General features: G+C 69.7%; 43 protein-coding genes and 1 pseudogene. 16 read left to right on the top strand and 28 right to left on the bottom strand.

Features of this window, described 5'->3' with window-relative positions; genetic code table 11:
• Positions 1 to 222 (top strand): annotated as a pseudogene (locus tag Ato02nite_RS46865) (hypothetical protein); the annotation flags it as partial.
• Between the two features lie 203 nt (positions 223 to 425).
• On the opposite strand, the gene Ato02nite_RS46860 reads toward Ato02nite_RS46865, so the two are convergent.
• From Ato02nite_RS46860 to Ato02nite_RS46825, 8 genes are all read right to left on the bottom strand, one after another.
• On the bottom strand, positions 426 to 782 hold the full coding sequence (locus Ato02nite_RS46860; protein ID WP_203813078.1) for a histone-like nucleoid-structuring protein Lsr2: 357 nt from the start codon (positions 780 to 782) through the stop codon (positions 426 to 428).
• An 89-nt stretch (positions 783 to 871) separates the two neighbouring features.
• On the bottom strand, positions 872 to 2,380 hold the full coding sequence (gene lysS, locus Ato02nite_RS46855; protein ID WP_213013212.1) for a lysine--tRNA ligase: 1,509 nt from the start codon (positions 2,378 to 2,380) through the stop codon (positions 872 to 874).
• A 57-nt stretch (positions 2,381 to 2,437) separates the two neighbouring features.
• Complete coding sequence (locus tag Ato02nite_RS46850; protein ID WP_203813077.1) at positions 2,438 to 3,199, bottom strand: type III pantothenate kinase; 762 nt, start codon at positions 3,197 to 3,199, stop codon at positions 2,438 to 2,440.
• Positions 3,199 to 4,044, bottom strand: a complete 846-nt coding sequence (gene nadC, locus Ato02nite_RS46845; protein ID WP_213013211.1) for a carboxylating nicotinate-nucleotide diphosphorylase — start codon at positions 4,042 to 4,044, stop codon at positions 3,199 to 3,201. The genes Ato02nite_RS46850 and nadC overlap by 1 nt, the downstream gene beginning before the upstream one ends.
• The gene (locus tag Ato02nite_RS46840; RefSeq protein WP_213013210.1) at positions 4,041 to 5,687 is read right to left on the bottom strand and encodes an L-aspartate oxidase; all 1,647 of its coding nucleotides are present in this window, start codon (positions 5,685 to 5,687) and stop codon (positions 4,041 to 4,043) included. The genes nadC and Ato02nite_RS46840 overlap by 4 nt, the downstream gene beginning before the upstream one ends.
• Positions 5,688 to 5,748: 61 nt before the next feature.
• Positions 5,749 to 6,657, bottom strand: coding sequence for a septum formation family protein (locus Ato02nite_RS46835; protein WP_213013209.1), 909 nt, complete (start codon positions 6,655 to 6,657; stop codon positions 5,749 to 5,751).
• A gap of 96 nt (positions 6,658 to 6,753) precedes the next feature.
• Positions 6,754 to 7,584, bottom strand: coding sequence for a pantoate--beta-alanine ligase (gene panC, locus Ato02nite_RS46830; RefSeq protein ID WP_213013208.1), 831 nt, complete (start codon positions 7,582 to 7,584; stop codon positions 6,754 to 6,756).
• On the bottom strand, positions 7,581 to 8,441 hold the full coding sequence (locus tag Ato02nite_RS46825; protein ID WP_213013207.1) for a Rossmann-like and DUF2520 domain-containing protein: 861 nt from the start codon (positions 8,439 to 8,441) through the stop codon (positions 7,581 to 7,583). The genes panC and Ato02nite_RS46825 overlap by 4 nt, the downstream gene beginning before the upstream one ends.
• Before the next feature lie 139 nt (positions 8,442 to 8,580).
• Here Ato02nite_RS46825 and Ato02nite_RS46820 point away from each other — a divergent pair, with 139 nt between their 5' ends.
• Positions 8,581 to 9,525 carry an SAM-dependent methyltransferase gene (locus tag Ato02nite_RS46820; RefSeq protein WP_213013218.1) on the top strand — a complete coding sequence of 315 codons (945 nt, stop codon included), beginning with the start codon at positions 8,581 to 8,583 and terminating at the stop codon, positions 9,523 to 9,525.
• Positions 9,526 to 9,542: 17 nt separating this feature from the next.
• Entirely contained in the window at positions 9,543 to 10,667 is a 1,125-nt protein-coding gene (locus Ato02nite_RS46815) for an NADH-quinone oxidoreductase subunit D (RefSeq protein ID WP_213013217.1), read from the top strand.
• Positions 10,668 to 10,670: 3 nt separating this feature from the next.
• Here Ato02nite_RS46815 and Ato02nite_RS46810 read toward each other — a convergent pair whose 3' ends face one another.
• The 4 genes from Ato02nite_RS46810 to Ato02nite_RS46795 form a co-directional block, all read right to left on the bottom strand.
• Positions 10,671 to 12,533 (bottom strand): hypothetical protein, encoded by a 1,863-nt coding sequence (locus tag Ato02nite_RS46810; RefSeq protein WP_213013206.1) that lies wholly within the window; start codon positions 12,531 to 12,533, stop codon positions 10,671 to 10,673.
• Between the two features lie 91 nt (positions 12,534 to 12,624).
• Positions 12,625 to 13,620, bottom strand: coding sequence for a glycine betaine ABC transporter substrate-binding protein (locus Ato02nite_RS46805; RefSeq protein WP_246608162.1), 996 nt, complete (start codon positions 13,618 to 13,620; stop codon positions 12,625 to 12,627).
• A 134-nt stretch (positions 13,621 to 13,754) separates the two neighbouring features.
• A complete protein-coding gene (locus Ato02nite_RS46800) occupies positions 13,755 to 14,468 on the bottom strand; it encodes an ABC transporter permease (RefSeq protein ID WP_213013205.1) in 714 nt (237 codons plus the stop codon).
• Positions 14,465 to 15,187, bottom strand: coding sequence for an ABC transporter permease (locus Ato02nite_RS46795; protein WP_213013204.1), 723 nt, complete (start codon positions 15,185 to 15,187; stop codon positions 14,465 to 14,467). Before Ato02nite_RS46795 ends, Ato02nite_RS46800 begins: the two co-directional genes overlap by 4 nt.
• Before the next feature lie 2 nt (positions 15,188 to 15,189).
• Here Ato02nite_RS46795 and Ato02nite_RS46790 point away from each other — a divergent pair, with 2 nt between their 5' ends.
• Positions 15,190 to 16,203 carry an ABC transporter ATP-binding protein gene (locus Ato02nite_RS46790; RefSeq protein ID WP_213013203.1) on the top strand — a complete coding sequence of 338 codons (1,014 nt, stop codon included), beginning with the start codon at positions 15,190 to 15,192 and terminating at the stop codon, positions 16,201 to 16,203.
• A 39-nt stretch (positions 16,204 to 16,242) separates the two neighbouring features.
• On the opposite strand, the gene Ato02nite_RS46785 is transcribed toward Ato02nite_RS46790, so the two are convergent.
• From Ato02nite_RS46785 to folP, 7 genes are all read right to left on the bottom strand, one after another.
• Positions 16,243 to 16,734, bottom strand: coding sequence for a hypothetical protein (locus tag Ato02nite_RS46785; RefSeq protein WP_213013202.1), 492 nt, complete (start codon positions 16,732 to 16,734; stop codon positions 16,243 to 16,245).
• Between the two features lie 57 nt (positions 16,735 to 16,791).
• Positions 16,792 to 17,094, bottom strand: a complete 303-nt coding sequence (locus tag Ato02nite_RS46780; protein WP_246608161.1) for a hypothetical protein — start codon at positions 17,092 to 17,094, stop codon at positions 16,792 to 16,794.
• 28 nt (positions 17,095 to 17,122) lie between these two features.
• A complete protein-coding gene (locus Ato02nite_RS46775; RefSeq protein ID WP_213013200.1) occupies positions 17,123 to 18,337 on the bottom strand; it encodes an ABC transporter permease in 1,215 nt (404 codons plus the stop codon).
• Between the two features lie 137 nt (positions 18,338 to 18,474).
• The gene (locus Ato02nite_RS46770; RefSeq protein ID WP_213013199.1) at positions 18,475 to 18,984 is read right to left on the bottom strand and encodes a DUF3180 domain-containing protein; all 510 of its coding nucleotides are present in this window, start codon (positions 18,982 to 18,984) and stop codon (positions 18,475 to 18,477) included.
• Entirely contained in the window at positions 18,981 to 19,508 is a 528-nt protein-coding gene (gene folK, locus Ato02nite_RS46765) for a 2-amino-4-hydroxy-6-hydroxymethyldihydropteridine diphosphokinase (RefSeq protein WP_213013198.1), read from the bottom strand. The genes Ato02nite_RS46770 and folK overlap by 4 nt, the downstream gene beginning before the upstream one ends.
• On the bottom strand, positions 19,505 to 19,858 hold the full coding sequence (folB, locus tag Ato02nite_RS46760; RefSeq protein ID WP_213013197.1) for a dihydroneopterin aldolase: 354 nt from the start codon (positions 19,856 to 19,858) through the stop codon (positions 19,505 to 19,507). Before folB ends, folK begins: the two co-directional genes overlap by 4 nt.
• Positions 19,855 to 20,664, bottom strand: a complete 810-nt coding sequence (folP, locus tag Ato02nite_RS46755; RefSeq protein ID WP_213013196.1) for a dihydropteroate synthase — start codon at positions 20,662 to 20,664, stop codon at positions 19,855 to 19,857. Before folP ends, folB begins: the two co-directional genes overlap by 4 nt.
• Positions 20,665 to 21,026: 362 nt before the next feature.
• Here folP and Ato02nite_RS46750 point away from each other — a divergent pair, with 362 nt between their 5' ends.
• From Ato02nite_RS46750 to Ato02nite_RS46720, 7 genes are read left to right on the top strand one after another with little or no spacing between them, the layout of a single operon-like run.
• Positions 21,027 to 21,299 (top strand): hypothetical protein, encoded by a 273-nt coding sequence (locus Ato02nite_RS46750; protein ID WP_213013195.1) that lies wholly within the window; start codon positions 21,027 to 21,029, stop codon positions 21,297 to 21,299.
• A gap of 1 nt (position 21,300) precedes the next feature.
• Entirely contained in the window at positions 21,301 to 21,663 is a 363-nt protein-coding gene (locus Ato02nite_RS46745) for a hypothetical protein (RefSeq protein WP_213013194.1), read from the top strand.
• 34 nt (positions 21,664 to 21,697) lie between these two features.
• Entirely contained in the window at positions 21,698 to 24,994 is a 3,297-nt protein-coding gene (locus Ato02nite_RS46740) for an ATP-binding protein (RefSeq protein ID WP_213013193.1), read from the top strand.
• A gap of 1 nt (position 24,995) precedes the next feature.
• The gene (locus tag Ato02nite_RS46735) at positions 24,996 to 26,978 is read left to right on the top strand and encodes a DMT family transporter (protein ID WP_213013192.1); all 1,983 of its coding nucleotides are present in this window, start codon (positions 24,996 to 24,998) and stop codon (positions 26,976 to 26,978) included.
• A 5-nt stretch (positions 26,979 to 26,983) separates the two neighbouring features.
• A complete protein-coding gene (locus Ato02nite_RS46730) occupies positions 26,984 to 27,529 on the top strand; it encodes a hypothetical protein (RefSeq protein ID WP_213013191.1) in 546 nt (181 codons plus the stop codon).
• On the top strand, positions 27,526 to 28,641 hold the full coding sequence (locus Ato02nite_RS46725; protein WP_213013190.1) for a M23 family metallopeptidase: 1,116 nt from the start codon (positions 27,526 to 27,528) through the stop codon (positions 28,639 to 28,641). The genes Ato02nite_RS46730 and Ato02nite_RS46725 overlap by 4 nt, the downstream gene beginning before the upstream one ends.
• Positions 28,638 to 29,243 carry a hypothetical protein gene (locus tag Ato02nite_RS46720; RefSeq protein ID WP_213013189.1) on the top strand — a complete coding sequence of 202 codons (606 nt, stop codon included), beginning with the start codon at positions 28,638 to 28,640 and terminating at the stop codon, positions 29,241 to 29,243. The genes Ato02nite_RS46725 and Ato02nite_RS46720 overlap by 4 nt, the downstream gene beginning before the upstream one ends.
• Here Ato02nite_RS46720 and Ato02nite_RS46715 read toward each other — a convergent pair whose 3' ends face one another.
• Positions 29,244 to 29,828 carry a hypothetical protein gene (locus tag Ato02nite_RS46715; protein ID WP_246608160.1) on the bottom strand — a complete coding sequence of 195 codons (585 nt, stop codon included), beginning with the start codon at positions 29,826 to 29,828 and terminating at the stop codon, positions 29,244 to 29,246. It lies immediately after the preceding gene.
• A 138-nt stretch (positions 29,829 to 29,966) separates the two neighbouring features.
• Here Ato02nite_RS46715 and Ato02nite_RS46710 point away from each other — a divergent pair, with 138 nt between their 5' ends.
• From Ato02nite_RS46710 to Ato02nite_RS46700, 3 genes are read left to right on the top strand one after another with little or no spacing between them, the layout of a single operon-like run.
• Entirely contained in the window at positions 29,967 to 32,552 is a 2,586-nt protein-coding gene (locus tag Ato02nite_RS46710) for an FtsK/SpoIIIE domain-containing protein (protein WP_246608159.1), read from the top strand.
• Positions 32,549 to 33,229 (top strand): hypothetical protein, encoded by a 681-nt coding sequence (locus tag Ato02nite_RS46705; RefSeq protein ID WP_213013188.1) that lies wholly within the window; start codon positions 32,549 to 32,551, stop codon positions 33,227 to 33,229. The genes Ato02nite_RS46710 and Ato02nite_RS46705 overlap by 4 nt, the downstream gene beginning before the upstream one ends.
• 10 nt (positions 33,230 to 33,239) lie before the next feature.
• Positions 33,240 to 33,500: a hypothetical protein gene (locus Ato02nite_RS46700; protein ID WP_213013187.1), complete on the top strand. Its 261-nt coding sequence runs from the start codon at positions 33,240 to 33,242 to the stop codon at positions 33,498 to 33,500.
• Positions 33,501 to 33,973: 473 nt separating this feature from the next.
• Here Ato02nite_RS46700 and Ato02nite_RS46695 read toward each other — a convergent pair whose 3' ends face one another.
• Positions 33,974 to 34,378, bottom strand: coding sequence for a RidA family protein (locus Ato02nite_RS46695; RefSeq protein ID WP_246608158.1), 405 nt, complete (start codon positions 34,376 to 34,378; stop codon positions 33,974 to 33,976).
• A 10-nt stretch (positions 34,379 to 34,388) separates the two neighbouring features.
• Positions 34,389 to 34,856, bottom strand: coding sequence for a MarR family winged helix-turn-helix transcriptional regulator (locus Ato02nite_RS46690; RefSeq protein ID WP_213013185.1), 468 nt, complete (start codon positions 34,854 to 34,856; stop codon positions 34,389 to 34,391).
• Between the two features lie 65 nt (positions 34,857 to 34,921).
• Here Ato02nite_RS46690 and Ato02nite_RS46685 point away from each other — a divergent pair, with 65 nt between their 5' ends.
• The gene (locus tag Ato02nite_RS46685) at positions 34,922 to 35,344 is read left to right on the top strand and encodes a carboxymuconolactone decarboxylase family protein (protein ID WP_213013184.1); all 423 of its coding nucleotides are present in this window, start codon (positions 34,922 to 34,924) and stop codon (positions 35,342 to 35,344) included.
• Here the strand turns inward: Ato02nite_RS46685 and folE are convergent.
• From folE to dacB, 6 genes are all read right to left on the bottom strand, one after another.
• Positions 35,341 to 35,988 carry a GTP cyclohydrolase I FolE gene (gene folE, locus Ato02nite_RS46680; protein WP_213013213.1) on the bottom strand — a complete coding sequence of 216 codons (648 nt, stop codon included), beginning with the start codon at positions 35,986 to 35,988 and terminating at the stop codon, positions 35,341 to 35,343. The genes Ato02nite_RS46685 and folE overlap by 4 nt on opposite strands.
• Positions 35,985 to 37,997 (bottom strand): ATP-dependent zinc metalloprotease FtsH, encoded by a 2,013-nt coding sequence (ftsH, locus tag Ato02nite_RS46675; RefSeq protein WP_213013183.1) that lies wholly within the window; start codon positions 37,995 to 37,997, stop codon positions 35,985 to 35,987. Before ftsH ends, folE begins: the two co-directional genes overlap by 4 nt.
• Positions 37,998 to 38,245: 248 nt before the next feature.
• Positions 38,246 to 38,821 (bottom strand): hypoxanthine phosphoribosyltransferase, encoded by a 576-nt coding sequence (gene hpt / locus Ato02nite_RS46670; RefSeq protein ID WP_213013182.1) that lies wholly within the window; start codon positions 38,819 to 38,821, stop codon positions 38,246 to 38,248.
• A gap of 136 nt (positions 38,822 to 38,957) precedes the next feature.
• Positions 38,958 to 39,926, bottom strand: coding sequence for a tRNA lysidine(34) synthetase TilS (gene tilS / locus Ato02nite_RS46665; protein ID WP_213013181.1), 969 nt, complete (start codon positions 39,924 to 39,926; stop codon positions 38,958 to 38,960).
• Positions 39,927 to 40,988 carry a zinc-dependent metalloprotease gene (locus Ato02nite_RS46660; RefSeq protein ID WP_213013180.1) on the bottom strand — a complete coding sequence of 354 codons (1,062 nt, stop codon included), beginning with the start codon at positions 40,986 to 40,988 and terminating at the stop codon, positions 39,927 to 39,929.
• Positions 40,989 to 41,039: 51 nt separating this feature from the next.
• Positions 41,040 to 42,413 (bottom strand): D-alanyl-D-alanine carboxypeptidase/D-alanyl-D-alanine endopeptidase, encoded by a 1,374-nt coding sequence (dacB, locus tag Ato02nite_RS46655; RefSeq protein ID WP_246608157.1) that lies wholly within the window; start codon positions 42,411 to 42,413, stop codon positions 41,040 to 41,042.
• 1,071 nt (positions 42,414 to 43,484) lie between these two features.
• Here dacB and Ato02nite_RS46650 point away from each other — a divergent pair.
• Positions 43,485 to 43,985, top strand: coding sequence for an inorganic diphosphatase (locus tag Ato02nite_RS46650; RefSeq protein ID WP_213013178.1), 501 nt, complete (start codon positions 43,485 to 43,487; stop codon positions 43,983 to 43,985).
• Positions 43,986 to 44,033: the final 48 nt, after the last annotated feature.

Raw genomic sequence — 44,033 nt, 5'->3', positions numbered from 1 at the left:
GTTGAGCATCCGGGCCTCTTCTTGGGCCAGGACGACAACCCGTCGCGCTCGGTCGGTGAACCGCTCGAACATGCCCTCGTGCTCCTCACGTGCCGTGCGCCAATAACTGGCGGGGCCAGCGCACTGGCATCGGTGATGCCGGTGCTGTCACTACTCTATCGCCGCCGGGTGGTCTTGCTGAGCCCTCGTGGCTCCTCGAAACCGTCCGCAACGTTGATTTAGCCAACTTCGCACGCCCAACCGCTGTTCCCCCACCCGAACGAGTACGCGGACAGCGAAATCGCGGACGGACCCGGCGTCCACAGCCTGTGGACAACCCGCTCCACACTTGTGGATAACTCTACGGTCCGAACCTGAAGATCAAGTCAAAAGCAGGGGGGCCCGTCGCGCATCAAGCGCGACGGGCCCCGCAGGTTACGCGTGCCTCAGGCCCGACCGGGGCCCTTCGAGTGGAACTCGTCCACGATCTCCTGCGGGATGCGACCCCGGTCGGAGATGTCCTTGCCGGCCTTCTTGGCCCACTCGCGGATCGCCTTGTTCTGCTCCCGGTCGGCGGTCGCGCCGCCGCGACCACGCGCGGCCCGGCCACCGACGACCACACCGCCGCGGGCCACCTTGGAACCGGAGCCGACGTACGGAGCGAAGACGTCCCGCAATTTAGCCGCGTTCTTCTCCGAGAGGTCGATCTCGTACTGAATGCCGTCGAGCGCAAACTTGACGGTCTCCTCGGCGTCACCGCCGTCGAGGTCATCGACCAGCTTGTGAATGATCTGCTTGGCCACGCGCCGCTATCCTCCCGAACACAGGTTCTCCCGCAACGGTCAAGACAATAACGCCAGAGCGGCGGTATACGTCAATGGCGGGTCGAATATTACTCGGGCCGGACGAGCGGGAACAGGATCGTTTCCCGAATGCCGAGCCCGGTGAGGGCCATCAACAGCCGGTCGATTCCCATTCCCATCCCACCGGTGGGCGGCATTCCGTACTCCATCGCGCGGAGGAAATCCTCGTCGAGCTGCATCGCCTCGGGATCGCCGCCGGCGGCCAGCAACGACTGCGCCACGAGCCGTTCCCGCTGCACGACCGGGTCGACCAACTCGGAATATGCGGTGGCCAGCTCGAAACCGGAGACGTACAGATCCCACTTCTCGGTCAGACCGGGAGTTTCCCGGTGCGCCCGGGTAAGTGGGGCGGTCTCTTCGGGATAATCCCGCACAAATGTCGGCCTCTGCAGGGACGGCACGACCAGGTGCTCGAACAGCTCCTCGGCCAGCTTGCCGTTGCTCCACTTCGGGTCGACGGAAAGGTCGTGCTTTTCCGCATAGCCTGCAAGTTGCGCGCGATCGGTGGTCACCGTGACTTCTTCACCGAGTGCCTCGGAGAGCGAACCGAACAGCGTGACGGCCGGCCACTGACCGCTCAGATCCAACTCGGTGCCGTCGAAGTGGGTCACTACGTGTGATCCGGCGACTGCGAAGGCGGCCTCCTGAATCCACTCCTGAACCTGCTGCTGCATCACGTTGTAGTCGGCGTACGCCTGGTAGGCCTCGAGCATCGCGAACTCGGGCGAGTGACTCGAGTCCATGCCCTCATTACGGAAGTTCCGGTTGATCTCGAAGACCCGCTCGATGCCGCCGACGACGGCGCGCTTCAAAAACAGTTCCGGCGCGATCCGGAGATAGAGATCAGTGTCGAGTGCGTTGCTGTGCGTCACAAACGGACGGGCTGCCGCACCACCGTGCAGCAACTGCAACATTGGTGTTTCGACCTCGAGGAAATTGCGCCGGAACAGCGACTCGCGCAGGCTCCGGACGACGGTCGCCCGGGCGCGCACGGTCTCCCGCGCCTGCGGTCGCACGATCAGGTCGACATAACGCTGCCGGATCCGGGTCTCCTCGGACAGCGGCTTGTGCGCCACCGGCAGTGGGCGCAGCGCCTTGGCGCTCATCGCCCAGGTGTCGGCCAGCACGGACAGCTCGCCGCGCCGACTGGTGATCACCTCGCCCTCGATGCCGACCAGGTCACCCAGGTCGACCAGGTGCTTCCAGTCGGCCAGCGCCTGCTCGCCCACCTTGTCCAGAGAGAGCATGACCTGCAGCTCGGTGCCGTCGCCGTCGCGCAGAGTCGCGAAGCACAGCTTGCCGCCGTTCCGGATGAAGATCAGCCGGCCGGTGATCGCCACCCGGTCGCCCGACGCGGTGTCGGTGGGCAGTTCGGCGTACTTTTCCCGAACTTCCGAGAGCGAGGCGGTGCGGGGCAGGTTCACCGGGTAGGGCGGGACGCCCTCGGCCAGCAACCGCTCCCGCTTCGACCGGCGGACCCGCATCTGCTCGGGAAGGTCCTCGGCGGGGTCAGTTGCGGGCACATTCTGCTCGGTCACGGCACTGCTCTCTGTGGGAACGCGGGTCTTCGACGCAGAAAGCCTACTAAGCGGCCCTCAGACGTTCCGCTCATATACCATCCGGAGGCCGATCAGCGTGATCATCGGCTCGTGCGCGGTGATCGTGCGGCACTCGTCCTTGACCAGCCAGGCCAGGCCGCCGGTGGCGATCACCGCCGACACACTGCCGCCCAGCTCCTCGGTCATCTGCTCGACGATCCGGTCGACCTGCCCGGCGAAGCCGTAATACATGCCGGACTGAAGGCACTCGACGGTGTTCTTGCCGATCACCGAGCGCGGCTTGGCCGGCTCGACCTTGCGCAGCTGGGCCGCGCGGGCCGCGAGTGCGTCGAAGGAGATCTCGATGCCCGGCGCGAACGCACCGCCGAGGAACTCGCCCTTCGCGCTGATCACGTCGAAGTTGGTGGTGGTGCCGAAGTCGACCACGATCGACGGTCCGCCGTAGAGGGCGTGCGCGGCCAGGGTGTTGACCACCCGGTCGGCGCCGACCTCCTTGGGGTTGTCGATGGCCAGCTGTACGCCGGTCTTCACGCCCGGCTCGACGATCACGTTGGGCAGCTCGCCGTAGTACCGGCTCAGCATGGTGCGCAGGGTGCGCAGGGCGGCCGGCACGGTGGAGCAGGCAGCCACCCCGGTGATCTCCACGGCGTCGCCGGCGAGCAGCCCGCGGAACATCAGGCCCAGCTCGTCGGCGGTGGACCGGGAATCCGTCTTGATCCGCCAGTTGTGCACCAGCTTGTCGCCGTCGAAGGTCGCCAGAACGGTGTTGGTGTTACCGATGTCGATACAGAGCAGCATCAGGGCCTCAGGTCCAGAGCGATGTCCAGGATCGGCGACGAATGTGTCAGTCCGCCCACCGACAGATAGTCCACACCGGTCGCGGCATAGGCCTCAACGGTCTCCAGTGTGAGATTTCCGGTGGCCTCCAGCTCGACCCGGTCGCCGACCGCTTCCACGACCGTGCGGAGCAGCTCAGGGGACATGTTGTCGCACAGGAGGAAGTCGGCGCCGGCCTCGACCGCCTCTTCCGCTTCGGCCAGGGTGGTCACCTCGACCTGGACCGGCACGTCCGGGAACTTCTCCCGAACCAAGCGGTAGGCCGCGGTGATGCTGCCCGCCGCCAGCTTGTGGTTGTCCTTGATCATGGCGACGTCGTACAGGCCCATCCGCTTGTTCGTGCCGCCGCCGGCCCGCACCGCGTACTTCTCCAGCGCGCGCAGCCCCGGGGTGGTCTTGCGGGTGTCCAGCACGGTCGCCTTGGTGCCGGCCAGGATGTCGGCCCATCGGCGGGTGTGGGTCGCCACCCCGGACATCCGGCAGAGCAGGTTCAACGCCGTGCGCTCCGCGGTCAGCAGTGCCCGGGTCGGGCCGGTGATCACGGCGAGCACGTCGCCACGGCGTACCCGATCGCCGTCCTTGATCTTCGCTTCGAAGGTCGCCGTGCCGCCGGAGGTGGCGGCGAAGACCTCGGCCGCCACCGCGAGCCCGGCCACCACGCCGTCGGCCCGGGCCACCAGCTCGGCCGTGTCGGTCTGCCCGGCCGGGATGGTGGCCTCGCTGGTCACGTCGCGCGGCGGGTCGCCCAGGTCCTCACCGAGGGCGGTGAAAACGATCCGCTGCACCTCGAAAGGATCGAGAGTCACGCCATCTCCTCGAAGGTCTGGGTGAGCCGCCCCTTGGGGCTCAGTCCGTTCAGCAGGTGGCCGCGCCACTCGTCCTCGGCCACCGGGAAATCCTCCCGCCAGTGACAGCCGCGCGTCTCCCGCCGCGTCTGCGCCGACGCCACCAGCGCGGACGCCACGGTCAGCAGGTTGGTCGCCTCCCAGGCCGCGTTGTGCGGGGTGGTGCGCTGCTCGGCGAGGCGGCTCAGCTCCTTGGCGGTGCCGGCCAGCGAGTCGGCCGATCGCAGCACGCCGGCGCCGCGGGTCATCGCCCGCTGCACGTCGGCGCGGATCGCCGGATCAGCCACCCAGGCCGGCGTTTCTCTGACCGGAGCCGGCTCGGCCTGCGGCGGCAGGTCGCGGGCGATGTCGTCGGCGATCCGCCGGGCGAAGACCAGGCCCTCCAGCAGCGAATTGCTGGCCAGGCGGTTGGCGCCGTGCACGCCGGTGCAGGCCACCTCGCCGCAGGCGTAGAGCCCCGGGATGCTGGTGCGGCCGTGCAGGTCGGTGCGCACGCCGCCGGAGGCGTAGTGCGCGGCCGGCGCGACCGGGATGAGCTCGGTGGCCGGGTCGACGCCGGCCGCCCGGGTGGACGCCACGATCGTCGGGAAGCGGTGCTCGAGGAACTCCCGGCCGAGGTGCCGGGCGTCCAGGTAGACGTGGTCGGCGCCGGTGGCCCGCAACACCCGGTGGATGCCCTTGGCCACCACGTCGCGCGGCGCCAGCTCGGCCAGCTCGTGCTGACCCACCATGAACCGTTTGCCGCTCTCGTCGACCAGGTGGGCGCCCTCGCCGCGGAGCGCCTCGGAGATCAGCGGCCGCTGCACCGAGGTGACCGCCGCGCTGACGAACGAGGTCGGGTGGAACTGCACGAACTCCACGTCGGTGACGACCGCGCCGGCCCGCATCGCGAGGGCCACCCCGTCGCCGGTGGAGACCGACGGGTTGGTGGTGGACGAGTAGATCTGCCCCATCCCGCCGGTGGCCAGCACCACGGCCCGGGCCAGGATCGCGCCCACGCCGTCGGCCGAGCCCTCGCCCAGCACGTGCAGGGTGAGCCCGCAGGCCCGGCCGTCGGCGCCGCGCAGCAGGTCGAGGACCAGCGCGTGCTCGACCAGGCGGATCCACGGGTCGCGGCGCACCGCCTCGTGCAGCGCCCGCTGCACCTCGGCACCGGTGGCGTCGCCGCCGGCGTGCACGATCCGGTCGGCCCGGTGGCCGCCCTCGCGGGTGAGCATCAGCGAGCCGTCCTCGTGCCGGTCGAACTCCGCGCCGATCCGCATCAACTCGCGAACCCGGGCCGGGCCCTCCTCGACGAGAACCCGCACGGCGGCCGGGTCGCACAGCCCGACGCCGGCGATCTCGGTGTCGTTGGCGTGCGCGGCCGGGGTGTCCAGCGGATCGAGCACCGCGGCGATCCCGCCCTGGGCCCATCGGGTGGAACCGTCGTCGATGTTCACCTTGGTGACCACCGTGACGTGCAGCCCTTGTTCCCGCAGGTGCAGGGCGGCGGTCAGGCCGGCCACGCCGGAGCCGACGACCAGCACGTCGGTGGTCTCGCTCCAACCCGGGTCGGCGGCGGCGAGCCGGCGCGGCAGCTCCGGAAGGTCGGCGAGAAGTGACATCTGCTCAGTACACCCCGCCGGTGACCGGAGCCCGCCGCGGGGGCGGGCTCAGTGGTGGGCATTACTTGTACTGGATGGGGAGGCTCTTCGGGCCCTTGCCCTTCAGGGTCGAGCTCAACTCGGCGCCGTCCAGCCAGAGATAGCAGCGTACGCCGAAATCACCGAGCGCCCATACGTCTGCGTTGCCGGGCAACGACACCACGCCGGTGCGGAATTGAAGATCGGCGTCGTTGGGCACGCCGACGTAACCGGCGATCAGCCCGCGGCATCCGTCGTGGAACTTCGCCCAGGTGGCGTCGTCCTTGGGGAAAGACAGGTCCTTCGCGTACCAGACGCCGACGTACTCGGCGTTGTGCTTGGCGTCGCAGGCGACGGCCGGCATGCCGGCGATCGCGCCGGTGCTGTCCTGGGCCACCGCGTAGCAGGTGAGCATCAGCTCAGACGTGCCGTCGGCGAGCACGCTACGGAGGCTGCCGACCCGCTGCACCAGGCCGCCGTCGTCCTCCACCGTGCTGAGCTCGACCGCCTCGCAGCGGAACCAGCGCGACCCGCCGGTCCAGGCGGCGGCGGTCGGGTGGGTGACGCCGATCCAGAGGCGGGCGTTGCGCCAGGGGCCACCGACGTAGGTGGTGGTCTTCTCGTCGCAGACCTTGTAGGCGGTCGCGGCGCCGGCCGAGCCCTCGGCGGGCGGCGACTCGGCATCGGCGGCCGGCGACTCGTAGGTGCCCACGTAGACCGTCTCGGTCCGGTGCCGCAGCTGACAGTCCAGCTCGTCGTAGGTGGAGCGGGCGCCGATGGCGTTGAAGGTGGCCCCGTGACAGGTTCCGGCCGCCGGCTCGAACGCGGTGGCGGCCGCCATGACGGACCATCCGTTGGTGAGATCGCCGTCGACTCCGCCCGGTGCGGCGCACGCGGTCACCACCATCACCAGGGCAGCCGAGAAACCCAGCCGGATACCCAGGTGTCGCATAGCCCGTGAACTCCCGTCGTTTTCGCCCGGAATTCCGATGATAAGGCGATTTAAACAACGAAAGGCGAAAACCCCGGTTTGTGTACGTGGTGAGCGCTAACGCCGCACGAGGTGCACCGCGACGTTGTCGATCAGACGGGTGGTGCCGACCTTCGCCGCGACCAACAGGCGGCCCGGCCCCTCGGCGGGCGCCGGGCCGAGATGGAGGTCGGTCAGCGCCAGATAGTCGACCCGGACGGACGGCTCCTCGGCGAGAAGCTTGGTGGCGGTCGCCAGCACCGCCTCGGCGTCGGTCTGCTCGGCACCGAGCCGCAGCGCCCGGGACAGGGCCAGCGCGGCCCGCCGCTCGTCCGGCGACAGGAAGCGGTTGCGGCTCGACATGGCCAGGCCGTCCGGCTCGCGGACGGTCGGCACGCCGACGATCTCGACGCCCAGCTCCAGGTCGTGCACCATCCGGCGGATCAGGGCCAGCTGCTGGAAGTCCTTCTCGCCGAAGAACGCCACGTCCGCGCGGGTCAGCAGGAGCAGCTTCTCGACCACGGTGAGCATGCCGGCGAAGTGCCCGGGACGGCTCGCGCCCTCGAGCAGCTCGCCGATCGAGCCGGCGTTCATGGTGATCTGCGGGGCGCCGCCCGGATAGATCTCCTCGCGGCTCGGCGCGAACACCACCGCCACGCCCTCGGCCCGGCACGCCTCGACGTCCGCCTCGAGCGTGCGCGGGTACTTCGCGAAGTCCTCGTTCGGCCCGAACTGCAGCGGGTTCACGAAGATGGTGACCAGCACGAACGCCGACCGCTCGCGGGCCGTCCGGATCAGCGTGCGGTGCCCCTCGTGCAGGGCACCCATGGTCATCACCACGGCGACCTCGCCGGGAGCGGCGGCCACCGCGGCCGCGAGCTCCGCGCGGGTGTGGATCACCTCGGTCACAGCGCACTCCCCACCGTGGCACCGGACAGGACGTCCATCAGAAGGGCCGCGTCCTGCGGGCGCAGGCGGCCGGAAGCGATCGCGCGGCCCGCGGTGCGGCGGGCCAGAGCGAGGTAGGTGCCGGCGGCGTCGGCCGGCATCCGGTCCAGATGCTTGGCCACCGTGCCGGCGTCGCCGCGGGAGACCGGGCCGGTCAGGGCGGCGTCACCGAGCCGCAGCGCATTGTCGAGCGCCGCCCGCAGCAGCGGGCCGAGCACCCGCTCGGTGTCCTCGACACCGGCCGCGCGCAGCAGGTCGGCGGCCTCGTTGACCAGGGTGACCAGGTGGTTCGCGCCGTGCGCGAGGGCCGCGTGGTAGAGCGGGCGGCTGTCCTCGGCGATCCACTCCGGGATGCCGCCCAGGTCGGCCACCAGCCGGGTGGCGAACGCCCGATCCGGCGTGGTCACGCCCCAGGCGATGCCGGGCAGCCGGTCGAGGTCCGCGTCGGCGCCCGTGAAGGTCATCGCGGGATGCAGGGCCATGCCCTGCACATCGCCCAGAACGGCGAGTCCATGAGCGCCCGAGGTGTGCGCCACGACCTGACCGGGCCGCAGGGCGCCGGTGGTGGCCAGTCCGGCGACCACCCCACCCAGCGCGTCGTCCGGCACCGCCAGCAGCAGAAGATCGTCGGCGGCCCGGGCCACGTCGTCGGCCGGCAGGATCGCCGCCTCGGGCAGCAGCCGCGCGGCGCGATCACGGGAGGCCGCGGAAACCGCCGCCGCGGCCACGACCCGATGGCCGGCCGCGTTCAGGGCGGCGCCGACCACGGCGCCTACCCGCCCGGCGCCGACGACACCGACGGTGAGGGTGCGTTTCATATGCGGATCCAGTCCTCGAGATGGGGTACCGGTCGGGGCAATTGTGTGCACCCGTAACACGCCCGTGACAACAACGTGTGGTCAACTGCACGGCCGCCGCGCGGCCTATGGTGAGGGTGTGACGGGATGGCGCGCGGCGATGGCCGCCGGGCTGTACGGGCCGGCGGGTTTCTTCACGCGCGCCGCCACCGGTCCGGCCGAGCATTTCCGGACCAGCGTGCACGCGTCGCCGCTGTTCGCGGGCGCCCTGCTGCGGCTGGTCGAGCGGGTCGACGCGGCCCTCGGCCACCCCAAGGTGTTCCACCTGGTCGATGTCGGCGCCGGTCGTGGCGAGCTGCTCGGCATGCTCCGGCAACTGCTGCCGCCGCGGGTCCGGATGACCGCCGTCGAGGTGGCGCCCCGGCCGGCCGGGCTCGATCCGGCGATCGCCTGGCGCCCGGACATCCCCGGCGACATCGTCGGCCTGTTGATCGCGACCGAGTGGCTGGACAACGTGCCGCTCGACGTGGCCGACGTCGACGACCACGGGCGGCTGCGGAAGGTGCTGGTCGACCCGGCCACCGGCCTCGAATCGCTGGGCGGGCCGGTCGACGCGGCCGACCTGTTCTGGCTGAGCCGGTGGTGGCCGCGGCCCGGGCGGGCCGAGATCGGCTGGACTCGCGATGCCGCCTGGGCGGACGCGGTCGGGCAGGTGCGGCGGGGCTGCGCGCTCGCCGTCGACTACGGGCACCTACGCGCGGTCCGGCCGCTCGACGGCACCCTCACCGGATTCCGGAGCGGACGACAGGTGATGCCGGTGCCGGACGGGACCTGCGACGTCACGGCACACGTAGCGATGGACGCGGTGGCCATCGCTACGGGTACCCCGTACGAAATGATCACCCAGCGGGAGGCGCTGAAAGCGCTCGGGATCGACGGCGCCCGGCCACCGATTGATCGCGCCCGTAGTGATCCGGGCGGATATGTGCGGGCGCTGGCGGCGGCCGGCGCCGCCGCCGAGCTGATCGAACCGGGCGGCCTCGGCAGCCATTGGTGGCTGCTGCACACGGTCGGTCTGAATTCACATGGGAGCATGCTCCAGTGACGGATGCGCTGCGGGAGATGACGGTCGGGACCGGTGCCGGGCTCGACACGGCCGACATGGTGCTCAACATCGGTCCGCAGCACCCGTCCACGCACGGCGTGCTGCGGCTCAAGCTCACTCTCGACGGCGAGCGGGTGGTGACCTGTGAGCCGATCGTCGGCTACATGCACCGCGGCGCCGAGAAACTGTTCGAGGTGCGCGACTACCGGCAGATCATCATGCTGGCCAACCGGCACGACTGGCTGTCCGCGTTCGCCAACGAGCTGGGTGTCGCCCTCGCCGTCGAACGGTTGATGGGCATCGAGGTGCCGGAGCGCGCGATCTGGCTGCGCACCGCCCTGGCCGAGCTCAACCGGGTGCTCAACCACCTGATGTTCCTCGGGTCCTACCCCCTGGAGATCGGCGCGATCACGCCGATGTTCTACGCGTTCCGCGAGCGGGAAACCCTGCAAGCCGTCATGGAAGAGGCCACCGGCGGCCGGATGCACTACATGTTCAACCGGGTCGGCGGCATCAAGGAGGAGGTCCCGGCCGGGTGGACCACCCGGGCCCGGCAGGCGATCAAGACGGTCCGCAAGCGACTGCCCGACCTCGACAACGTCATCCGCAAGAACGACATCTTCCTCGCCCGCACCGTCGGGGTAGGGGTGCTGACCGCCGCCCAGGCCGCCGCCTTCGGCGCGTCCGGGCCGGTCGCGCGGGCCTCCGGGCTCGACTTCGACCTGCGCCGAGACGAGCCCTATTTGGCGTACGACCAGCTCACCGTGCCCGTGGTGACGAAGAAGAGCGGTGACTGTCACGCCCGGTTCGAGGTGTTGCTGGACCAGGCCTACGTGTCGCTCGACCTCGCCGAGGAGTGCCTGGACCGGGTCGACAAGATCTCCGGACCGGTGAACGTACGCCTGCCGAAGGTGGTCAAGGCACCCGAGGGCCACACCTACGCGTGGACCGAGAACCCGCTCGGCATCAACGGGTACTACCTGGTGTCCCGAGGCGAGAAGACGCCGTGGCGCCTGAAGATGCGCACCGCGTCCTACGCGAACGTGCAGGCCCTGGCCACGCTGATCCCCGGCTGCCTGGTCCCCGACCTGATCGCCATCCTCGGCTCGATGTTCTTCGTGGTCGGCGACATCGACAAGTAGGACCTACCGGCGGCCGTAACCCTGCACGTAGCGCTCGTCGGGCTGCCAGCCGTCATACTCGGCGAAGTCGGCGAGCGACCCGATGTTGGTGTCGTTGGCCGAGGGCCGGTGCCGCCGAGCGCGATAGTTGGGGTCGCCGGTGGTGAGCGGCCCTTCGTAGCCCCCGTCCAGCCCGTAGCCGTCCGAGTCGAGGTCCCCCTGCGACGGCCCATAGGCGCCGTCGTCCGGACCGTAGCCGTCGTCACCCTGCGCGTAGCCGCCCGCCGCCGGGCCATAGCCGTAGTTCGACGGCCCGAAGCCATTGCCACCGGGGCCGTGTCCGCTGATACCCGGGCCGTGTCCGCTGACACCCGAGCCGTGCCCGCTGACACCCGAGCCGTGCCCGCTGACACCCGGACCGTGCCCGTTTGCACCCGCGCCGTGCCCGTTGCCGGCCGGGCCGTAGCCGCCGGCGCTCGCGGCGTAGCCGCTGCCGGCCGCGCCGTGCCCGTTGGCGCCCGCGCCCGGTTCGTTGCCGCCCGCGCCGAAACTGTTCGCTGCCGGGCCCTGGTCGTCGCTGTCCCCGCCGTAGCCGTTCGCGGATGGCCCGTAACTGTTGCCGGACGAGTCGAAACCGTTGGGGCCTGGGCCGGGCCGGTCGGCGTCTCGGCCATAGCCGTTCGCGGGCGGCCCGTAGCCGTTGCCCGACGGGCCGAAGTTGTTGGCGACCGGACCGTAGGCGTAGTCCTCACCGGCCGGGCCGAAGCCGTTCGCGCCGGCGTAGCCGTAGTCGGTGCCGTAGGCGTCGTAGCTCTCCCCCGCCGGGTCGTAGCCGTCGTCGTAACCGGGCCCGGCGCCGTAGCCGTTGGCCTGGGGCACGCCGTAGGAGCCGCCCGGGTAACCGGTGGCACCGGGCGGCACATCGGCGTAGCCGTTGCTGGCGCCGAAGTCGCCGTCCAGGGACTCCGAACGGCCGTACTGGACGCTGCCGGGACGGACCGCGGCCGCGGCTCGCGGCGGGGCCGGCGAGGAGGGTGGCACGGGCACCGAGGCGGCGCCCCGCTGGCGCGGGATGGCGGCGGAGGCCACACCGGGGACCGGGCGGCTGCCGCTCGTCCGGCCGGGCTCGCGAGGGTCGCCGGTGGACATACCCGGCTCGCGACGCCCGTTAGGCCCGAACCCGGGACCAGGAGCGCCGGGGCGGGAGCTGCCGGGACCGTTGGCGGCGCGACCGGCGGGGCCGACACCGTTCGGGCCCGGACCACCAGGACCCATGCCGTTCGAGCCGGAACCACCAGGGCCGGGGCCATTCGGGCCGGGACCCCCGGAGCGGGGGCCACCTTGGCCGAAGCCGTTCGGGCCGGGACCGCCGGGGCCGGGGCCGTTCGGGCCGGGCTTTGCCGGGCGGGCCGTGGCGACGGCGGCTCCTGCTGCTGCTGGGGCTGGGACGCTGGCGCGGCCTCCGCCGGCGAAGGCCGGGTCGGGCTGGGGGCGGCGGGGCGGTGGGCCGGCCGGGAACGGGTCGTCCTCGGCGGCCATGGGGGCGTCCTGGAAGAAGCCGGAGCGCTCCTGGGCCGGGGGCGCGGCTGGGGCCGTGGCCGCGGCGCGGCCGAACTCGGCGCGCAGTTGTGCGCGCAGGGCCTGGACCTCCTCGGCGACGCGGTCCTCCACGTGGCCCTCTTGCAGCACCGGGTCGCTGCGGATCAGGACCGACGAACCGACCAGCACGACACTCACGGCGATCAGCAGCACGGCGAAGCGCACCGAGTTCGAGCTTTGACCGAGCAGCACGACGACCGCGGCCAGTGGCGCGAGCAGTACGCCCGCCCAGATCAGGCCGCGGAGCAGTCGTGAGCTGTGCCCAGCCCCAGGGTCCCTCTCCGGCATGGGCGCCCATGCTACCGAGAGTGGGCCAGGGACGAAATGGGCAAACGCCGGGTTTCAAATGTGCTGAAACCCGGCGTTCTCCCGACAAATGTCAGCCGGCAGCTAGGGCGCCGTCCGAGCTGAACACCAGGCCGACGCTGATCGTGCCCTGCTTCAGCGCGGTCTTGGTGAGCGGACCGCCCGCGTCCAGGGTGGAGAACTTTCCGGCCTGGAAGCTGTAGACGTCGACGAGGCCCTGCTGGCACTTCGGCCGCTGCGGGCACTCGGCCGGGCCGCCGAGCACGGTCGCCGCGCCGGAGCACTTGGCGGCCAGGTCGGAGAGGGTCTTCACCGAGTATTTGTCGGAGAAGGCCGTCGTGGTGGCGAAGGCGTTCTGGTCCTGCGCCTGCGAGGGCGCCCCGAAGACCAGGCCGACCTTGGCGCCGAGCGCCGTGAGGTTGGTGACCGTGGTGGTGAGGTCGGTCGAGGACGGGTCCTTCGCGTTCTTGTCGATCTTGCCGGACAGGAACGTGGCCAGGGTCGCGGCATACTCCGGGACGACGTCGATGTCGCCCTTCTCCAGCGCGGGCTCGTACAGCTCGCGGTTGCCGATCTGCTGGACCTTGACCTTGTAGCCGGCCGCGGTCAGCGCCAGGCCGTAGATCTCGCCGAGGGTGGCGTTCTCGCTGAAGTTCGCCGCGCCGACCGTGATGTCGCCGCCCGGGCCCTTGGCCAGGCCGGCGGCGATGTTGTTGGTCGTCACGAACTCCTGGGCCGCCGCCTTGGAGGATTTGCGGTCGATGTCGACCGCCTTGTTGAGCGCGATGAGCTTGGTGGTGTCGAGCGCCGCGGACACCTTGTCGAGCGCCGCGATCAGCTGCGGCGAGGACGACTTCTGGTTGATCGCGGGGATGACGTTGTCGGTGTTCTGCAGCTTCTTGTCGTCGGTCAGCACGACCAGCGAGTCGCCGGCGACCGGGGCGCAACCCGCGCCGGCGGCCGACGAGGCGGGCGCTTCGGTGCCGGAGGAACCGGCGTCGCCGCAGCCGGCGAGGGTGACGACGGCCGCCGTCGCCGTGGCGGCCATCAGGAGCAGGTGTCGACGCATACTGCCGCCTTCTGTGTCCCGGCGTGGCCAGGGTGGCCGCGCCGCGTGTCCGACGGGCAGCCGGAGTGCTTGCCCGTACACCCTGCAAGGTCTACCCGGTGGGTATGACAACTTCTTCGAAAGATGCGGGTCCGTTACGTGGAGGTAACCGGACGAGCGACCCGCCGGCGCCGCACGGTCCGCAACGGACGGGGCGTGACCAGGCGTTCTACCCCCGCGAAGACCGCCTCGACGAGGAGTGCGAGGAGCACCACAGCGATGCCGCCGGCCACGATCTGGTTGCCGCCGACGTTGATGCCGAGTCCGAATCCGGCCGTGATGATCTGTCCGAGCCCGCCACCGTTGACAAACGTCGCGAGCGTCGCGGTCGCCACCACCTGCACGGCGGCGGTCCGCAGGCCGGACGCGAGGTAGGGCACGGCCAGCGGCAGTTCGACCCGGCGCAGCAGCTGCCCGCCGGACAGGCCCATGCCGATCGCCGCGTCCTTGGTCTCCGGATCGACCGACCGCAGCCCGGTGTACGCGTTCGCGAGCAGCGGCGGTACGGCGAAGACGGCCAGCGCCAGGATCACCGGGAGCTTGCCGAAGCCGATCGGCGTCAGCGGCAGGATGGTGAGCAGCGCGAGAGTGGGAACCGCGCGAGTGAGGTTCGCCACCGTAATCACCACGCCGCCGCCCCGGCCCCGGTGTCCGAGCCAGATGCCGAGCGGCAGGCCGATCGCGCAGCCGATCAGCACCGCCCAGAAGGTGATCACCAGGTGCTCCTGGAGCCGGTCGAACAGGCCGCCCGGGTTGGTCCAGTTGAGCGGGTCGTTGAGCCAGACCAGCCCGTCCCTGAAGTAGTTCACGCGACCCTCCTGCGGCTCCACGGGGTGAGCAGCCGGCCCAGGCCGACCAGAGCCAGGTCGAAGATCAGGGCCAGGCCCACGCAGAGCACCGTGCCGGTGGTGATCTCGGCACGGTAGAAGTTGTTCCAGAAGCCGCCCATGATCAGGTCACCGAGGCCGCCCTGTCCGATGATCGCGCCGATCGTGACCAGCGCCACGGTGGAGACCGTGGCCAGCCGCAGGCCGGTGATGATGCCGGGCAGCGCGAGCGGCAACTCGACGTGCCAGAGCCGCCCGAACCGGCCGTAACCCATCCCGGCGGCGGCGTCCCGGACCTCGCTGGGCACCTGGGTGAGACCGGTCAGGGCGTTCCGGATCAGGAGCAGCAGGGCGTAGAGCACCAGGGCGATCAATACCGTCGCGCGATTGGTCGCACCGAGCAGCGGAGCCAGCAACGCGAGCAGCGCCAGCGACGGAATCGTGTAGAGGACGCCGGAGAGTGCGAGAATCGGCCCGGTCAGCGGTCTGATCCAGTAGGCGACGACGGCGAGCGGCACGGCCACCAGCAGCGCGATGACCACGGTTTCCAGGGTGATCCCGACGTGGAAACCGAGCTTCGACAGGATGGTGCCGGCGTTGTCGTTGACGTACTGCCACGAGAACCACGGATTTCCCGGCCCGTCATCGGCGGGTGCGGCCAGCGGCGTGGAGGCCGCCGGTACCCACGACAGGAAGGACATACGTGGACGCTACCGCGATCAACGAGTCCGGGCCCGCCCGGAGCGCGGCCTCGATCACGTTGGAGAACATCGGCAAGACCTACCCGGACGGCACGGTCGCGGTCGGCGACTTCAGCCTCCAGGTGGGCGCCGGTGACCTGGCCGTACTCATCGGCCCGTCCGGCTGCGGCAAGTCCACGATCCTCCGGATGATCAATCGGCTGATCGAGCCGACCGGCGGCCGCATCCTGATCGACGGCCAGAACATCCTCGACCGGAACCCGGTCGAGCTGCGCCGGCACATCGGGTATGTGATCCAGAACGTCGGGCTCTTCCCGCACCAGAACATCCGCACCAACGTCGGCACGGTGCCGCGGCTGCTCGGCTGGGACAAGAAGCGGATCAACGAGCGGGCCGACGAGCTGCTGGAGCTGGTCGGCCTCGACCCGGCCCGGTACGCGAAGCGCTACCCGCACGAGCTCTCCGGCGGCCAGCGGCAGCGGGTCGGCGTGGCCCGGGCGCTGGCCGCGGACCCGCTCGTGCTGCTGATGGACGAGCCGTTCTCGGCGGTCGACCCGATCGCCCGCGGCCGGCTGCAGGAGGAGTTCCTCAAGCTGCAGGCCACCGTGCGCAAGACGATCGTGCTGGTCACCCACGACATCGACGAGGCGGTCCGGCTCGGCGACCGGATCGCGGTGCTGGCCGAGGGCGGGCGACTGCTGCAGTACGCCCCGCCGGCCGAGCTGCTGAGCCGGCCGGACTCGGCGGCGGTGGGCGATTTCGTGGGCGCCGACCGGGGCATCCGGCGGCTGGCCGTGACCCCGCTGCGGCCGGCCCTGCGCCCGGTCGAGGGGGGTACGGCGATCGACGGCCGGCCGACCGTGGATGCCGGTGGCACGCTCTACGACGCACTGGCGGCGATGCTCGCGGCCGATGCGACCGAGGCGGTGGCGATCGAGGACGGCGAGCCGGTCGGCGTGCTATCACGGGCGGCGCTGTTCGACGTACCCAGGAATGAAGCGGAAGCCAAAGTCTGAGCGTTGGGGCCGGGGTTTGATCGCCCCGGCCCGCGCCCGTTACTTCGTGCCGCGGTAGCCGCCCAGCGTGGCCAAGCCGACGATCCAGCCGACGAACAGGCCGTAGGCGGCGCCGTTGCCGGCCGCGTTGAACGCACCGAGCAGCGACGGGTTGGCCAGGAACAGCGTGGTGAGAAGGGCGGCGAAGCCGCCGGCGAAGATGTACGACGCCCAGCCCGCGAAGAACTGGCTGATCGTGCCGCGCGCCCGGGCCAGCTGGGAGCCGGGCAGGAGGTACAGGAAGAGCGCGGTCAGGACGACCAGCAGGATCGCTTTGAGGTCGCCGACGATGATCTCGCGCAGCGAGTCGTTGGAGTTGAAGGTCCAGTGCGGCCAGGCGAGCAGGCGTAGCCACCAGCCGCCGGCCGTGTTCGCGTTCGTGTTGTCGACGACCCAGTCCGAATACCACGGGCTGCCGAAGACGAGGACCAGTATGAGCGCGGCCAACGTGCCCGCACCAGGCGCAGATTTGTACCGGTTACCGAGAGCCATGGCCGGGATATTCCCAGCGCAGTGGCTCTTTCAAACGACGGTGGTAAATGTCCTTGATCAGTGTTTTTGTAGGTAATCGATGAAGGCCGCCCGCAGCAGTGGCTCCTGCTCGCCGTAGCCGTGCTCCTGGTAACCGCCCTTACCGGTCAGTTCCCGCCAGAGCGCGACGTACTCGTCGATGGTCGGGCCGATCGAGTTGGGCGCACCGTCCAGCTCGGCGGCGTCGTCGGCGTCGGGCAGGTGCTTGATGACCGACCAGATGAACTTGACGTCGTGGTGCTGGCGGGCCAGGCCGAAGGCGCGCTCGCGCAGCTCCTCGGTGGTCAGGGCGTCCAGTTCGGCGAAGCTCGCAGAGGTCATGTCGGCAAGCATAGGGCCGGCGTTCCGGTCACCGACTTGATCCCCACGGCCCGTCGTCCCAGCGGTCGGTGCGGTTCGCGGTGGCGGCCGGCGTCCAGCTCTCCAGGTCGGGCGTCCAGTTCGTCGCGGCGGTGGTCGGCGCCGCGTTCCAGTCGTCGCCGGCCGGGGGCAGCGGCCGCCCGAACGACTCGACCAGCCGGGTGACGATCAGGCCGCCGCCGAGCACGCAGGCCGCGGTCGCGAACAGGGCGATGTCCAGGCCCTTCCGGTTGGACCAGTCGAGGTAGAGGGTGAACGCGGCGACCGCGAAGAGGGTGCCGAACATCCCGCCGCGCCGCCCGAAGGCACTGGTGCCGGCGAGCATGGCCAGGCCGAGGGCGATGCCGGTCCATTCCAGGCCGGTGCCGGGCGCGATCGGGGTGGCCGACTGGGCGGCGATGAGGAAGCCGGCGGCGACCGCGAAGACCGAGGAGAGCAGCAGCGAGCCGATCACCGGCAGCGCCACCACGACACCGCGCCGGCGAGCCGGGTCGTCGGTCGGGCGCATGCCGCCCAGCCAGCGGCGCACCGGTGTCACCGTGCCCAGCGCCCCGCCCAGCACGGCCAGCAGCGCGAACCCGCCGAACAGGAAGAACGCCTGGTTGGTCGGGTCGTATCGACCCTGCACGACCTCGGGCGCGACCCGCAACTGGTCGTAGACGATCACGCCGAGCGCGGCGGCCAGGGTGGCCGCCCAGCCGGGCACGTGCAGCACGACGATCAGTAAGCCGACCAGGAGCGCACCGGCCGCCGCGATGATCAGCGCCGGGACGGCCGCCTTGACCAGGCCCAGGTCACCCTGCTCGGCGTAGTGCAGGGAGGCGCCGAGCGCGATCGGGCCGATCGCGAGGTTGGGCACGCCGGCCCGCAGGGTCAGCCCGGCCCCGAGGGTCAGCAGGCCGATCGCGGCACCGGTGATGAGCAGAGCATCCAGCGCGGGACGCTGGAACGCGTCGCGGTCGAGCTGCCACAGCAGGAAACCGAAGGCACCCGCCGCGAGCAGCAGCACCACCTCCCAGCCGAGGTGGATGCCGAGCCGGTCCCGGCCGTCGTCGGCGCGGCGCGCGACGTCGGCCGTGTCGGCGGTGTCCATCTCCTCGGCCCGGCGGCGCTGCTCGGTCGCGGCCAGGGTATTCGCGCGGTACGCCGCCGGATCGGTCGGCTGTTCGTCTGTGCGACGGAACGTCGTCTCGTCGTACGCCATCGCGCGCCTCCTCGTGTGCGTCTATCCGTGCGGCCCAGACGCACGCCGAAAACCGCCGGGCACTTGCCCCGCGTCCAGAGCATACGGATACGAGTCGGTCTCAGTTCAAGGCCGAATTTGTGCCGGATCGGCGGCGATCAGCGACGCGGTTCGAGGTCGTCCTCGTCCTTGCTGTCCGGCTGCTCCGGAATGCGGCAGGAACGCTCCAGCCAGAGCGCCGTGCCGATCAGGGCGGCCGCGGCGACCAGACCGGCACCGGCGGCCGGCAGATCGTTGTGCGCGGCCTCGGTGGGCTCCATCGCGAGCCAGGCCAGCAGGCCGGCCGAGAAGCCCGCCGAGAGCGCGCCGACCAGCGACGACGCCTTGGCCAGCGCGACATAACGGGCCACCGCGAGCGGGTCGACCGGGAGCGTGCCGGGCTTGCGCTGGATGCGGGCGCTGGTGTTCTGGGCGAGCAGGCCCTCGGCGATGGCCAGCACGAATAGCACGATCACCGGCGACCAGGGCAGCTCGGGGAGCGACTGATAGGTGAAGCTGAGCAGCAGCCAGCCGAGGGCGGCCGCGCCCAGGCACGCGACGATCAGCACCGAGATGCTCGTCGGCCGCAGCGACGGGTCCGACTTGGGCGCCTGCGGGTTGCTGCTCACACCACCGACTCTAACGTCAGCTCGGGGCGAGGAGTCATCGCGGCAAGGTCATCGGCCAGAGCCGTGTCGTTCAGCAGGTCGGTGAGCCAGCCGTGCCCGGGCAGCTGCCCGTAGGGCTGGATGTCGATCCACGGGCGCAGCACGAACGCCCGCAGATGCGCCCGCGGGTGCGGCAGGGTCAGCTCCTCGTCGTCGCTGAGCACCGGCTGGTCGTCGGCGTCCCAGACCGCGATCACGTCCACGTCCAGGGTGCGCGGGCCGAACCGGCGCTCCGGGTCGCGGACCCGTCCGGCCGCGGCCTCGCAGGCGCGGGCCCGGTCGAGCCAGTCGCGGGGCTCGGCCTTCGGGTCGACGGCGACGAGTACGGCGTTCAGATAGGCGGGCTGGTCGGCGTCTCCCCAGGGCGGGGTCTCGTAGATCCCGGAGACCACCGCCACGCTGCTCCCGAGCAGCCGGACCGCATCCTGGAGGTGGCGATGGCGGTCGCCGAGGTTGCTGCCGAGGGACAGCACGGCCCGGGTCATGACCGGCTCTTCCGCAGGGTGACGGCAACGTCGACGAAGTCGTGCGGGATCGGTGCCTGCGGCTTGTGGACGGTGACCTCGGCCGCCTCGACCCGCTGGTCGGCCAGGCAGACGTCGAGGAGACGGCCGGCCAGGGTCTCGATCAGGTTGACCGGCTCGCCGGTGATCACGGCGACCAGCGCGGTGGCCAGTTCGCCGTAGTGGACGGTGTCGGCCACGTCGTCGGTCTCGGTGGCCTTCGCCAGATCCAGCTCGAGCACGACGTCGACGACGAAGTCCTGGCCCTCGGCGCGCTCGAAGTCGTAGACGCCGTGGTGGCCCTTGGCCCGAAGGCCGCTGAGCTTGATCATCTCTGCTCCAGTCTCGGACTGCCGGAAGCCCGCCAGACGGCGAGCGCGTCGGCCGTGTCGCGTACGTCGTGGACGCGTACGCCCCAGGCCCCGGCCGCCACCGCCAGCACCGAGGTGGCCAGCGTGGCCGCCTCGCGCTGGTCGACCGCGCGGGGCGTGCCGTCCGCGGTCGCCAGCAGGCGGCCCAGGTAGGTCTTGCGGCTGGCCGCGAAGAGCACCGGGAAGCCCAGCTCGACGATCGCGTCCAGGTGGCGGGTGAGCAGCCAGTTGTGCTCGGCCGTCTTGGCGAAGCCGAGACCCGGGTCGAGAATGATCTGACTCGGGTCGACACCGGCCGCGGTCGCCGCGTCCACCCGCTCCAGCAGCTCGGCCCGCACCTCGGCGACCACGTCGTCGTAAACGGCCAGCTTGGTCATCTCGCGGGAGTGGCCGCGCCAGTGCATGAGGATCCACGGGCAGCCGGCATCGCGGGCCACGGCGGCCATACCGGGGTCGGCCAGACCGCCCGAGACGTCGTTGATGACGGTGGCGCCGGCCTCGAGCGCGGCCGCGGCGACCGCGGCGCGGGTGGTGTCGATGCTGAGCGGAACACCGGCCGCGACAAGCCCTGTGATTACCGGAACTACGCGCTTGATTTCTGTCGCGGCGTCCACTCGCTCGGCGCCCGGACGGGTCGACTCGCCCCCGATGTCCACGATGTCCGCGCCGTCATTCATCAATGCCGTGCCATGTTCGACAGCCGCGTCGACATCGTTGTACCGGCCGCCGTCCGAGAAGGAGTCCGGCGTGACGTTCAGGATCCCCATCACGACCGGGTGATCTCTGCGGATTCCGTGCACGCCCGTGAGCAGCGCATCCCTCGCTTTAGTCGGCACAGAGCAAGGGTAGGCCGGGCGGTTTGTCGCACGTGTGTACGATGGCCGGTGACTCATTTTCATGCACGCGCTCACCTTGAGTAACGTTTCAGGCGCTTGTAGACAAGAAGTACGGGCCGTACGCTTCGGGTCTGGGCATCATGAACGAACCGAAGAGAGCAGACGAGCATGGCAGTGCCCGAACGGCTCACTCGACGCGGTGAGCTGGAAGTAGCACGATATGGGCGTCGCCGTGCGGCTTCACAACTGCAGCGTGTCCGGATCCCCCAAACCGGACGCGGGGAGGTTTACCAATGATCGCCACAGAGCTCGCCGCGCACGTCGCGACGCTGGCCGCCGAGCCCAAGGGCATCAACACCCAAGGGATCGTCACCTTCTTCGCCAGCAACATCGCACCCATCCTGCTGGCGGTCCTCGGCGTGATCTTCATCGGACGCGCCAGCCGAGGCGAAATATCCAAGGTGCTCACCAGCTCGGCCATCGCCATCGTCGGCCTGGCCTTCATCGCCGGTGCGGCCACATTGTTCTTCGTCGGCGACTACCTCATCGACCTGATCTTCAGCTGAGATGCGGCTCCGTACCGACGACGACATCTATCGGGCGCGCTTGGTCTATCTGGGTCCGCCCGGATACACGCTGCCCATCCACCTGCCGTACGCGCAGTACGGCATGTTCGTGCTGCTGGTTCCGGTCTTCATGTTCCTGCACTACCTGCTCACGTTCGACTTCGACCCGTTCCCGGCGTGGGAGATCGCCCTCGCCATGGTCAGCACGTCCTACGTGTTCCGGCATGTCGACCCGGACCGGCCGGCCCGGCTGGTAATCAAGACCGCGCTCACCGACTGGCGCCGCACCCGCGAACCGGCCGTCGAGCAGCGTGATCCGAGACTTGTCGCCACTCGCATCCGGGTTCGGGAGGAGCTGGTATGACCAGTTTTGCCGTACGCCTAGTCGGGGTTGGCGCATGACCGGACCCTCACCGCACGGGCAGCCCCGGGCGGATGCCAACACGCCGGGCAGGCAGAGTAACGGTGTGCGCTCGGACCACTACTCTTCGCCAGATTCGGCGGAGGGCAACCCCGAAGAGCTTGTCGCCGCGCCGGGACACGGCGCGGTCGGTGTCTTCCAGGCGCCTCAGCCGGTCCGGCCGCGCGGCGGTGCCGTCGACACCAGCCTGGACATCGATTCGCCGTTCCTGGACCTCTTCGGCGGGACGGCACCCCCGATCTCCGCCGCCCCGGCGCCGGCCACTCCTCCGGAAGCCGCCGACCCCGACTTCGACTTCGACTTCGATTCGCCGACCCCGCCGGTCTCGCAGGCTCTGCCGACCGTGCCGCCGCCGGCTCCGCCCGCGGTGGACAGCGGGCCCTACAACCGGGCACCCGCCGGGCCGAAGGCAGATTTCTATCAGGAGGGTGACGGCGCCTGGCCCGACGTCGACGACTGGCCGGCCAACACCCCGGTAACCAGCGCGCCACCGGTGCCGGTGCCCGCGCCCGCTCCGGAGCCGCCGACGCCACTGTGGCAGACGGTCGGCAATCGCGGTGCGGAGGTCCAGCCGTACGCTCCGCAGGCCGAGCCGGACCTGCCCGTACCCGCCGAAGCAGCGCCACCACCCGCCAAGCGCAGGGAAAAGGCGCCGGTTCCGGCGAAGCCGAAGAAGCAGAAGGAAATCAAGGCCGCGCCGCTGCGGCCCAACAAGATCAAGTTCGGTGATCGCGATCCGGCGATGGAGCTCGCGATCAGCGAGATCGCCGGCCATCTGACCTTCACCCAGAGCACGGTGACGGCCTGGTATTCGCTGCCCGAGGTGCGCTGGGCCTTCCGGCCCGACGCCGAACGCGAGGCGCTGCTGTCGGCCATCTCCGAGCAGTACGCCGGCCTGGCCGGCTTCCGGCTGCACCTGCGCCGCACCAACCGGCCCTTCCCGGCCGACGAATGGGCCCGCACGGTCGACTCGTTCACCGCGAAACCGCTGCCCGACGTGCGCGGCGGCACCTCCTGGTCGGACCATCTCGTGGCCGCCCAGCGGCACCTGCTCTCGGTCAACCACGCCGAAGGGCAGACCTACCTCGGGGTGACGTTCGCGCGGCGGTCCCTCGGTGACACGTTCGCCGAACGGATCATGCGGGTCTTCGGGCGCGGCACCACCGACGGCGAGCGCCGCAAGCTCGGGCGCACCGTCGAGCAGTTCGACGAGGTGCTCAGCGCGTTCGGAATGCGCGGGCGCCGGGTCAACCCAGCCGAGCTGGAATGGCTGCTCTACCGCTCGGTGGCGCTGGGCATGGCACCGCCCACGATGCTCTCGCCGATCACCAACGGGCAGTGGGAGACCGGCGACCTGCTCGCCCTCACCGAACAGGTCGAGCGCTACCGCACGCCCTACGGCTCCACGGTCAAGCTGGTCAACCGGATGACCGGCGAGGAACGGCACGTCGCCGTCCTCTCCGTCGGCCGGATGGAACCCCTCGAGATCCCCGAGAAGCACGAGCCCTGGCTGCACTTCCACGAGCGACTGCCCTGGCCCATGGAGATCTCCTCGCGGATCGACATCCTCGGCTCCGGCAGCTCCTTCAAGAACCTCGAGCACCGGCTCCGGATGATCCGGTCCCAGCAGCTCGACTACGCCGAGCACGGCATCGACGCGCCGCCCGAGCTGGAACGCCTGGCCAAGCGCGCCCTCGTCATCGGCGACGAGATGACCACCGGCCTCCCGGTCGAGTCGGCCCGCGCGCACGGCTGGCACCGGATCGCGGTCAGCGGCGCCACCCGCGAGGAATGCCTCGAACGGGCTCGCCGGCTCATCCAGCTCTACTCCCGGGAACTGCGGATCTCCCTGCAGCACCCGAAGAACCAGGATCAGCTCGCCCGCGAATTCATCCCCGGCGAGCCCATCGCCAACACCGGCTACGTCCGGCGGATGCCGGTCAAACTGCTGGCCGCGGCCGTGCCGCAGGCGGCATCGACCGTCGGCGACCGACGGGGAGACCTCATCGGGCGCACGTCCGGGACCTGCCGGCGTCCCGTCTTCCTCGACCTGCACTTCCCGATGGAGGTACGGGAACGCTCCGGCCTCGGGGTGTTCGTGGCCGAGCCCGGCGGTGGCAAGTCGACGCTCATGGGCGCGCTGGGCTACCTGAACGCCCGGCGCGGCGTCCAGGTCACCCTGCTCGACCCGTCCGGGCCGCTCGCCCGGCTGTGCTCCATGCCCGAGTTGAAGCCGTACTCCCGGGTGCTCAATCTGACCGGTTCCGAACAGGGCACCCTCGCGCCGTACGCGCTGATCCCCACCCCCGTCCGCTCCGAGTTCGCCACCGGCCCCGGCGGCGACCGCGAGTTCGAGATCGCCGTCTCCAACGCCCGCGCCGAGCGCCGCATGCTCGTCCAGGACATCTGCTCGATGCTGGTGCCGCCGCAGGTCGCCAAGGAAGCCTCCACCGCGACCCTGCTCCGGCACGCCGTCCGCCAGGTGCCCGCCGAGGAGACCTCCACCCTCGACGACGTCGTCCGCACCCTCCAGGGCCTCGACGACGACGGCAAGGAACTCGCCAACCTGCTCCTCGACACCGCCGAGATGCCGCTGGCGCTGCTCTTCTTCGGCTCGCCACCCGCGCACCTGCTCGGCGCCGACGCGGCCCTCACCGTCATCACCATGGCCGGCCTCCGCCTGCCCGACCTGAAGATCGAGCGCGAGTACTGGTCGGCCGAAGAATCACTCGCCCTGCCCATGCTGCACACCGCGCACCGGCTCGCGGTCCGCCGCTGCTACGGCGGCTCGATGAGCTCCCGCAAGATGGTCGGCCTGGACGAAGCCCACTTCATGGAAGGCTGGCGGTCCGGCCGCTCCTTCCTCGTCCGCCTCGCCCGCGACTCCCGGAAGTGGAACCTCGCGGCCCTGGTCGCCTCGCAGAACCCGCGCGACATCCTCGGCCTGGACGTGCAAAACCTCGTCTCCACCGTCTTCGTCGGCCGAATCGCCGAAGACCAGGAGATCGCCTCGGAAGCACTACGCCTCCTCCGGGTGCCGGTCCACGACGGGTACGAAGCGACGCTGGCTTCCCTATCCCAGGTAGACACCTCGTCGTCGAACCGGCTCGGATTCCGCGAGTTCGTGATGCGCGACGTCGATGGACGCGTCCAGAAAGTACGTGTCGACGTGTCGTACGTTGAAGGTCTGCTGGAGCACCTGGATACGACGCCTACGGCGGCCAAGGCGGCGCCCTCGGCGATTCCGATGTTGCCGTCCGACCTGGAGGCTTGAGATGGTGCGGCGGGCGTTGGCGCTGGCCATGACGATGTTCGTCACGGTGGTGGCGTCGATCGTTTGGGCCGTGGCGGCGCCCACGCCTGCGGGGGCAGCCATCGGCGGCGGGGTGCTGCGAGCGCCGGGTGGCGCTTGCAGCACGGAGGAGTGGCAGAAGGATTTCCGATCTTGCGTTAGTCGTCTGGCCGATGTGAGCGCCAGCCGTGCCCAATGTCTTCTGCCTCCGACTCCCAGCACACCGGATTCCGGCCTAGCGGGTTGGTTCGCCGAGCAGCCAGAGTCGGCATCGGCACAGGGCACACAGGGGATTTACAGCCAATACGGATATGCAGGCTACGCCTACACCACCTATGACTTGGATAGCGGCTGCGCGTCGACTCTTATAGATCCAGATTATAAATTCGAAACAACTGTCGCCAATGGCGAATTTATGATTGCCACCTCGGTCATTGGCGCCTCGAACGCTCTACGAGAGCGCGCGTGGGATCCACAAACCTTGTGGGGCTGGGCCGATCCTCTGGTAGATCAGGCCACGAAGGCCGTATACCAAAAGGTCTTCAGCGTTTTCGGTGTAATTACGCTGGCGATTGTCGGCCTCTACCTACTCTGGCGATCGCGTCAGGCGGACATGGGCGCTGCAACGACCACTGCCGGTTGGGCAATTTTGGTCATGGTTGCTGTCACGGCTATTGCCGCTTGGCCGGTACGATCGGCAAATCTTGCAGACCAGAGCTTGATCACCACGCTGGGCGTAGTGCACGACGCGGTTGGACCGCGGCCAGAAAATTCCGATGCCAACAATTGTGTTCTCGGCGACCCAGAGGCGTGTCAGGACAACAGGCCCCCCGCGGTCCGCGCGAGCGACACGGCCACCGAGACCATGCTCTACCGTAACTGGCTACGCGGCCTTCTCGGATCTGCGGACAGCGAAACTGCGAAGAAGTACGGACGTGCGCTCTACGACGCCCGCTCGCTCTCCTGGGCCGAGGTGGAGAGAATTCGCGCCAACCCAGAAACCCGTGATGGCACACTAGATCGCAAAAAAGCTCAGTGGGAAAAAGTCGCCGAACAGGTCAAACAAGAAGACCCCGAGGCCTACGAATATCTTCAGGGCGTCAACGGCATGGACCGGATCGGCGCTGGTTTTATCGCCATGCTGGCCGCCGTCCTGTTCGCGATGTTTGATCTTACCGCATCGGTTCTGGTCCTCCTTGGCTTCTTGATCTTCCGATGGGCAGTAATCGCTGCACCCATCCTCGGCACTGTCGGACTTCTACGTCCCGCAAGTGCCGGAATTCGACGGCTGGGCAATGCGGTCGTGGCCGCAATTTTCAATATTGCGATCTTTGGCACCGGCGCGGCGATCTATCTTTTTGCAGTCGACCTGATCATGAACACGGCCAGCCTGGCCGGATGGCTGCAAGTTGTTCTTGTTTGGCTCTGCGGCGTCGTTGGTTGGCTGCTACTGCGTCCTTATCGTCGGATCACCCAACTGGGTGGCAAGGACGGCACGCGGGCCATCGTCTCGGCTGGGTCGTGGCATCGGCGGTTCTTCCGGGACATGCGCGAGGCCGCGAAGCTCGACATCGCCGATGCTGGGGGCACCCGAGAACCGACCATGGGCAAGAACGGCCGGACCGTCTACGTGGACCAAGGCAACCTTCGCCCGGAGGCGCGCCTCGAGGACCCGTCGCATGCGGCCAACCGGAGGGAACTGGAGCCGTCGCGTACCGGCGGCCGAGAAGTGGTCCCGGCCCAGATCCGGCCGGACGGCAAGGAGTCGGAGCGCGAGAACGCACCGACCACCTCGGGCGACGCACCGAGTCAGAAGCCGGCCGGCCCGGGCCGCCCACGGCGCGCAGCCTCCTGGAGTGAACCCGACGTGTCCGAGCAGCCTGCGTCTTACGCGATCTACCGACCGGAGACCGGAAACACCACTCGGGAACCGGCCACTCCGCGGGTGCGCACCGAGGCTAAGTGATCGGCATGCCCCGGATACTCGAACTCGGCCTCAACCGCATATTCCGTTCCCGCTGGGGCGTCGCTCTGGTGATCGTCGCGATCATCGCGGCCGTGATCGGCATCGGCCGGTTGTTCGCCGATGGTGACCCCAACTCGCCGTCGCTGGGCAGTGCGTCGCCAGCGCCGGCGATCAGCATCGATCCCAGCGACGACGACAGCATCATCGACACGGATCCGCCGCCGAGCCCATCGACGATTCCGGGCCGGGCCCAGCCCGAGACGGTCGCGTATGCCTTCGCCTCGGCCTGGTGCAACCACAAGAGCGTCACCCCCAAGAACTGGCGCGATCGCCTGCTGCCCAATGCCACCAAGAATCTGGCCGGTGAACTCGACGGCGTCGACCCGGCCGGGGTCCCGGCCGAGCGGGTGATCGGCCGCCCCAGCCTGGTGCCGGTCAGCGCGACCGTGGTGAACGCTGTCGTGACGATGGATTCCGGCAAGCTCAACCTGCGACTGGTCGCGCCGGACGGACATTGGCTCGTCGACGGCATCGACTGGGACGGGTCATGAATGTCCCGCGGCCACGAAAGATAGTCCTGCTCGTCGCGCTGGTCGCGACGCTCGCCCTGCTCTGCTGCGGCGGGGGCGTCACCGCCGTCCTACTCGGGGGGCTCAACGACGATGGCACGAAGAAGCTGAACGCCTCGCTCGGCTGTGGCAAGGGCGGCCCGGTAGATCCGGATTCCAAGCTGCCACGGGTCCGGCCCTATGGGGCGGCGCAGATCCGGAACGCGGCAATCATCATCAACGTCGGCTCCGATCTGAAGCTGCCACCACGAGCCTGGGTCATCGCGATCGCCACCGCGATGCAGGAGTCCCGGCTCAGCAACCTCGGCAATCTCGGCTCCCGGAACGACCACGACTCACTCGGCCTCTTCCAGCAGCGACCCAGTGCCGGCTGGGGAACGCCGGCGCAGATCATGGACCCGGTGTACGCGAGTACGAAGTTCTACGACAAGCTCAAGACGATCGCCGGCTGGGAGACCATGCCACTCACTGAGGCGGCGCAGCGCGTGCAGATCAGCGCGTATCCCGACGCCTACGCCAAGCACGAACCACTGGCCACCCAGATCGTGAACACGCTCGCGGACGGCGCGGCCGCCGCGGTCGGTAGTTCGATCAGCATGGTCTGTACCGCGTCCGGGCAGATCGCCGCCTCCGGCTGGACCAGTCCGGTCAAGGCGGCGGTCGGCTCCGGTTTCCGCACCGCGAGCCGGCCGTCGCACCAGGGCGTCGACCTGATCGCCGGCAGGTACACGCCGATCCACGCCGCCGCGAGCGGCATCGTCTCGAAGGTGAAGTGCGACGAGGACCACAGCGGCCGGCAGACCTGCAATGTCGATGGTTACCCGGGTAAGGGTGGTTGCGGTTGGATGGTCGAGATCCAGAGCGCCGGTAACATCATGACCCGGTACTGCCACATGGTGCAGCGCCCCTTCGTCAAGGAGGGCCAGGAGGTCGCGGCCGGCGATGTTCTCGGCCGGGTCGGCACGAGCGGCAACTCCTCCGGGCCGCACCTGCACTTCGAGGTGCACCTCAACAACGATCGGTCCAGCGCCGGCGCCATCGACCCGGTGCCGTTCATGCGAGAACAGGGCGCACCACTGGGGGGCGACGGATGACGGGCGAGTCGATACCCGACCCGTTCACGGGGCACCCGGACTGGTCTCTTGATCCACCTCGATCGATTGTCCCTACGCCTGCAAGCATGAGCGGGCAACTTCGTGGGCGAAGGGTGCTCATCGGTTTGCCTGGCCATGGCTGGCGGGCCGACCTGCGGGCTGACGAGAAAGTGATTCAGGGAAGCCGGACCTATGTGCCGGTAATGCCAGAATCCGAGTGGTACCGCGCCGAGGCCGAACAGACGGAGGTCTTTGCACCGCTGGTACCCATCGAGCGGGTGTGGGTCGAGGAGGTTGGACTTGCGGGTGCTCTGTCGCTAGATAAGGGCCTAACCACTCGTCTTGTATCTCTCGACGAGCCACCACGGAAAGCAGCCGTCGCCGCGCTTGAGGCGGGATCCATCACGGGTCGACGCGTCGTTGAGCTTCTCGAGGACGGCGGGGAACGCCGCGACATGCGGGCAGTGACAGAACTTCATACCAATGATGTCGGCGACATTTGCGCTCGAGTAGCTGCAGAGCTTGATTGGTATCGCTGGGGCTGGAGCGGAAAGGCTCCTCGGACCCTTGAGGTACCAATCCACCTGTTGTGGGTTGAGTAGCTAGGGCACTGTTTGGGTCGCGCCACAGACCCGCCAGCCGTCTTGGTCAACGACGTCGAACCGCCACGGCTTGGTGATCCGCTCGTTGCCGTTTGATGTCCCCTTGGTGAGGTCCGTGCTTACAGTGCCCTGCGCGCCGTTGGTCGACACATCGAAGCTGCCCCAACTGACGGTGATTCCGACCGAGTGGATCTTCTCTCGATCGATGATGTCGGCTCGATAAGCTTCGAGCTCCGCCAAATCCCCGCCTGACTTGCACTCGTAGAGTTCGGCCTCGTTGTCATCCCGATTCACCAGATAGGCACCCAAGAAGTTGTCCACGACTGCGTCGGGGGCGCTTCGCTTGATTTCGGTGGCCTCGTCGTAGAGGGAGACGAACACGCCCACCCCGCCGAGGCAGAGCAGCCCGATAACCCCCGCCACCATCGCCAGGATCAACCGCCCACGCCGGTTGGGTCGCTTCCCCGGCACTCCGACCGGCGGCGGCAGCACCGCCCCGGCCCCCGAAACCGGCATCGGCCCCCGCGCCTGAGGCGGCTGCGGCGGCTGCGATGTGGGTCCGGCGACGGGCTCCTGCGGCTGCACACATACGACAGTAGTGCCTCCCGTCACCCGAACCGTCGCACACCGCCCAAGACCGTGAATGACCGCGCCGCGCAACCTGCTACGCGATACCAGCCCCACTCTGGGATAGGTTTTATCCGCACACAGGAGGTGAGGGCAGTGGCGGATTCGGGATTGCGGGTCCAGCAGGCTGCTGCCCTGCACCGGCAGGCGGTTGCTACCGCCGAGGCGGCGGCGGCCGCGCTGGAGTCGGAGGCCGCGCCGGCGGCTGACCCGCTGGAGCAGCATTCGCTGGCCGAGCAGTTGCGGGCGGCGGCTGCGGTGCTGGCGCCGGGCTGGTTGGGGTCGCCGTTGGATGCCCAGTCGGCCAACACGCCGCTGGGCGGGGTCTACCCGCCGCAGTTCGTGCGGTTGGGGGTGGCGCAGCCGCTCGACGATGCGCGTTTCCCGGCGATCATCCCGTTGTTGGGCACGGGCCATCTGACGATCGATGCCAGTGCGACCGATGCGCGGGTGTTCGGGCTGCTTCGGTGTCTGCTGTTGCGGCTGCTGGCGGCCGCGCCGCCGGGGTCGTTGCTGGTCCGGGCGGTGGATGGGGTGGGTGGCGGTGCGGTGTTCGCGCCGTTCGCCGATCTGGCCGACGCCGGGTTGATGGAGCCGCCGGCCACCGATCGGCAGGGGCTGCGGGATGTGCTGGCCGAAGCCGACAAGTGGCTGCGGCCAGGCCGGGGTGCGCTGCCGCGGCGCAGTCGGCGGGACCGGATGATGCTGGTGGTCATCGCGAGTCTGCCGGAGCTGACCGAGGGTGAGGAGTTGCGCCGGATCGCGGCGTTGGCTCAGCAGGGTCCCGATTCGGGTCTGCACCTGATCGTGGCGGGCTGGCCTCCGCCGCCGCTGACGGCCGAGACGACGCAACCCCCTCTTCCGCGGACGACGATGGTCTCGGTCCGTAACCCATACGCGGTGATCGGTGATCCGCCGGGCGCGACCTTCGGGTCGGCGCCGGAGGCGCAGTGGTTGAATGCGCGAGTTTTTCTCGATGATGATCCGCCGCCGCACCTGGTCGACGCGGTCTGTCGCGAGTTGGCCGCGCATTCGGCGGCGGCCACCCAGGTGAGCCTGTCCGATCTGCTGCCGGAGCCGGACGAGATCGCGAAGGGTGAAGCGGCCGACGGCCTGGGCACGGTGGTGGGTCATGACGGGGACACCCCGCTGGTGTTGCGCTTCAACGACCTGACGCCGCACTGGCTGGTGGGTGGCCGGTCGGGGGCCGGCAAGACGGCGTTCCTGATCAACGTGCTGTACGGGTTGGGTGCGCGGTACAGCCCGGCCGAGATGGCGCTCTACCTCCTGGACTTCAAGGAGGGTGTGTCGTTCGCCGAGTTCGTGCCGACCCGGCGGGACCGCACCTGGCTGCCGCATGCCCGCGCGGTGGGTGTGGAGTCCGACCGGGAGTACGGCTTGGCCGTCCTGCGCGAGCTGGACGCGGAGATGACCCGCCGTTCGGTGGCGTACAAGAGGGCGGGCGTGACCCGGTTCGCCGACCTGCGGCAGGTGGCGGCGGAGGAGGGGCAGCAGCGCCCGATGCCGCGGGTCCTCTGTGTCATCGACGAGTTCCAGGTGTTGCTGGCCGGCAACGATCCGATCGCCACCGAGGCGGTGGGCCTGCTGGAGTCGCTGGCGCGCAAGGGCCGGTCGTACGGTATTCATTTGATCTTGGCCAGTCAGACCGTGCTGGGCGTCGAGGCGCTCTACGCGAAGCGTGATTCGATCTTCGGTCAGTTCCCGGTGCGGATCGCTCTGCCGGGCGGTGGCGACGTGCTGGAGCCGACCAACGATGCCGCGGCGGGACTGCCCCTGGGCACCGCGGTGGTCAACACGGCGGGCGGCCTGGGCGGCCCGCGCGGCGCGACCCGGGGTCATGAGCGGGTGGTGCGTTTCCCCGATCCGCACGCGGACCGCGAGGTGCTCAGCCAGCTGCGGCACAAGCTGTGGGGCGCCCGCGACCCGGAGGCGGTGCCGCCGCGCATCTTCGCGGGTTACGCGCACCAGCATCTGGCCGACGACCCGACCTACCGGGCGGCGCTGGCCGGCCGGGCGGCTCGCCCGGCCGCGCTGGTGGGCCGGGTGATCGACGTGAACCTGTCGACGGCCGCGTTCCCGCTGGACTCGTCGCCGGGCCGGCACCTGGCGATCTTCGGTTCGCAGGCGTCGGGTTCGGAGGTGCTCGACGCGGCAGCGCGCAGTGTGGCCGCGTTCCACCCGCCGCGGACGACCCGGTTCGTGATCGCGTCGCTGGTCGCCGAGGGTGACCAGCTGGCCGAGCGACTGGCCGCCGAGATCGCGCCCCGGCAGGAGGTGACGCTGGTCGACGCGGCCGGCCTGGCCGCCGAGCTCGACCTGGAGCGTCCCGGCTACCGGGTGGTGTTCGGGATGGACGCGGCGAGTCCGGGCAGCCTGCCGGGCCTGCGTCAGCTGCTGCGCGAGGGGCCGGGCCGCGGGGTGCATCTGCTGTCCTGGTGGCGGGGTCTGCGCCGGTTCACCGAGGAGACCGGCGGCAGCGCCGGCCGGGAGGACGTCGCGGGTCTGCTGTTCCTGAACGTTCCGCAGTCCGATGTGGCCCTGATGCTGGGCCGCCCGATCGACTGGCATCCGCGGCCGAACCGCGCGCTGCTGCACGACCGCCACGCCGACCGCACCGTCACGGTGGTGCCGTTCTTGCAACCGGAGAGCGACGAGCTATGACGGATCAGCAGCAGGCAACCGACGGGATCCCCCAGCAGACGACTCAGGCGCCCGGCCCCTGGGATGACTACCTGGCCGCGGCACAACGTCTGGATGCGGTCCGCCGGGCCGCGAGCGCGGCCGCGGGCGAGCAGCAGGCGGCGGCTACGGCCGCAAGACAGGAGCTTTCGACCGTACGGGCACGGCTCGCCCCCCAGCACGCGCGGATGATCCGCGATTTCGGAGTGCCGGAGAGTGAGCTGATTCCGCGGCCGGCCGAGCTGGAGGCGGCGACACAGTCCCTGGCCGGGGGCCCGACCGCGGTGCTCGCGGCGTTGCAGCAGGCGCGGCAGACCGCCGACGCCGCGGACGCCACCATCATCGGTCCGGGTTCGGCGCGTCCGCTCCGGCCGTGGGTCCGCAATCTGCTGGTCTACGGCCCGTTCGCGGCGGCCGTGCTGATCGTGCAGATCGTGCTGTACCTGGTGGCGCCGCAGGGTTCGGTGCCGACCTACGCTCTGTTGTGCGGGCTGAGCATGCCGGTGCTGGCGTTCGGCCTGGGCTGGGTGACGATCGGCTTCGTGTACGGCGGCGGCCCCACGCCGGTCGACCGCACCCCGATCCTGGGTGCGATCACCTGTCTCACGCCGGTGTTGCTGACCTGCATGGGCGTGGGCCTGCTGGCCTTCTTCCGATAGGGAGCACCGGATGGCGAACGTTGAAGAGGTCAAGGCGCATGTGGCCGCGTCGGTCGATGGCGCCGGCCGGGCGGCGAACAGCATTCAGCAGGTGACCGACCAGCTGGAGGACGCTCTGGCGCTGCTGCGGATGACCGCGGTGGGTTCGTTCCACCCATCGGTGGCGTCGGCGATCGCCCAGTTGGAGCAGGCCCGCCTGCGCCTGGACGAGGCGGCCCAGCTGACCCGGGCCGCGATGCACGACGCCGACACGTTCCGCACAGTGATCTAGAGATTTCGGGGTCCCGCCGTTTCCAGCACGGACGGGACGGGATTCCAGCCCCAGCTTTCCTCGCGCTTTCAAATCTTTTCCGTACGGGCCGGCTCAGTCCCGTGGCACGCGGTCCCGGCCGGTGCATCTCACCCTCCGCGCGCCCGCTGCGGGCGGGCCCGGCCCGCCCCGGGCTACGCCCGATCTTGTGGACTTGCCGTGCGGACAGAGCGGTAAGTCCGCAAGGTCTGCGATGGCGGGCGCCGCGGCAGGCATCGGCCGTGTCACCGTGGGCCGGATACCCACCGGACCCCGCCGGGCAGGGCGGTGGGTAGGGGTGAGCGGGGCAAGGCGTAGTCGCGCGAGAGGCGCGGCACGTGCCGGTGTTGCAGGCTGGTCGCGCGGTGGCGGCGGTCGGGGGTGGTTGCGGTTGTTGACGGGGTTGCCCGTACCGGAAAAGGTTTGAATCTCGCGACCCTGACCTCGAAAGGTGTCTAGATGGCGGCTGTTAGATCGACCTCGACGAGCTGCCCGCGGTAGCCGAGCGCGGTCACCCCGAGCAGCGTGCTGGCTGAGGTGAAGGCGGGCGCGAGCGGCGAAGCGTTGAGGCGATCCCAGACGGCGGCGAGCACGTCGCTGTCCGCGCTGACCACGTAGATGACCGAGCGGACCACGTCCGAAGGTGTCGCGCCGGCGGCCGCGAGCACGGTCAGGCAGTTGGCGATGACCTGGTCGGTCTGCGCGTCGTAGTCGCCGGGTGCACCCACGACGGCGCCGTCGAGGTCGAGCGGGCACTGACCGGCGAGGTGCGCGAGCCGCCCGTCGGCCGGATCCGAGATGGTCACGTGGCTGTAGCCGGCCGGGTCGTGCACACCGGGCGGGTTGAATTTGTGCAGCACCGGCGCAGTATCACCCGAACCAGCCGGGCACATCGACCGGATATCCGGCGGCCGGGACGACGGTGCGCAGGGACGACTCCAGCGACCGCACCCGCTCGGCGCCGAGCTGTGCGACCCAGTCGGCGCGCAGGGCCTCGAAGATCTCCGCCGCCAGGCGCAGCGAGTCGAGTCCGCGCGGGGTGAGCCGAACCAGCTTGCTGCGGGCGTCCCGGGGGTCGTCGACGCGTTCGACGTAGCCGAGCGCGGCCAGCCGGTCGACGGTCTTCCCGGCGGCCTGCTTGGAGACACCGAGCCGCCGCCCGATCTCGCTGATGCTGGCCCCGTGGACCCCGATCGCCTGCATGGCGAACCCGTGCACCGGCCGCACGTCCGGGTGCCCGCGGGCGGCCAGCGACGCGTGCAGTTGGTCGATGAGGGTGCGGAAGCCGGCGAAGAGCAGCAGCGGCAGTTCCCAGCCCGGCGGGTCGGCGTCAGGCATTGGCAAACTCGACAACCTGGTTTACGGTTTGGACAACCACGTTGTCGATCCTAACGGAGTGAACCATGGAACGAGTCATCGCCCTGCTGTCCGAATCACCCGAGATGCTCAACGGCTTCCTGCAGGCCAGCAAGCTCTTCGAGAGCAGCACACTGGACCCGCTCAGCCGGGAGGTGGTGGTCATGACGATCGCCGTCCGCAACGACTGCCGGGTCTGCATCGCCATGCACACCGGCCGCCTCCGCGAGATCCCCGGTGGCGCCGAAATGATCTTGCCACTGCGAAAAGGGGAAGCCTTAACGGATGAAAGGCGAGAGGCCCTGCGGCAGTTCACGCTGCGAGTCATCGCAACCGCCGGCGAAGTCCCCGAGGAGGAGATCGAGGAGTTCGAGAAAGCCGGGTACACGCGCCGCAATGCCCTTGAGGTCGTGCTCGGCATCGGCACCTACACGATGTCGACCCTGGCGAATCGCCTGGTCAGGGCCTAACGAGCGTTTATCAACGCCATCGCCTCGGCGCGGACCTTACCGTCGGTCTGGAAGGCGCCGCGAACCGCACTCGTCACCGTGCGGGCGCCGACCTTGCGGATGCCGCGCATCTCCATGCAGAGGTGCTCGCACTCGAGCACCGCGATCACGCCGCGCGCCTCGAGCTTTTCCAGCAGCAGATCGGCTATCTGCGAGGTGAGCCGCTCCTGCACCTGCGGGCGGCGGGCGTAGACCTCGACGAGCCGGGCCAGCTTCGACAGCCCGGTGATCCGGCCGTGCGGGCCGGGGATGTAGCCGACGTGCGCGACGCCCTTGAACGGCAGCAGGTGGTGCTCGCACATGCTCATCACCTCGATGTCGCGGACCAGCACGAACTCCTCGTGGTCGGCCTCGAACGTCGTGGTGAGGACCTTCGCCGGGTCGACCCGCAGGCCGGCGAAGAGCTCGGCGTAGGCGCGGGCGACCCGGGCCGGGGTGCGCTGGAGACCGTCGCGGTCCGGGTTCTCACCGATAGCGATGAGGATTTCCCGGACCGCTTTCTCGATCCGAGCCAGGTCGACGGCCTGCTCCACCGGGGAACCGGTGAGCTTGCCGTCGACCAGGCGTGCGGCGAGATAGTCGAGCTCGTCGTCGTCGGAGATCAGTTGCTGCCTTCCACCGTGCCGTTCGGGTTCGGGCCGACCGCGATCTGCCCGTCCGCCTCGGCCTGTGCCTTCAGCTTCTCCCGCTCGGCCGGGGTGACGACCGGCGGCGCCTCGGAGGGCAGCCGTTTGCCGAACCCGTTGAACGGTGACATCGGCGGGCGCTTGACCACGCGCTCGCAGATCCGGTCCATGTCCTCGCGGGTGATGGTTTCCTTCTCCATCAGCTCGAGGACCATGCTGTCGAGCACGTCGCGGTACTCGACCAGGATCTCCCACGCCTCGTCGTGCGCCAGCTCGATGAGCGCGCGCACCTCGGCGTCGATGTCGGCGGCGACCGAGTCGGAGTAGTCCCGCTCGTGGCCCATGTTGCGGCCCATGAACGGCTCGTCCCCGCTGGTGCCGTACTTGACGGCGCCGAGCTTGGAGCTCATGCCGTACTGCGTGACCATGGCACGGGCCAGGCCGGACGCCTTTTCGATGTCGTTGCCGGCACCGGTGGTGGGCTCGTGGAAGACGAGTTCCTCGGCGGCCCGGCCACCCAGCGCGTACGCCAGGGTGTCGATCATCTCGGCCCGGGTCTGGGTGTACTTGTCCTCGGTCGGCAGCACCAGCGTGTGCCCGAGCGAGCGACCGCGCGGAAGGATGGTCACCTTGTGCACCGGCGCCGAATGCGGCAGCGCGTACGCCACCAGGGCGTGGCCGCCCTCGTGGTAGGCGGTGATCTTCTTCTCGTTGTCGCTCATCGCCCGGGTGCGCCGCTCGGGGCCGGCGATGACCCGGTCGATCGACTCCTCAAGGAAGTAGTTCGAGATGGCCCGCTTCTCGTTACGAGCGGTCAGCAGCGCCGCCTCGTTGATCACGTTGGCCAGGTCGGCACCGGAGAAGCCCGGCGTCCGGCGAGCGACCGCGTCGAGATCGACGTCGGGCGTGAACGGCTTGCCCTTGGCGTGCACCCGCAGGATCGCCTTGCGGCCCTCCATGTCGGGGTTGTCCACCGGGATCTGCCGGTCGAAGCGGCCCGGGCGCAGCAGCGCCGGGTCGAGGATGTCGGGCCGGTTGGTGGCCGCGATCAGGATCACGCCGCCCTTGGTGTCGAAGCCGTCCATCTCGACCAGCAGCTGGTTGAGCGTCTGCTCGCGCTCGTCGTGGCCGCCGCCCATGCCGGCACCGCGGTGCCGGCCGACCGCGTCGATCTCGTCGACGAAGACGATGGCCGGCGCGTTTGCCTTGGCCTGCTCGAACAGGTCGCGGACGCGGCTCGCACCGACGCCGACGAACATCTCGACGAAGTCGGAGCCGGAGATCGAATAGAACGGCACCCCGGCCTCACCGGCGACGGCCCGGGCCAGCAGCGTCTTGCCCGTACCGGGGGAGCCGAACAGCAGCACACCCTTCGGGATCTTGGCGCCGAGAGCCTGGTACTTCGCCGGGTTCTGCAGGAAGTCCTTGATCTCGTAGAGCTCCTGGACCGCCTCGTCGGCGCCCGCCACATCGGCGAACGTCGTCTTCGGGGTGTCCTTGGTGATCATCTTCGCTTTGGACTTGCCGAAGTTGAGCACCCGCGAGCCGCCACCCTGCATCTGCGACATGAACAGCAGCAGCAGGATCACCAGAATGGCGATCGGCAGCAGGTTGATCAGCAGGCTGAAGAGGATGTTGTCGCCGGACACGGTGGCGTTGTACTTGCCCGTGATGCGACCGGCCGTCCCCGCCTGCTCGACGGCCTCCCAGACCTGGTCGGTGACCTGGTAGGGGTACTGAGTATCGATCTTGTCGGTGGTCTTGCCGTCGAACTTCTCGGGACTGGCGAGATCGATCTGGAGCGTCTGCTCCTTGTCCTTCAGGACGACCTTCTCGATACCCGGTTGGTTCAGGCGCGCCAGCGCCACCGATGTCTCGACGCGCTGGTAGCTCGGACCACTGGTGAAGAACGAGCTCAGCGCGATAACGCCGATGATCACCAGAATGATCCAGACCACCGGGCGGCGGAAGAAACGCGTACGCTCCATGCTGTTGTCGGGCGGCGAGCGCCCGGACCCTCCTGATCGGCGTCTGGTCACCTCAACGTCGCCGCCCTAGGGCGGCCCCTCCGACGCTAGTGACACTGCGCCATCGGTCACTCGACCGTACACCGTGGGTGCCGCCCGCGAACCCGTGAGCCCGGTGGCCGGACACCCGGAAGCACCCGTCCGTTCAGCGTGCTTTCCTGCCAAATCCACCCATAAAGACGAATTCTGAGAAGACGCTGAGAAAGTGTTCAGCTACGGGCGTAGACCTCGGGCTTCAAGACCCCGACGTACGGCAGCTCACGGTAGCGCTCGGCGAAGTCCAGACCGTAACCGACCACGAACTCGTTCGGGATGTCGAAGCCCACGTACTTCACCGGAACCTGCACCTTCACCGCGTCCGGCTTGCGGAACAGCGCCACCACCTCGACGCTGGCCGGCTGCCGCGACTGCAGGTACTTCATCAGCCAGGACAGGGTCAGACCGGAATCGACGATGTCCTCGACGATGACCACATGCCGGCCGGTGATGTCGCGGTCCAGGTCCTTGAGGATGCGCACCACCCCGGAGGAGGTCGTCCCCTGCCCGTAGGAGGAGACCGCCATGAACTCCATCTCGGTGGACGGCCCGTGGTTGCCGAGCGCCCGGGCGAAATCGGCCATGAACATGACCGCGCCCTTCAGCACGCAGACCAGCAGGATGCCCCCGTCGGCGTCGGCATGGTCGGCGGAGACCTGCTTCGCCAGCTCGGCGGTCTTTTCCCGGATCTGCTCCTCGGAAATGATCACGTGATCGATGTCGGCGTCGTACCAGGAGCCGTCAGCCATGGGGCTAAGACTGCCGCATCAAGGTTGCCGATCGTCGAACGGGTCAGCGGTCCGATAGGCGGGAAACCGAGGAAAAGTGCCCGTTCCGCCCCTCTTGGCCGGGGAATCGGACACCGTGAGTGACAGTTCTCACAGGTCAGTCGGCCACCCGAACGAGTTGTCCGCGCACGCGAGCCACCCGAATCCCCCCGGGAAGGTGTACTTCCCCCTGCCCGTGCCAGTCGGTGACGAGCGCATCGAGCGCCGCGACATGCCGATGCGACAGCGCGGCCCCCGACGCCCCGAGCTCCTTGGCCCACGCATGCAGCACCCGAGTCCGAATCGCAACCACTAAACCCGATAAATCGGAAATGTCGAGCTCATCACCCGACTCGTGCTCGCTTGCGGCGTACGCCTGACGCAACGCAGCCGCCGCCATCGCGTCCAAGGCCGAACTGTCCGCCGCGATCTGCTCCGCCGACCGGGCCAGATTGGCCACCACCGCCGGCCCGAGCGCCTCCACCAGCGCCGGAAGAGCCGCCCCACGCACCCGAGACCGAGCAAAGGCCGGATCGGAGTTGTGCGGGTCCTCCCAGGGCACCAGCCCCAGCGCCGCGCAGGCCTTACGAGTGTCCGCCCGCCCGACGTCCAGCAGCGGCCGCAGGAAAATCCCCTTCTCCCGCGGCATCCCCGACAGCCCGCGCACCCCGGATCCCCGCGCGAGAGCCAGCAACACGGTCTCGGCCTGATCGTCGCGGGTGTGCCCGAGCAGCACCGCCGACGCCCCCACCCGCGCCGCCACGGCCGACAACGCCGAATAGCGCGCGGTGCGAGCCGCCGCCTCCGGCCCGCCGGAGAGCCCCGCCACCGAGACGGTAGCGACCTCGACCGGCGCGAACCCGGCTTCCCGAGCCCAGGCGGCCACGTCCAGGGCCCGCCGATCCGACCCCTCCTGCAGCCCGTGATCGACGGTCACGAGCCCCACCGAGGCGCCGACGAACCGGGCCGCCGCGGCCAGCGCCAGCGAATCCGCCCCGCCCGAGCAGGCGACGAGCACCAGGCCCGGCGGTAGCGCCCGCCGGACGGCCTGCCGCACCGCCGCCACCGACGGCGGGATGCGGGCCACCTACCCGCCGATCGCCGGCTGCGGCCCGTGCACCCGGGCCACCCAGGCGTCCGGGTCACCGAGCTCGTCGAGGCGCGGCAGGGTGAGCGGCGAGTCGAAGACCTTGTTGAAGCCCTCCATGCCGACCCGCTCGACGACACCGTGCACGAACTTGCGGCCCTCGGCGTACTGCCGCATCTTGACCTCGATGCCGAGCAGGCGCCGGATGGCCTTCTCCAGCGGGTTGCCGCTTTCGCGGCGGCGGTTGAACTTGGACCGGATCGACTCGACCGAGGGGATCACCTCGGGGCCGACGCCGTCCATCACGAACTCGGCGTGCCCCTCGAGCAGCGTCATCAGGGCGGTGAGGCGGTCGAGCACGGCTTTCTGCGCGGGGGTCTGCACGATGTCGATGACCGAGGCACGGCTCTCCGGGTCGCGCAGCGCCTCGGACATGGTGGCCACGCCGCGGCGTAGCCGCTCGAGGATGTGCTCGCCGCTCTGCGACGCGTCGACGAACGCCTGCACCTCACCGAGGAAGTAGCCGCGCATCCACGGCACCGCCGTGAACTGGACCCGGTGGGTGACCTCGTGCAGGCAGACCCACAGCCGGAAGTCGCGCGAATCGGCGCCGAGCTTGCGCTCGACCTCGACGATGTTGGGCGCGTTGAGCAGCAGCTGGCCCGGGTTACCGGAGAACACCTCGTATTGCCCGAGGACCCGGCCGGACAGATAGGCCAGGATCGTGCCGGCCTGCACCCCGGTCACCCGGGAGCCGATCGCGTCGGCCAACCCACCCGGCGGCTTGTCGCCGGAGAGCCGGCTGACCAGCGGAATGATCACCTGTTTGAGGCCGGAGATGTTGACGGCGGCCCAGTCCTTACGGTCGACCACCCGCACCGGCGGCACCTCGACCTGCGGCGCGAGACCGGTGTAAGCGGTCACGTGACCGGCCGCCTCGTCGGTGAGCGCGCGCAGCTCGGACACCACCTGCATCGCGTCGTCGTAGGAGACCGCGGGGCCGGATTTAGACAGCGCGCCCGCGGTAGCGGCGGCCAGATCCCAATCTACGAACTGCGCCATGCACCCACCGTACCCGCGGATCTCCACCCCGAACTCCGGTGAAACCCTGACTCAACAACCGCAGATCACGAGCCGGGCCGGCACCCTGTCCAGGGCCGCCTTGGCCGTGGTCGCACTCGCCGACCCGCTCGCCATGATCGCGAAGGCCAGCAGCCGGCCGTCCGCGGTGGTCAGCTGTCCCGCCATGGTGTTGACCCCGCTGAGCGTGCCGGTCTTGGCCCGCACGATCCCCCGGGCCACCTGGTTGGCCTTCGGCCGGGCGAACCGCTCGTCGAGCGTTCCCGACCAGCCCGCGACCGGCAGCCCACTGAAGATCCCGGTGGTGGCCGGCTGGTCCCCACGGGCGGCGAGCGCCAGCAGCCCGGTGAGCAGGGTCGGACTGATCCCGTTGTTCCGGGACAGCCCACTCCCGTCGTACAGGTCGGCCTCGTCGCCCGGCAGCCCGAACTCCTTGAGCTTCGCGATGATCGCGTCGGTGGCCCCGTCGAAGCTGGCCGGCCGGCCGGCGGCCAGGGCAACCTGCCGCGCCACGACCTCGGCGACCGCGTTGTCGCTCTGCGCCAGCATCCAGTCGGTGATCTGCACCAACGGCGGCGACCGCACCTCGCCCAGGGCCGCGGCTCCGGCCGGCGCCTTCCCCCGCTTGACCGTGGCGGTCGGGACTCCGAGCAGCTTCGCGAACGACTGACCGGCCGCGATCGCCGGATCCGGAAAGCGCGGGTCGCCACCGTGCTCGTTGTGCACCGGCTTGACCCGCCCACCGTCGGTCATCAACGACTGGACCCGCGCCACCTGCCCGAGCGGCGCGATGTCGTCGGAAGCCCATCCGGTCGCCGTCTCCGGCCCGCTGAACAAGGACGTATCCACCGTCACCCGGGTCGGCTTGACCCCGCCGAGCGCCGTCTTGACCTGCGCCGCCAGCTCATCGAGCCGAGCCGCCCCCGGAAACAGCGCCTTGGCGTTCACCGACAGCGTCGGATCCCCGCCGCCCACCAGCACGACCTCGCCCGAGGCACTCCCCGCGACCGCCGTGGTGCTGATCCGATAGGCCGGCCCACGGGCCGCCAGCGCGGTGGCCGCGGTCAGCAGCTTGGTGGTGGAAGCCGGTGTGGACGGAACGTCGGCCAACCGCGCATAGAGCACATCCGAGCTGGCCACGTCGACCACCGACACATGCACCTCGCTACCGAGCGCCGCCGAGCTGACCAGCGGATCCAGCGCAGCCTTGACCTTGGCCGCATCCGGCGCCACCCCACTCTCGGTGGCGGCCGCCAGCACCGCCGAAGGCGTCGGATCCGCCGTAACCGTCGAGCTGGTAGTGGCCGTCCCGCCGAGCACGTTCTTGACCGGCCCAGGCTTCACCACCACCAAAAACACCAGACCGAAAAACAAAACCAGCCCGGCGGAGACCAGGGAGATCAGCATCCGCTTCTTTTTGGTACGGGCATGACCAGCCCCCGCCTGCTCAGGGCGGCCTCCGTCGCCGGGAACGGCCGTAGCGCCCGCTCGGCCCGGCCCCGCATCCCGAACCGCCGGCTCCGCTGCCCCGGCGCCCACCGGCGCCGCCTCCGGCCCCTCGGCGCGACCGGCACCCGGAGCCTGAGGGCCAACCAGGGGCTGAGCCGCATCCGGAGTTTGAGGGCCCACCAGGGGCCGAGGCTCATCCGGAGCTGGCGGGCTAGCAGGAGCTGGCGGGCCAACCGGCGCCGCCGGGCCGGCCAAGGCTTGCGGGCCAACCGGAGCTTGCGGCGCTACTGGAGCTTGCGGCGCGACCGGAGTTGGTGGCGCGACCGGAGCCGGGGCGTCGTCGGGTCGCCGTAGGCCCCATGGCGTCTGGACGCCGCGCGGCTGTGTGTTCCCCGGATCCGGCGCGGCGGTGGCCCGGTCGTTCCCCGGCTCGGTCTCGCCGCTGGGCCTCCGCAGTCCCCACGGCGTCAGGACGCCGCCCGGCGCTCGGGCACGACCGGCCTGCTCAGGTCGCGGCGGCTGTCCGATTTCTGACCCGCCGCGTTCCGGCGGCCGGGCCTGCCCAGGGTTCTGTGCGGTCGGGTCCGGCCGGTCGCCGTCGCCCGGGTTCTGGGGTTGCACCTGTCGATCTTCCGCCCGTTTCGTACCGTCGCGTGGTTCTTGCGGGGAATCCATCGAGCTCACCCTCGCCCCGTCCGCCCACCACGCGGCTCGGGGCCGGTCGGCCCGGCATTCCGGCCGGGCGGGCGATGCCGAGCGCCCGAAGATACGGAAGCGTCGCTCCGGCGGCGGGCGGGTGGGTTACCGTTGCCGGAGGCATGATGCGGCTCGGGAGCGCTGTCGCGAGCGGGCTCGTTGTGTGAATCTTGCCTCCCCACGCGCCCCTCCTCTACCGCTGCGCAAGACTTAGGGGAGACTAGCGACATCCGGCACATCGTTGCGCGCGGATCCGGTGGGCATTGATATTTCCGCCGTGGTTCCCGCGATCGTGACCGGCATTTTTCGGTGGGCGAGTCAAGGGAGCTAACTATGGATTTCGACGTTCTGGTTGAGATCCCCAAGGGCCAGCGGAACAAGTACGAGGTCGACCACAAGACCGGCCGGATCCGGCTCGACCGGACCCTCTTCACGGCGACGCAGTACCCGGCGGACTACGGCTTCATCGAGGGCACCCTCGGTCAGGACGGTGACCCGCTGGATGCCCTGGTCCTGATTCAGGAGCCGACGTTCCCGGGCTGCCTGGTCCGGGCGCGGGCGATCGGCATGTTCCGGATGAGCGACGAGAAGGGCCGGGACGACAAGGTCCTCTGCGTGCCCTTCGAGGACCCCCGTCAGGAGCACCTGCGGGACATCCACCACCTGGGCGAGTTCGACCGGATGGAGATCCAGCACTTCTTCACGGTCTACAAGGACCTGGAGCCGGGCAAGTCGGTCGAGGGTGCGACCTGGACCGGCCGGGTCGAGGCCGAAGAAGAGATCCGGGCTTCGTTCAAGCGCGCCGAGGCGGCCGAAGAGCACGACGCGCACTGACGATCGGTCCGCTCCCGGACCCGCCGATCCGACTATTTCCGGAAACGC

The organism is Paractinoplanes toevensis (assembly GCF_018332695.1).
GTDB classification, from domain to species: domain Bacteria; phylum Actinomycetota; class Actinomycetes; order Mycobacteriales; family Micromonosporaceae; genus Actinoplanes; species Actinoplanes toevensis.
This window is presented reverse-complemented; position numbering and strand designations above follow the sequence as displayed.

What these genes read in the sequence shown, in the direction of transcription:
- folB (WP_213013197.1), bottom strand. Translation starts at nt 19,858, where the DNA reads ATGATCAAGCTCAGCGGCCTTCGGGCCAAGGGCCACCACGGCGTCTAC.
- Ato02nite_RS46685 (WP_213013184.1), top strand. Translation starts at nt 34,922, where the DNA reads ATGGAACGAGTCATCGCCCTGCTGTCCGAATCACCCGAGATGCTCAAC.
- folK (WP_213013198.1), bottom strand. Translation starts at nt 19,508, where the DNA reads ATGACCCGGGCCGTGCTGTCCCTCGGCAGCAACCTCGGCGACCGCCAT.
- Ato02nite_RS46660 (WP_213013180.1), bottom strand. Translation starts at nt 40,988, where the DNA reads ATGGCGCAGTTCGTAGATTGGGATCTGGCCGCCGCTACCGCGGGCGCG.
- Ato02nite_RS46815 (WP_213013217.1), top strand. Translation starts at nt 9,543, where the DNA reads ATGACGGTCGGGACCGGTGCCGGGCTCGACACGGCCGACATGGTGCTC.
- dacB (WP_246608157.1), bottom strand. Translation starts at nt 42,413, where the DNA reads ATGCTGATCTCCCTGGTCTCCGCCGGGCTGGTTTTGTTTTTCGGTCTG.
- Ato02nite_RS46775 (WP_213013200.1), bottom strand. Translation starts at nt 18,337, where the DNA reads ATGGCGTACGACGAGACGACGTTCCGTCGCACAGACGAACAGCCGACC.
- Ato02nite_RS46705 (WP_213013188.1), top strand. Translation starts at nt 32,549, where the DNA reads ATGACGGATCAGCAGCAGGCAACCGACGGGATCCCCCAGCAGACGACT.
- Ato02nite_RS46650 (WP_213013178.1), top strand. Translation starts at nt 43,485, where the DNA reads ATGGATTTCGACGTTCTGGTTGAGATCCCCAAGGGCCAGCGGAACAAG.
- Ato02nite_RS46730 (WP_213013191.1), top strand. Translation starts at nt 26,984, where the DNA reads ATGCCCCGGATACTCGAACTCGGCCTCAACCGCATATTCCGTTCCCGC.
- Ato02nite_RS46745 (WP_213013194.1), top strand. Translation starts at nt 21,301, where the DNA reads ATGCGGCTCCGTACCGACGACGACATCTATCGGGCGCGCTTGGTCTAT.
- Ato02nite_RS46740 (WP_213013193.1), top strand. Translation starts at nt 21,698, where the DNA reads ATGACCGGACCCTCACCGCACGGGCAGCCCCGGGCGGATGCCAACACG.
- Ato02nite_RS46690 (WP_213013185.1), bottom strand. Translation starts at nt 34,856, where the DNA reads ATGCCTGACGCCGACCCGCCGGGCTGGGAACTGCCGCTGCTGCTCTTC.
- Ato02nite_RS46820 (WP_213013218.1), top strand. Translation starts at nt 8,581, where the DNA reads ATGGCCGCCGGGCTGTACGGGCCGGCGGGTTTCTTCACGCGCGCCGCC.
- Ato02nite_RS46795 (WP_213013204.1), bottom strand. Translation starts at nt 15,187, where the DNA reads ATGTCCTTCCTGTCGTGGGTACCGGCGGCCTCCACGCCGCTGGCCGCA.
- Ato02nite_RS46805 (WP_246608162.1), bottom strand. Translation starts at nt 13,620, where the DNA reads ATGCGTCGACACCTGCTCCTGATGGCCGCCACGGCGACGGCGGCCGTC.
- Ato02nite_RS46700 (WP_213013187.1), top strand. Translation starts at nt 33,240, where the DNA reads ATGGCGAACGTTGAAGAGGTCAAGGCGCATGTGGCCGCGTCGGTCGAT.
- folP (WP_213013196.1), bottom strand. Translation starts at nt 20,664, where the DNA reads ATGGGGATCCTGAACGTCACGCCGGACTCCTTCTCGGACGGCGGCCGG.
- Ato02nite_RS46810 (WP_213013206.1), bottom strand. Translation starts at nt 12,533, where the DNA reads ATGCCGGAGAGGGACCCTGGGGCTGGGCACAGCTCACGACTGCTCCGC.
- Ato02nite_RS46780 (WP_246608161.1), bottom strand. Translation starts at nt 17,094, where the DNA reads ATGACCTCTGCGAGCTTCGCCGAACTGGACGCCCTGACCACCGAGGAG.
- ftsH (WP_213013183.1), bottom strand. Translation starts at nt 37,997, where the DNA reads ATGGAGCGTACGCGTTTCTTCCGCCGCCCGGTGGTCTGGATCATTCTG.
- Ato02nite_RS46840 (WP_213013210.1), bottom strand. Translation starts at nt 5,687, where the DNA reads ATGTCACTTCTCGCCGACCTTCCGGAGCTGCCGCGCCGGCTCGCCGCC.
- Ato02nite_RS46835 (WP_213013209.1), bottom strand. Translation starts at nt 6,657, where the DNA reads ATGCGACACCTGGGTATCCGGCTGGGTTTCTCGGCTGCCCTGGTGATG.
- Ato02nite_RS46850 (WP_203813077.1), bottom strand. Translation starts at nt 3,199, where the DNA reads ATGCTGCTCTGTATCGACATCGGTAACACCAACACCGTTCTGGCGACC.
- Ato02nite_RS46725 (WP_213013190.1), top strand. Translation starts at nt 27,526, where the DNA reads ATGAATGTCCCGCGGCCACGAAAGATAGTCCTGCTCGTCGCGCTGGTC.
- Ato02nite_RS46785 (WP_213013202.1), bottom strand. Translation starts at nt 16,734, where the DNA reads ATGGCTCTCGGTAACCGGTACAAATCTGCGCCTGGTGCGGGCACGTTG.
- Ato02nite_RS46825 (WP_213013207.1), bottom strand. Translation starts at nt 8,441, where the DNA reads ATGAAACGCACCCTCACCGTCGGTGTCGTCGGCGCCGGGCGGGTAGGC.
- Ato02nite_RS46750 (WP_213013195.1), top strand. Translation starts at nt 21,027, where the DNA reads ATGATCGCCACAGAGCTCGCCGCGCACGTCGCGACGCTGGCCGCCGAG.
- hpt (WP_213013182.1), bottom strand. Translation starts at nt 38,821, where the DNA reads ATGGCTGACGGCTCCTGGTACGACGCCGACATCGATCACGTGATCATT.
- Ato02nite_RS46720 (WP_213013189.1), top strand. Translation starts at nt 28,638, where the DNA reads ATGACGGGCGAGTCGATACCCGACCCGTTCACGGGGCACCCGGACTGG.
- Ato02nite_RS46735 (WP_213013192.1), top strand. Translation starts at nt 24,996, where the DNA reads ATGGTGCGGCGGGCGTTGGCGCTGGCCATGACGATGTTCGTCACGGTG.